At 65.5% G+C, this 55,641-nt stretch carries 57 protein-coding genes and 1 CRISPR repeat array (2 of these 58 cut by a window edge); of the genes, 21 read left to right on the forward strand and 36 right to left on the reverse strand.

Annotation, left to right across the window (positions count from 1 at the left end; all coding sequences use genetic code 11):
• The 15 genes from HALKA_RS0111490 to coaBC form a co-directional block, all read right to left on the reverse strand.
• A protein-coding gene (locus tag HALKA_RS0111490) for a hypothetical protein (protein ID WP_018258127.1) crosses the window boundary here: on the reverse strand, positions 1-568 show its 5' portion. Its footprint begins 1,295 nt before the window's first position; the window shows 568 of its 1,863 coding nt (coding positions 1-568); its start codon is at positions 566-568; its stop codon lies beyond the left edge, outside the window.
• On the reverse strand, positions 565-1,053 hold the full coding sequence (locus tag HALKA_RS0111495) for a hypothetical protein (protein ID WP_018258128.1): 489 nt from the start codon (positions 1,051-1,053) through the stop codon (positions 565-567). Before HALKA_RS0111495 ends, HALKA_RS0111490 begins: the two co-directional genes overlap by 4 nt.
• A gap of 101 nt (positions 1,054-1,154) precedes the next feature.
• Complete coding sequence (locus HALKA_RS0111500) at positions 1,155-1,613, reverse strand: type IV pilin domain-containing protein (protein WP_018258129.1); 459 nt, start codon at positions 1,611-1,613, stop codon at positions 1,155-1,157.
• Between the two features lie 344 nt (positions 1,614-1,957).
• The gene (locus HALKA_RS0111505) at positions 1,958-2,551 is read right to left on the reverse strand and encodes a DUF7344 domain-containing protein (RefSeq protein ID WP_018258130.1); all 594 of its coding nucleotides are present in this window, start codon (positions 2,549-2,551) and stop codon (positions 1,958-1,960) included.
• Positions 2,552-2,689: 138 nt separating this feature from the next.
• On the reverse strand, positions 2,690-3,178 hold the full coding sequence (locus tag HALKA_RS0111510; protein WP_018258131.1) for a type IV pilin domain-containing protein: 489 nt from the start codon (positions 3,176-3,178) through the stop codon (positions 2,690-2,692).
• Positions 3,179-3,461: 283 nt separating this feature from the next.
• Complete coding sequence (locus HALKA_RS0111515; RefSeq protein ID WP_018258132.1) at positions 3,462-5,228, reverse strand: Na(+)/H(+) antiporter subunit D; 1,767 nt, start codon at positions 5,226-5,228, stop codon at positions 3,462-3,464.
• Entirely contained in the window at positions 5,228-6,928 is a 1,701-nt protein-coding gene (locus HALKA_RS0111520) for a cation:proton antiporter (protein ID WP_018258133.1), read from the reverse strand. Before HALKA_RS0111520 ends, HALKA_RS0111515 begins: the two co-directional genes overlap by 1 nt.
• Entirely contained in the window at positions 6,925-8,421 is a 1,497-nt protein-coding gene (locus tag HALKA_RS0111525; RefSeq protein WP_026190283.1) for a monovalent cation/H+ antiporter subunit D family protein, read from the reverse strand. Before HALKA_RS0111525 ends, HALKA_RS0111520 begins: the two co-directional genes overlap by 4 nt.
• Positions 8,414-8,770, reverse strand: coding sequence for a cation:proton antiporter subunit C (locus tag HALKA_RS0111530; RefSeq protein WP_018258135.1), 357 nt, complete (start codon positions 8,768-8,770; stop codon positions 8,414-8,416). The genes HALKA_RS0111525 and HALKA_RS0111530 overlap by 8 nt, the downstream gene beginning before the upstream one ends.
• The gene (locus HALKA_RS0111535; RefSeq protein ID WP_018258136.1) at positions 8,767-9,231 is read right to left on the reverse strand and encodes a Na(+)/H(+) antiporter subunit B; all 465 of its coding nucleotides are present in this window, start codon (positions 9,229-9,231) and stop codon (positions 8,767-8,769) included. The genes HALKA_RS0111530 and HALKA_RS0111535 overlap by 4 nt, the downstream gene beginning before the upstream one ends.
• The gene (locus tag HALKA_RS0111540) at positions 9,228-9,764 is read right to left on the reverse strand and encodes a DUF4040 domain-containing protein (protein ID WP_018258137.1); all 537 of its coding nucleotides are present in this window, start codon (positions 9,762-9,764) and stop codon (positions 9,228-9,230) included. The genes HALKA_RS0111535 and HALKA_RS0111540 overlap by 4 nt, the downstream gene beginning before the upstream one ends.
• Positions 9,748-10,083 carry a monovalent cation/H(+) antiporter subunit G gene (gene mnhG, locus HALKA_RS0111545; protein ID WP_018258138.1) on the reverse strand — a complete coding sequence of 112 codons (336 nt, stop codon included), beginning with the start codon at positions 10,081-10,083 and terminating at the stop codon, positions 9,748-9,750. The genes HALKA_RS0111540 and mnhG overlap by 17 nt, the downstream gene beginning before the upstream one ends.
• A complete protein-coding gene (locus tag HALKA_RS0111550) occupies positions 10,083-10,358 on the reverse strand; it encodes a cation:proton antiporter (protein ID WP_018258139.1) in 276 nt (91 codons plus the stop codon). The genes mnhG and HALKA_RS0111550 overlap by 1 nt, the downstream gene beginning before the upstream one ends.
• Positions 10,351-11,385 carry a monovalent cation/H+ antiporter subunit E gene (locus HALKA_RS0111555; RefSeq protein WP_018258140.1) on the reverse strand — a complete coding sequence of 345 codons (1,035 nt, stop codon included), beginning with the start codon at positions 11,383-11,385 and terminating at the stop codon, positions 10,351-10,353. Before HALKA_RS0111555 ends, HALKA_RS0111550 begins: the two co-directional genes overlap by 8 nt.
• Before the next feature lie 133 nt (positions 11,386-11,518).
• The gene (coaBC, locus tag HALKA_RS0111560) at positions 11,519-12,670 is read right to left on the reverse strand and encodes a bifunctional phosphopantothenoylcysteine decarboxylase/phosphopantothenate--cysteine ligase CoaBC (protein WP_018258141.1); all 1,152 of its coding nucleotides are present in this window, start codon (positions 12,668-12,670) and stop codon (positions 11,519-11,521) included.
• A gap of 92 nt (positions 12,671-12,762) precedes the next feature.
• Here coaBC and HALKA_RS0111565 point away from each other — a divergent pair, with 92 nt between their 5' ends.
• Positions 12,763-13,293 (forward strand): type II toxin-antitoxin system RatA family toxin, encoded by a 531-nt coding sequence (locus HALKA_RS0111565; protein ID WP_026190285.1) that lies wholly within the window; start codon positions 12,763-12,765, stop codon positions 13,291-13,293.
• 88 nt (positions 13,294-13,381) lie between these two features.
• Here HALKA_RS0111565 and HALKA_RS0111570 read toward each other — a convergent pair whose 3' ends face one another.
• The gene (locus HALKA_RS0111570; RefSeq protein ID WP_018258143.1) at positions 13,382-14,062 is read right to left on the reverse strand and encodes a halocyanin domain-containing protein; all 681 of its coding nucleotides are present in this window, start codon (positions 14,060-14,062) and stop codon (positions 13,382-13,384) included.
• Between the two features lie 174 nt (positions 14,063-14,236).
• Here HALKA_RS0111570 and HALKA_RS0111575 point away from each other — a divergent pair, with 174 nt between their 5' ends.
• Together HALKA_RS0111575 and HALKA_RS0111580 are read left to right on the forward strand one after the other, a co-directional pair.
• Complete coding sequence (locus HALKA_RS0111575; protein WP_018258144.1) at positions 14,237-14,977, forward strand: hypothetical protein; 741 nt, start codon at positions 14,237-14,239, stop codon at positions 14,975-14,977.
• Positions 14,978-15,036: 59 nt separating this feature from the next.
• A complete protein-coding gene (locus tag HALKA_RS0111580; RefSeq protein ID WP_015763799.1) occupies positions 15,037-15,234 on the forward strand; it encodes a DUF7333 family protein in 198 nt (65 codons plus the stop codon).
• Between the two features lie 70 nt (positions 15,235-15,304).
• Here HALKA_RS0111580 and HALKA_RS0111585 read toward each other — a convergent pair whose 3' ends face one another.
• Both HALKA_RS0111585 and dnaJ read right to left on the reverse strand, forming a co-directional pair.
• Complete coding sequence (locus HALKA_RS0111585) at positions 15,305-16,048, reverse strand: acyl-CoA synthetase family protein (protein ID WP_018258145.1); 744 nt, start codon at positions 16,046-16,048, stop codon at positions 15,305-15,307.
• A 43-nt stretch (positions 16,049-16,091) separates the two neighbouring features.
• A complete protein-coding gene (dnaJ, locus tag HALKA_RS0111590; RefSeq protein WP_018258146.1) occupies positions 16,092-17,255 on the reverse strand; it encodes a molecular chaperone DnaJ in 1,164 nt (387 codons plus the stop codon).
• Between the two features lie 128 nt (positions 17,256-17,383).
• Between dnaJ and HALKA_RS0111595 the strand changes: the two genes are divergently transcribed.
• Complete coding sequence (locus tag HALKA_RS0111595) at positions 17,384-17,878, forward strand: type IV pilin domain-containing protein (protein WP_018258147.1); 495 nt, start codon at positions 17,384-17,386, stop codon at positions 17,876-17,878.
• A 46-nt stretch (positions 17,879-17,924) separates the two neighbouring features.
• On the opposite strand, the gene HALKA_RS0111600 is transcribed toward HALKA_RS0111595, so the two are convergent.
• A complete protein-coding gene (locus tag HALKA_RS0111600; protein ID WP_018258148.1) occupies positions 17,925-18,728 on the reverse strand; it encodes an aldo/keto reductase in 804 nt (267 codons plus the stop codon).
• Between the two features lie 138 nt (positions 18,729-18,866).
• Here HALKA_RS0111600 and HALKA_RS19960 point away from each other — a divergent pair, with 138 nt between their 5' ends.
• Positions 18,867-19,283 carry a DUF7344 domain-containing protein gene (locus tag HALKA_RS19960; protein WP_018258149.1) on the forward strand — a complete coding sequence of 139 codons (417 nt, stop codon included), beginning with the start codon at positions 18,867-18,869 and terminating at the stop codon, positions 19,281-19,283.
• Between the two features lie 296 nt (positions 19,284-19,579).
• Here the strand turns inward: HALKA_RS19960 and dnaK are convergent, their stop codons facing one another.
• From dnaK to HALKA_RS0111620, 3 genes are all read right to left on the reverse strand, one after another.
• On the reverse strand, positions 19,580-21,490 hold the full coding sequence (dnaK, locus tag HALKA_RS0111610; RefSeq protein WP_018258150.1) for a molecular chaperone DnaK: 1,911 nt from the start codon (positions 21,488-21,490) through the stop codon (positions 19,580-19,582).
• A gap of 189 nt (positions 21,491-21,679) precedes the next feature.
• The gene (grpE, locus tag HALKA_RS0111615; RefSeq protein ID WP_018258151.1) at positions 21,680-22,339 is read right to left on the reverse strand and encodes a nucleotide exchange factor GrpE; all 660 of its coding nucleotides are present in this window, start codon (positions 22,337-22,339) and stop codon (positions 21,680-21,682) included.
• A 101-nt stretch (positions 22,340-22,440) separates the two neighbouring features.
• The gene (locus HALKA_RS0111620) at positions 22,441-24,258 is read right to left on the reverse strand and encodes a S8 family serine peptidase (RefSeq protein WP_018258152.1); all 1,818 of its coding nucleotides are present in this window, start codon (positions 24,256-24,258) and stop codon (positions 22,441-22,443) included.
• A 434-nt stretch (positions 24,259-24,692) separates the two neighbouring features.
• Between HALKA_RS0111620 and HALKA_RS0111625 the strand changes: the two genes are divergently transcribed.
• From HALKA_RS0111625 to HALKA_RS0111640, 4 genes are all read left to right on the forward strand, one after another.
• The gene (locus HALKA_RS0111625; protein WP_018258153.1) at positions 24,693-26,027 is read left to right on the forward strand and encodes a DEAD/DEAH box helicase; all 1,335 of its coding nucleotides are present in this window, start codon (positions 24,693-24,695) and stop codon (positions 26,025-26,027) included.
• Positions 26,028-26,068: 41 nt separating this feature from the next.
• Positions 26,069-27,613 (forward strand): DUF790 family protein, encoded by a 1,545-nt coding sequence (locus HALKA_RS0111630; protein WP_018258154.1) that lies wholly within the window; start codon positions 26,069-26,071, stop codon positions 27,611-27,613.
• A 22-nt stretch (positions 27,614-27,635) separates the two neighbouring features.
• Positions 27,636-31,163: a CRISPR direct-repeat array (repeat unit 30 nt; unit sequence GCTTCAATCCCACAAGGGTCCGTCTGAAAC).
• 353 nt (positions 31,164-31,516) lie between these two features.
• On the forward strand, positions 31,517-31,921 hold the full coding sequence (gene tnpA / locus HALKA_RS0111635; RefSeq protein WP_015763788.1) for an IS200/IS605-like element ISHmu6 family transposase: 405 nt from the start codon (positions 31,517-31,519) through the stop codon (positions 31,919-31,921).
• 1 nt (position 31,922) lies between these two features.
• On the forward strand, positions 31,923-33,164 hold the full coding sequence (locus HALKA_RS0111640; RefSeq protein ID WP_018258155.1) for an RNA-guided endonuclease InsQ/TnpB family protein: 1,242 nt from the start codon (positions 31,923-31,925) through the stop codon (positions 33,162-33,164).
• A 6-nt stretch (positions 33,165-33,170) separates the two neighbouring features.
• Here HALKA_RS0111640 and cas2 read toward each other — a convergent pair whose 3' ends face one another.
• From cas2 to HALKA_RS0111690, 10 genes are all read right to left on the reverse strand, one after another.
• On the reverse strand, positions 33,171-33,434 hold the full coding sequence (gene cas2 / locus HALKA_RS0111645; protein ID WP_015763786.1) for a CRISPR-associated endonuclease Cas2: 264 nt from the start codon (positions 33,432-33,434) through the stop codon (positions 33,171-33,173).
• Between the two features lie 3 nt (positions 33,435-33,437).
• The gene (gene cas1b, locus HALKA_RS0111650; protein ID WP_018258156.1) at positions 33,438-34,430 is read right to left on the reverse strand and encodes a type I-B CRISPR-associated endonuclease Cas1b; all 993 of its coding nucleotides are present in this window, start codon (positions 34,428-34,430) and stop codon (positions 33,438-33,440) included.
• A 2-nt stretch (positions 34,431-34,432) separates the two neighbouring features.
• Positions 34,433-34,993: a CRISPR-associated protein Cas4 gene (gene cas4, locus HALKA_RS0111655; RefSeq protein WP_018258157.1), complete on the reverse strand. Its 561-nt coding sequence runs from the start codon at positions 34,991-34,993 to the stop codon at positions 34,433-34,435.
• Entirely contained in the window at positions 34,990-37,560 is a 2,571-nt protein-coding gene (locus HALKA_RS0111660) for a CRISPR-associated endonuclease Cas3'' (RefSeq protein WP_018258158.1), read from the reverse strand. Before HALKA_RS0111660 ends, cas4 begins: the two co-directional genes overlap by 4 nt.
• Entirely contained in the window at positions 37,560-38,348 is a 789-nt protein-coding gene (gene cas5b, locus HALKA_RS0111665; RefSeq protein ID WP_018258159.1) for a type I-B CRISPR-associated protein Cas5b, read from the reverse strand. Before cas5b ends, HALKA_RS0111660 begins: the two co-directional genes overlap by 1 nt.
• A gap of 3 nt (positions 38,349-38,351) precedes the next feature.
• On the reverse strand, positions 38,352-39,407 hold the full coding sequence (gene cas7b / locus HALKA_RS0111670; protein WP_018258160.1) for a type I-B CRISPR-associated protein Cas7/Csh2: 1,056 nt from the start codon (positions 39,405-39,407) through the stop codon (positions 38,352-38,354).
• Positions 39,400-41,505, reverse strand: a complete 2,106-nt coding sequence (cas8b, locus tag HALKA_RS0111675; RefSeq protein WP_018258161.1) for a type I-B CRISPR-associated protein Cas8b/Csh1 — start codon at positions 41,503-41,505, stop codon at positions 39,400-39,402. Before cas8b ends, cas7b begins: the two co-directional genes overlap by 8 nt.
• Positions 41,498-42,301, reverse strand: a complete 804-nt coding sequence (cas6, locus tag HALKA_RS0111680) for a CRISPR-associated endoribonuclease Cas6 (protein WP_018258162.1) — start codon at positions 42,299-42,301, stop codon at positions 41,498-41,500. Before cas6 ends, cas8b begins: the two co-directional genes overlap by 8 nt.
• Before the next feature lie 172 nt (positions 42,302-42,473).
• Complete coding sequence (locus tag HALKA_RS0111685; protein WP_018258163.1) at positions 42,474-42,974, reverse strand: DUF7122 family protein; 501 nt, start codon at positions 42,972-42,974, stop codon at positions 42,474-42,476.
• Positions 42,971-43,888, reverse strand: coding sequence for an RsmB/NOP family class I SAM-dependent RNA methyltransferase (locus tag HALKA_RS0111690; RefSeq protein WP_018258164.1), 918 nt, complete (start codon positions 43,886-43,888; stop codon positions 42,971-42,973). The genes HALKA_RS0111685 and HALKA_RS0111690 overlap by 4 nt, the downstream gene beginning before the upstream one ends.
• A 125-nt stretch (positions 43,889-44,013) precedes the next feature.
• On the opposite strand from HALKA_RS0111690, the gene HALKA_RS0111695 reads away from it, so the two are divergent.
• Genes HALKA_RS0111695 through HALKA_RS0111705 form a run of 3 tightly spaced genes read left to right on the forward strand, consistent with a single transcriptional unit; the run spans position 44,014 to position 46,926 of the window.
• Positions 44,014-44,751 carry a proteasome assembly chaperone family protein gene (locus HALKA_RS0111695; RefSeq protein ID WP_018258165.1) on the forward strand — a complete coding sequence of 246 codons (738 nt, stop codon included), beginning with the start codon at positions 44,014-44,016 and terminating at the stop codon, positions 44,749-44,751.
• A 2-nt stretch (positions 44,752-44,753) separates the two neighbouring features.
• Positions 44,754-45,749 (forward strand): signal peptide peptidase SppA, encoded by a 996-nt coding sequence (gene sppA, locus HALKA_RS0111700; RefSeq protein WP_026190287.1) that lies wholly within the window; start codon positions 44,754-44,756, stop codon positions 45,747-45,749.
• A 49-nt stretch (positions 45,750-45,798) separates the two neighbouring features.
• Complete coding sequence (locus tag HALKA_RS0111705; RefSeq protein ID WP_018258167.1) at positions 45,799-46,926, forward strand: DUF373 family protein; 1,128 nt, start codon at positions 45,799-45,801, stop codon at positions 46,924-46,926.
• Positions 46,927-46,937: 11 nt separating this feature from the next.
• Here the strand turns inward: HALKA_RS0111705 and HALKA_RS0111710 are convergent, their stop codons facing one another.
• Positions 46,938-47,798, reverse strand: a complete 861-nt coding sequence (locus HALKA_RS0111710) for a universal stress protein (RefSeq protein ID WP_018258168.1) — start codon at positions 47,796-47,798, stop codon at positions 46,938-46,940.
• Positions 47,799-47,879: 81 nt separating this feature from the next.
• On the opposite strand from HALKA_RS0111710, the gene HALKA_RS0111715 reads away from it, so the two are divergent.
• The gene (locus HALKA_RS0111715; RefSeq protein WP_018258169.1) at positions 47,880-48,605 is read left to right on the forward strand and encodes a diphthine--ammonia ligase; all 726 of its coding nucleotides are present in this window, start codon (positions 47,880-47,882) and stop codon (positions 48,603-48,605) included.
• Between the two features lie 51 nt (positions 48,606-48,656).
• Here HALKA_RS0111715 and HALKA_RS21425 read toward each other — a convergent pair whose 3' ends face one another.
• Together HALKA_RS21425 and HALKA_RS0111725 are read right to left on the reverse strand one after the other, a co-directional pair.
• Complete coding sequence (locus HALKA_RS21425) at positions 48,657-48,827, reverse strand: hypothetical protein (protein ID WP_018258170.1); 171 nt, start codon at positions 48,825-48,827, stop codon at positions 48,657-48,659.
• A 46-nt stretch (positions 48,828-48,873) separates the two neighbouring features.
• Entirely contained in the window at positions 48,874-49,551 is a 678-nt protein-coding gene (locus HALKA_RS0111725; RefSeq protein ID WP_018258171.1) for a metallophosphoesterase, read from the reverse strand.
• 88 nt (positions 49,552-49,639) lie between these two features.
• On the opposite strand from HALKA_RS0111725, the gene HALKA_RS21430 reads away from it, so the two are divergent.
• The 8 genes from HALKA_RS21430 (at position 49,640) to HALKA_RS0111765 (ending at position 54,768) form a co-directional block, all read left to right on the forward strand.
• Positions 49,640-49,789: a hypothetical protein gene (locus tag HALKA_RS21430; RefSeq protein WP_018258172.1), complete on the forward strand. Its 150-nt coding sequence runs from the start codon at positions 49,640-49,642 to the stop codon at positions 49,787-49,789.
• An 86-nt stretch (positions 49,790-49,875) separates the two neighbouring features.
• Positions 49,876-50,997 (forward strand): pyridoxal phosphate-dependent aminotransferase, encoded by a 1,122-nt coding sequence (locus HALKA_RS0111735; RefSeq protein WP_018258173.1) that lies wholly within the window; start codon positions 49,876-49,878, stop codon positions 50,995-50,997.
• Between the two features lie 259 nt (positions 50,998-51,256).
• Positions 51,257-51,742, forward strand: coding sequence for a DUF8071 domain-containing protein (locus HALKA_RS19520; protein ID WP_155119401.1), 486 nt, complete (start codon positions 51,257-51,259; stop codon positions 51,740-51,742).
• A gap of 104 nt (positions 51,743-51,846) precedes the next feature.
• Complete coding sequence (locus tag HALKA_RS0111745) at positions 51,847-52,638, forward strand: spondin domain-containing protein (RefSeq protein WP_018258175.1); 792 nt, start codon at positions 51,847-51,849, stop codon at positions 52,636-52,638.
• Positions 52,639-52,863: 225 nt separating this feature from the next.
• Positions 52,864-53,139, forward strand: a complete 276-nt coding sequence (locus HALKA_RS0111750; protein WP_026190288.1) for a winged helix-turn-helix domain-containing protein — start codon at positions 52,864-52,866, stop codon at positions 53,137-53,139.
• A complete protein-coding gene (locus HALKA_RS0111755) occupies positions 53,139-53,435 on the forward strand; it encodes a DUF8036 family membrane protein (protein ID WP_015763764.1) in 297 nt (98 codons plus the stop codon). The genes HALKA_RS0111750 and HALKA_RS0111755 overlap by 1 nt, the downstream gene beginning before the upstream one ends.
• Positions 53,436-53,475: 40 nt before the next feature.
• Positions 53,476-53,847: a hypothetical protein gene (locus tag HALKA_RS0111760; RefSeq protein WP_018258177.1), complete on the forward strand. Its 372-nt coding sequence runs from the start codon at positions 53,476-53,478 to the stop codon at positions 53,845-53,847.
• Between the two features lie 69 nt (positions 53,848-53,916).
• Positions 53,917-54,768: a UbiA family prenyltransferase gene (locus HALKA_RS0111765; protein ID WP_018258178.1), complete on the forward strand. Its 852-nt coding sequence runs from the start codon at positions 53,917-53,919 to the stop codon at positions 54,766-54,768.
• Between the two features lie 25 nt (positions 54,769-54,793).
• On the opposite strand, the gene HALKA_RS0111770 is transcribed toward HALKA_RS0111765, so the two are convergent.
• A protein-coding gene (locus HALKA_RS0111770) for a redox-regulated ATPase YchF (protein ID WP_018258179.1) crosses the window boundary here: on the reverse strand, positions 54,794-55,641 show its 3' portion. It continues 331 nt past the right edge of the window; only the last 848 of its 1,179 coding nucleotides appear in the window; its start codon lies off the right edge, out of view; its stop codon occupies positions 54,794-54,796.

Raw genomic sequence — 55,641 nt, forward strand, 5'->3', positions numbered from 1 at the left:
GATACGCGAGCGTGCCGACGAAGGCACCGGCAGTCGCGTGTACCAACTGCAAGGCGAGTAGATGGCGGGGAACGGGGCTGATCGGCTCCACGAGTGCGACGTTGAGCAGGAACACCGCGGCGACGACGCAGCCGCCGCCGACTCGCGCGAGCCGCTCGCGACCGAACTGGCGGCCGGCGAGGAGCACAGTCCCGTACACCAGCAGCGACCACAGCGCCACCAGCGCGACGGGGAAGTCGGCGACGGCCTCGATCCCGCCCAGTGCGTAGAGGACGGGCAGCGAGAGGACGATCACGCCGTAGTTGCGCGAGTACGTCGAACCGCCGTAGAAGTTCGTCCCCGGCGACCGGAGCGAGCCGTACGCCGGCTCCGTCAGCGCGATGTTGCCGTCGGCGACCGCCGCCAGCCCGTTGGCGATCGTGTAGGAGTCGTTGATCAGAAACGCCGTGCGCCACAGCGCCAGAAACAGACAGAGGCTCCCGAGAAAGACGAGTAGCCCGACGCGATCGCCAAAGAGGAACCGGTAGGACAGCCCGCGCAGTCGCGTCGCCCGCTCGCGGTCGATCACTCGATCACCTCCACCGTGATCGAGCGTTCCGCGACGACGCGGCCGCTGTCGTTCGCGCGGACGACCAGCGCCAGCCGGCCGTCGTAGGCCGTCTGATTCACCGTGTCCGGCGCGAACGTGTCGTCGGACATCGACGCCGCGTACGAGCCGACGTTCTCCGTCGAGAGGAAGTGCGTCGTCGACCGGCTGTACCCGCGCTCGTCGATTTCCAGCTTGTAGACGAGCAACGGCCGGCCCTCGACGGCGGCGATCGCCACCGCGGCGTCGGGCACCTGCAGCCTGTACTCGCCGGCTCCGAATCGCCCAGCCGTCAGCGTCGCCCGCTCTGGCAGCGACGCCGACTCGACCGTGACCGATCCGACACCGTACGCGGGCGTCTCGGCGTCGCTCGTCAGATCGACGGCCCCCACGAGCGGCCCGGAGACGAGCGTCGTCACCACGACGAGTCCGACGACTCCCCAGACGACGGTCCGGTCTACGTCCATCGTATCACGGCAGTGTGACACGGGAAATAAAGCTGTCGCGGTCGACGGCGAGACAGCGCCGCCGCTCACCAGTCGAAAAAATCGAAGAAAGGGAACGGTCGTTAAGCGTTCGGGCCGCTGTCAGAGGACAGCGAGGCCGAAGAGTCGCCCTCGTTCGAGACGTAGACGACACTCAGATCCCAGTCTCCGTTGCTCCCGATGTCACTAGATACATACGTCACAGAGTTTCCAGCTGTGACATCTGAGGATGTTCCCAATGAGGACTTGTCTGCCCAAGTTTGGTCAATGTCAGTCGTACCACCAGAACCACCAGTACCGCGGATATACAGCTCGTCGGCCTGAATTGGATCCCCACCTCCGTGGGTGATCTTAACAGATGACGCATCCGAGTCATAGTCGAAACTGAAGCTCGCAGTTGGCGTCGTGTTCGTCTGGTCACCGAGTCCGAGGACGAACGAGGCGATGACGGCTGCCAGGATCACCGTGATGGCGACCATCAGGATGACACCGATGACAGGCGATACCGCGTCGTCGTCGTTGAATAGTTGTTTCAAATCCATGGTTATCACGCACACCCGTCCACAGCGAGCGGGGCATCCCCTGCCCCCCTGCTCGCGGTGGGTGCTACCTCAATCGATACTGCCGGGGGTACTTATACCCTGTCTACGTTTTATCGGTTCAATCACGCGCTGGAACCCTTCAAGAGGGCCTTGGATACCCGATATCGAGGGGTACAGCAATCTTCACCGTTGATAACGGATGTGGCATCGTCGACGGCTCCCTGCGGTGTGATCGCTCCGGACCAGCGTCCTTCTGGCCCGCAAGCCGTCACTCTGTTCTGAGACACACTGCTGATGCTCAGCAGCCTCTTGTTCGAGCGCGCACGCGACGACGCCCGACGGCGTCACTCCTCGTCGGCCTCGCCGTCGCAGTCGTCGACGGCCTCGTCGTACTCCGTGAGCGTCATCGTCCGGCCGGAGACGGTGTGATAGGCCGCTGCGGCGGTGAGGATCGCCGCGAACAGCGTCGCCCACACCAGCGGCGAGACCATCGTGAACGGGAACACGCCGAGCCACAGCGTGGCGATGACCGCCAGACTCACCGCGCCAAAGGAGAGGTAGAACTCCCGCCAGGGGAACTCCCCGCCGGGGACGATCTCCAGGTACACCGTCAGGTCGTCGGTCTGTGGCGTCGTCTGGATCACGCCGTCGTCGGCGTCGTAGGCGACGATGCCGGCGTTGTCCATTTTCGGGAGGTGGGTCTGCTGGAGCGTGGTGTACACGCGCTTTCGCTGGGTCGACGTGACGCTGGTCTGGGGGCAGTCGTACTCCAGGGAGGCGACGTAGTCGGCCAGCTCTCCGAGTTCGACCGGGCCGCCGTGTCGACGGAGGTACTGGATGACGTAGCGCCGCCGCTTGTTCTGGAGCACCTCGAAGATTTCGCCTTTCGAGAGCGTCGAGTGCGTGCCCGTCGCCTGCGTTGCGTCGGCGTTACTCACAGTGTATCCGCCCCCAGCCGGTGCAGTCCCACGCGACCATCCTTTGCACAACTGGAATGTGGGATGATCCTATATAATCGCGGCGGTTGCCCTCTTGATTGACATAACGAGCGAAACCGAGAGAAAAGGCGGCGTCAGTTAGGCGTCGGCCCCGTCCCAGCGACCGAGCGTCGCGGAGTTCCCGCCGTCTGCGGGCTGGTAGGTGACGCGGACGGTCGCGCCGCTGAGGTCGAGGTCCGACACAGAACCACTGAAGTCGTCGTATTTGATTGTATCGGTCGTACCAGCGTTCACGTCTGAACCACTATTGTCCGTGAACAGATTGCCATTGTAGGTTGCATCAGAGCCCCCATCTTTAGCACCGGTGACAGCTGCCTCAATCTCGTTTGCTGGGATAGTTTCACCACCGTTGTGCGTTACTTCGAGAGTGTCACCTTCTGTAATATCGTTTTCAGTGTAGTCGAAGCTGAAGCTGGCTTGCGGTGCGGTGTTGCTGATCTGGTCCCCGAGCCCGAGGACGAACGTTGCGATCACGGCCGCGAGGATCACGGTGATGGCCACCATCAGGATGACACCGATCACCGGGCTCACGGCCTCGTCGTCGTCGAAGAGTGCTTTCACGTCCATATGTTGTCTCCGTGTCGCGCGCCTGTCGGCGGCGGTCCGTCGATGCCGTCGCGACATCTCATCTGAGACACGCCGTCCGGCGGTCACGCGCTTGGCCGGAGATACCCGAGACGGGTAGATAAAGGCTCTTGCGCCAGTATCAAAGCAGAAAATTAGGCCCCGCTTGAGACGGTGTTGTCGGGCTTCAGCGGCGGGTTGGCGACAGAATCAACGAAGATAATGAACGGCAGCGTTCGTCTGTCGGCGGTTCCGTTTCGAGAGGGGGCAGGGCCGAGAGTCGCGGTCAGAACAGCAGGATCAGCCCGACGGTGACGAACAGCGCGAGCACGAGGACGCTGAGTCCGATACCGGCCCGCAGGGTCACGGGACCGTCGTCCTGGCTGTTGGCTCCGAACCGTTCGGCCACCCGTTCGGGGTGGGTCGCGACAGCGGTCGCAGTGGTCGCCGTCCGGACGGCGGCGCGGTCGACCGCGCCGTACAGTCGGATCGTCCCGAGGACGACGCCGCGCGCGCCGTAGAACACCGCCGGGTTGTAGATGCGGTCCAGGTCCGGCACGCGCCCGAGCTTCGAGAGGGGCTTTTTCGTGGCGTAGAACCCGACGAGGCCAAGCACCGCGAGGACGACGCCCTCGACGACGTGGGGGATCGTGTAGGTCGTGTACGGGTGTTCGAGGGTCGCTGCGGTCACGTCGACGGGGAGAATCGAGAACAGCGCCGTGTCGTAGAGCCCGTAGACCACACAGAGGACGGCGACGACGACCATCGCGACGCTCTGGCCGCGGTTGGCGTCTCTCACCTCGCCGTCGTGCTCGCCGTGGAAGAAGGCGTAGTAGCCGAATTTGATGAACGACATGAACGTGCCCACGCCGCCGACCAAGAGGAGCAACTCCAGGCCGGTGTACCCGCCGACGTGGACCAGCGCCTCCTTCTTGAAGTCGTAGTGACTCGCCGAGATGACGATACCCTTGCTGACGAAGCCGTTGAAGCCGGGGAACCCGGCGATCGACAGGGCCGCGACGCTGAACGCGCCGGCCGTGATCGGCATCTCGCGGGCCAGACCGCCCAGCTTCTTCAGGCTCTCCTCGCCGGTCCGGTAGATGACGACCCCGGCAGTCATGAACAGCAGGGCCTTGTAGAGGATGTGGTTGAACACGTGGGCGAAGGCACCGCCGACGCCGAGCACCGATCCGATGCCGACACCGGCGACCATGTAGCCCACCTGTGACTGGATGTGATACGAGAGCAGCCGGCGCATGTCGTTTTGCAGCAGGGCGTAGCAGACGCCGAAGACGGCCATCGCACCGCCCATGTAGGCGATCAGGAGGTGGCCGTCGGGGAACGCGCGATACATTCCGTAGACGCCGGTCTTGGTCGTGAACACGCAGAGGAACACGCTCGCGGCGATGTGGGGGCGCGGGTAGGTGTCCGGCAGCCAGGTGTGCAGGCCCACGAAGCCGACGTTGACGCCGATCCCCAGCGCGGCCAGGATCGCGGCCGGCCCGGCAGCGATTCCCTCGCCGGTAAAGAGGAAGGTCCCCGCCACGCTGTAGTGCCAGAGGATCGCCCCCATCAGGAGGCTGCCACCGAGGCCGTGGAGCAGGGCGTAGCGAAAGCCAGCCCGGACGGCCTTGCCGCCGTAGTGCCAGACCAGCAGCGTGCTGGTGACGGCCATCAGCTCCCAGAAGAAGATGAGGGTGAGCCAGTCACCGGCGAACACCGCGCCGACGCTGGTCGCGACGTAGGAGAGTGCGAAGGCCGTCTGGACTCGCTCGGCGTCGCTGGCCAGCGAATACAGCACCGCCACGGCACCGATGATCCCGAAGATCAGGCCCATCAGCCGCGAGAACTCGTCGACGTTCAGCAAGACGGCGTCGAATCCGAGGAAGGTCACGTCGTGGTAGACGCCGGCCGAGATCGACAGCGACCACGGGACCAGCGCGCCCGTCGCGAGGATCCCCAGTCCGTGGCCGACGCGCCGCGGGAGCACGGCCACCAGCAGCGCGACCGCCAGCAGGACGAACACCGGCGGGACGGTCGCGAGACCGGTCATCAGACCATCACCCCCAGATTGTCGACGACGGTTGTGACGATCTCCAGGAAGACCGCCGTGTTGGGGACGATTCCCAGGACGACTGCCCCGGTCGCCGCCGCCAGGATCGGGCCGAGCATGAACCACGTGCTCTCACCGCCCCGCCAGCCGGCGGCGGTCCAGCCACCCTCGGGCGGCCCGCCGTGGTGGTCGTGGTCCTCGTTGTACTTGCCGAGATGGTCCGTTTCGTAGGGCTCTGGCTCGTCGTCGGTGTGATCGTGGTCGCCGGTCTCGGCCCCGTCTGCCGCTCCGACCGGTTCGCCCCCGTCGGTCTCGACCGCGGTCCGGCCGCCGAAGATCCCTCGAACGAGGGGCTTCTCGTCGTGGTCGTCGGGCGACTCGAAGTACGCCTGGTAGACGACCGGCCAGAAGTAGCCGATGTTGAGCACGCCCGAGAGCAACAGGGCTCCGGCGAAGAACCACCCGCCGCCCTCGATCGCGCCGATCACGATGTACCACTTGCTGACGAAGCCGGCCAGCAGGGGAATGCCGGCCATCCCCGCGCTCGCGACGGCGAACGCGGCCATCGTCAGCGGCATCCGCCGACCGATCCCGGCCATGTCCGAGATGTCGTCCGTGTGCGTCTCGACGTGGATCGCCCCCGCACAGAAAAACAGCGTGAGCTTCATGAACGCGTGGGCGGGGATGTGCAAGAGTCCGCCGATCAGCGCGCTCTCCTTGAGCAAGGCGAGCCCGAGGACGATGTAGGAGAGCTGGCTGATCGTCGAGTACGCGAGCCGGCGCTTCAGGTTGTCGCGGCCCAGCGCGATGATACTCGCGATCAACAGCGTCGCCGTCGCGACGACGGCCAGCGAGAGCCCGACGCCGAGACTCTCGACGGTCTCGGGGCCGAACACGTCGAGGATCACCCGAGCGAGCCCGAAGACGCCGCTCTTGACGACCGCGACGGCGTGGAGCAGTCCCGACACCGGCGTCGGCGCGACCATCGCGTCGGGCAGCCAGGAGTGCATCGGCATCAACGCGGCCTTGACGCCGAAGCCGGTCACCAGCAGCGCGAAGATGGCGCGAGCGATCGCCGGGTCGGTCGTCGCCAGCTCGGCGATCCCGCCGGGCGTGAACGCGGTCGTCCCGGTCGCCCAGAACAGCAGCACCGTCCCGGCGAGCACCGCGATGCCGCCCCCGAAGGTGTACGTGAGGTACTTGCGACCGGCCGCGCGGGCCTCGTCGGTCTCGTCGTGGGTGACCAGCGGGTACGTCGCCACCGTCAGCAGCTCGTAGAAGACGAACAGCGTCAGGAGGTTCGCGGCGAAGGCCACGCCCACGGCGGCAGCGAGGCTGGCGGCGAAAGAGGCGAAGTACCGGGTCTGTGCGTGCTCGTCGAGGCCGCGCATGTAGCCGATGCTGTAGAAGCTCGTCACGATCCACAGCAGACTCGCCAGCAGGCCAAAGAGCAGGCCGAGCGCGTCGACCTCCAGTGCCAGCTCGATGCCGCTGGCGAGGGTAAACAGTGCGTACTCGTAGGTCTCGCCGCCCCAGACGACGCTCGGGACGAGACTCGCGATCAGGCCGAACTTCGTCAGCGCGGCCGCGATCGTCACGCTCTCCCGGAGGGTCCGTCTGCTACTCGTGGCGAAGATCAGCGGAATCGCCAGCAACGACGCCAGAATGGCGAGCACCGGTCGCAGTGAAGGATCGATCATGGGTGTGGGAAAGTACTGACAGTCTGTTCGACGATCTGTTCGACCAGGGGTGCGGTCCCGCCGAGAACGACCGCGAGCAGGGCCGCGGCGACGACGACGGCCACCATTCCCGTCGACACCGCCTCGCGTCCGTTACCGCCGTCCGGCACCGGCGTCGCGTCCGTGGTACTGGCCGAGGGCGGCGCGGTGAAGTACATCCGCTCGAACAGCCGCGCGAAGTACGCGAGCGTCAGCAGCGTACTCGCGAGCAAGACGACGACGAGCGACCACGTGCCCGCCTCGACCGCGCCGACGACGATGTACCACTTGCCGACGAAGCCGACCGCGGGCGGGACGCCGACCATCGCGAACAGGAGCACGGCGATGCCGGCCGCCGTGACGGGTGCGCGCTCGCCGAGTCCCGCATACTCCGCGAGCCGTCGTGCGCCGGTCCGTCGCTCGACGATCCCGGTCGCCGCAAAGAGCCCGCCTTTCATGACGGCGTGGCCCACGAGGTGGACGAGCGCGCCGACGATGGCCGCCTGCGTACCGACGGCGAACCCGGCGATCACCAGCCCGAACTGCGACACCGAGGAGTACGCCAGCATCCGCTGTACGTCCGACTGTGCGACGGCCAGCAGGCTTCCGGCGACGATGCTGACCGCGGCGACGGTCAACAGCGCCGTCTGTGCGATCGGCACGGCGTCGAAGAAGCCGACGGTAAAGACCGAGAACAGCAGGCGTGCCAGCGCGTAGGCCGCGACCGTCGAGACTAGCGCCGCGACGAGCGTGCTCACGGTGTCGTGGGCGTCGGCGTAGGCGTCCGGCTGCCACGTGTGCAGCGGGTAGAGCGCAACCTTGACCGCGAGGCCGCCGATCATCAGCCCGAACGCCGTCAGCACGAGCGTAGAGTCGTAGCCCGCCTCGGCGAGCGTGCCCGCCAGATCGGCCATGTTGAGCGTTCCCGTCGCCGCGAGCAGATAGCCCGCACCGAGCAGGTACAGCGACGCGCCGATCGTCCCGACGATGAGGTACTTCAGCGCGGCCACGGCGGCGCTGGCAGACCGGCCGCTCGCGACGAGGCCGTAGGCGGCCAGCCCCGTGATCTCCAGGAAGACGTAGAGGTTGAACACGTCGCCGGTGGCGGTCATCCCGGAGAGGCCGGCGACCAGCAGCAGGTACTGGGCGTAGAAGCTGTCCGCGTGAGGGCCCGCCCGACGAGCGTACGCGAGCACGCCCAGGGAGACGGCGGCGATCAGGACGAGCACGACCGCCGAGAGCCCGTCGACGACCAGTTCGATCCCGTAGGGGGCGACAAATCCGCCCGGGACGTACGACACCGCGCCGCCGTCGACCACCGTCGTCGCCAGTGCGACGGCGAGGACGGTCTGGCCCAACAGCGTCACCGCGGCGATCGGCCAGCCGAGACGGTCGGCGAACAGTCCGAACAGTAGCGGGAGCGCGCCGCCGACGATCGGCAGCGCGATCACAAGGACAGGAGCGTGTTCAATCATGGTCGAGTTCTCGCAGCACCTCCTCGTCGAGCGTCCCGTACTCCGCGTAGATGCGGACGATCAGCGCGAGCGCGACGGCCGTCAGGCTCACGCCGACGACGATCGCGGTCAGGATCAGCACGTGCGGGAGCGGACTGACGTACGGGCCGCCCCCCTCGTGGACGACGGCCGGACCGGCACCGCTTCGGTAGGCCGCCGTCACGAAAAACAGGAAGATCCCCGTCTGGAAGACGTTCATCCCGATGACTTTCTTCACGAGGTTGCTCGACTCGACGAGCATGTAGACGCCGATCCCGAGCAACGCGACGACCGCGTAGTAGTTGTAGTGTGTCAGGAACGTGTCGATCACGACTCGTCACCTCCGTCGATCGCGTGGCCGAAGCCGGCCGCGATCACGAAAAACAGACCGATGATGACGCTGGCGACGATCCCGCCGATCCCCAGCTCGACGAGCTCGATGCCGTACTTGCTGGCCTTCTCGATGGGGTACCGGTGGTATTCGAGGAACGTGCCACCGAGCAGGATCGATCCGAGCCCGATCCCGGCGAACGTGAGCACGCCAAGCGAGGCGATCGCCACGACGAGCCGACTGTCGAGCCAGTCTCGCGTGGCCTCGATCCCGTAGGCGAACGCCAGCATCATCACGACCGAGCCCGCGATGACGCCGCCCTGGAACCCGCCGCCGGGCGAGTCGGCCCCGTGGAACATGATGAAGAGGCCGAAGGTGAGGATGAAGGGGGTGACGACCCGCACCGTGGTCATGATGACCGTACTCTCGACGTACAGACCGGGCTGTTCGGCGTCGCTCATGCGAAGTCCTCCCGTCGGAGCACCGACAGTGTCGCCACGCCCGCGACGAAGACCACGACGGCCTCGCCGAGCGTGTCCAGTCCGCGATAGCCCGCGAGCACCGCGGTCACGGCATTGTGGACCTCCGTCTGGTCGTAGGCGTTGTCGAGGTAGTACTGGCTCACCTCGCCGTCGACGACCGGATTGTCCGGGCCACCGATGGCCGGGAGCGCCGGGATCGTCGAGGCCATGACGGCGACGAACACGAGGACGACGATCCCCGTCCGGAGGCTGATCGACTCGAAGCGCCGATCCTCGCTGGGTCGCGAGGTGTTGGCCAGCGCCAGCAACAGCAGGATCGTCATGACGCCGGCTCCGACCGCGGCCTCGGTCAGGCCGACGTCGGGTGCCTGCAGGACGATCCAGATGATCGAGACCCCGAGGCTGTAGGCCGCGAAAGCGATCACCGAGGCCAGCACGTCACGCAGCACCGCCGCCCCGAGCGCACAGCCCAGGACGAACACGAGCAAGGCGAGTTCAACTGTCGTCGGCACTGTCAGTCACCTCCGTGTCGTCGGTCGTCCACGGTTCGATGCCCTGGTCGTCGGCAGCGCGGGCGATGGCGTGGGCCGCCGTCGGGTTCGTCAGGAAGATGAACACCAGCAACAGGACGGCCTTGATCGTCGCCAGCTCCGACTGGATCGCGATCGCAGCGCCGGCCAGCGACAGCACGGCGGCCAGCGTGTCGCTCTTGGAGGCCGCGTGGGTGCGGGTGTACACGTCGGGCAGTCGCACCAGTCCGACGGCCGCGACGAGCCCGAAGAAGGCACCGACGACCGCGAGCCCGACGGCGAGCCAGCCCATCGGATCCATCACAGCACACCCCCTTGCTCGACGTTGAACTTCGAGAACGCGATGCTCAGCAGGAAGTTCAACAGCGCGTAGACCAGCGCCACGTCGAGGAACAGCTGGTCGTCGAACGCACCTGCGAGCAACGCGATGGCGATGACGGTATTGGTCCCGACGACGTTGACGGCGGTCACCCGGTCGTGGGGCGTCGGCCCCCGATACACGCGGTAGAGGGCGACGATGGCGAAGCAGACGAACAGCGCCGCGACGCCCTGCAGGGCCGTGGCCAGTTCAATCATCGATTACCTCCCCGTCGTCTCGCTCGGCAGGGCTCGCGATCCGAGCGGCGGCACGGCCGTAGAAGACGAACCGAACGGCCCGTTCGAGCACGCCGTCGAAGAGATCGTCCCGCGCCGACTGGGTCAGCGAGTGGATCGTGAACGATCGCTTTGCCACGTCGACGGTCAGCGTCCCCGGCGTGAGCGTGATGCTGTTTGCCAGCGTCGTCACCGGCGTATCCCCCCAGACGGCCGCCCGGAGGCGCACCATCTTGGGGTCGATCGGCAGCGAGGGGTGTAACACCACGTACGCGACTTCGACGTTGGCCTTTGCGATCTCCCACAGCAGGAAGGGAGCGTACAGCGCGACCCGCAGAGTCTGCCGTGCGAGCCGTCCGAAGGCGGGCTGCTCGCTGAAGGCGACGGGAGCAAGTAGGACCGCGACGATGCCGGCCGTTACGGCTCCGGTCAGTACGTCGAACAGGGACAGCGATCCCAGAAGGAGGTAAAACAGCAGCGACGCGCCGAAGACGACGGCGGCCTTCCGCAGGGTCTCGGCACGCGCGAGTACGGTCCGGCGGGTCTGTCGCTCGACCGGTGCCTCTTCGATCTCGATCTCGCTGCGCGCGAGGTCGGCCTGCAGCGGACGCAACATCGGCGCGGAGCCGCCGGGATCGTACTCCGGATCGAGGACGATCCGGTCGACCCCGTGCGCTGTCGCGTACTCGATGAGCGTCTCGGCGTACTCACCGGGCGAGAAGAGGTACCTGTCGAGGCCGACGATGTCGGTCTCGACGGCGATCCCGTCAGCCTCGCTGCGGTCTTCTTGGGCCCAGGCCTCGACTCGTTCGAGCAGTTCCCTGTCGGCGGCCAGTTCGTCGGGGCCGTCGGGATCGATAGCTCTGCCACTGGCGACGACGACGAAGTGAACGGTCGCTTCCCCGGTTTCGGCCGCGTCACCGGCCGTCTCGATCGCGTACGAGACGGTGTCGCGTAACGTCACCGAGTTGGCGACCGGAACGAGGAACGTTCGTGTGTTTGATGTCACAGTTGTCCAGTCCGAATACGGATCGTTGACGCGTGTTTCGACTCGTTCTGGAGGTGCTTCGGCCCACGCATAACTATTTCGGGATCCAGTTTCGTCTGTCAGTTCGGTGGGACGCACACGCTGTGTGTGGTGCTCACAGATGTGCCGTCAGCTCCGCGACGACCCGCTGGCCGAGGCCCTGCTTGTCGCCCTCGTAGGTCGCCACGTCGTCGCCGACCAGCAGCGCCCGCGTGCGCTCAGCACCCATCACGTCGGCGTCGTTGGCGACGACGAACGCCATGTCGACGCGGTCGCGAATCTCCCGGGCCCGTTCGACGAGCGTCTCGTCGTCCACGTCGGTCTCGGCTTTGAAGCCGACGATCGGCAGGTCCGGCCGCTCGGATCGAACGGCGTCGACCAGCTTCGGCGTCGGCGACAGCGCCAGGGTCAGCGAGGGCTCGCCGGACTGGATCTTGCGGTCGCGTTGCTCGACGGTGTAGTCCGAGATCGCCGCCGCCGAGAGGAGCGCGTCGGCGTCCGCACAGGCCTCCGTGGTCGCCGCCGTCATCTCGGCGGCGCTCTCGACGCGACGGACCTCCGCGACGGGCACGTCCGGACCGTCGTGGACCAGCGTCACGTCGGCTCCGGCGACGTAGCAAGCGCGAGCCAGCGCCCGACCGGTGCGCCCCGACGCCCGGTTCGACAGCGTCCTGAGCGGGTCGATCGACTCCGTCGTCGCGCCGCTCGTGACGACGACGTGCTCGCCAGCGAGGGGCTGGTCGCCGGCTGCACGCGCCGTCGCGGCGACGATTGCGCCCTCGCTGGCGATCTTCGCTTTCCCCTCTTCGAGGCGGGGAGCCACGAAGTCGACGCCCCACGACTCGACGCGGTCGATCGCGTCGAGCACGCCGGGGTGGTCGTACATCGGCTCGTGCATGGCCGGTGCGACGACGACCGGGAGAGCCGCGCCCAGCGCCGTCGTCGCACACGTCGTCACCGGCGAGTCGTCGATCGCACCCGCGATCTTGCCGACCGTGTTGGCGGTCGCTGGCGCGATCAGCAACACGTCGCCCCACCCGTCGACGCCACACAGTTCGACGTGTTCGACCGCCCCCGTCAGCTCCGTCACCACCTCGCCGTCCGTCGCGAACTCGACGGCCCACGGGTGGACGATGCCCGACGCGCTGTCGGTGACGACGGCCCGGACGGTCGCGCCCTGTCGGCGAAGCTCGTGGGCGAGTTCGACGGTCTTGACCGCCGCGATCGAGCCGGTCACCCCCAGGACGACGTTCACTCCCGAAAGCATTGCCGGTAGTTACACGCGGGGTGGTATATAATGTCGGGCGACAGCGGCGATAGAGGGCCAGACCTATGCCGATCCCGGTCACACGTGTCACCGTGGACTCCGTCGACGTCAGCACCGTCGTGTACGTCTCGCCAGCGGAAGTCTACGAGTTCCTGATGGACTTCCCCGGCTACGCTCGCTACTCGAAGTACCTCACGGACGTAGAGCAACGCGGCGACGGGACACCGGGCACGCAGTACGCGCTCCGCTTTGCCTGGTGGAAGCTCAGCTACACCGCCAGATCCGAGGTCGTCGCCGTCGATCCGCCGGACCAGATCGACTGGAAGATCACGAAAGACCTCGACGCCACCGGTCGCTGGCGGATCACCTCGCTCCCGGAGGAGCGACCCGAGGGCGAGGACCACGCCACCGAAGTGCGACTGACGGTGAACTTCGATCCGGGGTCGGCGTCGTCGAGCGCGCTCGACCTCCCGCGGCTGGTGTCGATGGACTGGGTGATCGAGAAGGTAACGCCGCTGATCCAGGAAGAGGCAGAGCGAGTGGTCGAGCGGATCGTCGCCGATCTGGAGGGGCGTCGGCGCGACGTGGAGCTGACGATTCACACCAGTCCCGACGCCGTCTGATACTGTCGGCCGGCGATCACGGACGACGTTCGCGATAGCGACGTGAACCGATCGACAGCGGCGCGGTCCCGACCGAAGACGACGTGTGCTACTCCGGCGTGTCGTAGTCGCCGCCGTACTTCATGAACACGTAGGCCAGTCCCAGCGTCGCGGTCATCACGACCGACGCGGCGACGCCGAGGGACTTGATGCTCTCGGGGACGGCCGGCGCTGCGCTACTGCCACCGCCACCGCCGCCACCACCGCCGCCACCGCCGGAGTCGGCAGTCGGGTAGTCGGAGCCGACGACGACGGCCCCGAGCATGCCGAGGCTCTCGTGGGGGACACAGTAGTACTTGTAGATGCCGTCCTCCTCGAAGGTGTGTTCGTACTGGACGCCGGTCGTGTCGACGGCATCGCCCGATTCGAGTGGACCGTCGCCGTCGGAGACGACGTTGTGTCGCCCGCCTTCGCCGGTCCACTCGAACTCCACAGTCGCACCGTTGTCCACGTGGACGGCCGCCGGTCCGAAACCGAACGCACCGCCGTTGGCCTGGGTGCCGACCTCGACGGTCACGGTGTCCTGGCCCGTCGCGTCGGCGGTCTCGTCGAAGTTGCTCGTGTTGCTGAACCATCCGCCGTAGTCCGGTGTGCCGCCACCGCCGCCGCCGCCGTCGCCGCCCTCTTCTTCCTGGGCCGCCACGGTTCCGGCCGCCCCGGCGGCGGTCGCCGCGCCCGCGGCCGTCCGCATGAAGCCACGGCGTGACACGTCGGCTGAACCCTCTGTCATACGCGGCGCTTGGGTGTCCCCCGTAGTATATACTTCGATACGGCTCCCCGACCATCGACGGCCGCTCTGGAGGCCCGCAGTCACACCCCACCGCCGGCTGTCGGTGAGGTGTCCAGTTGCGGTGACGGGTCACAGCCACAAGCCGTTAAATGGGGGCCACCCAAACGAGGTGGTATGTCAGCCGGGAGCGAACAGGGCATCGTCGGGGGGATCCGGATCGACATCAAACGGCTTCACGAGACCTGGATGGCGCTGGTCTATCCTCGCCAGCGGGCCACGGACGAGGGCGTGCTGGGCAAGTGGACGCCCGACAGCCAGTTCGGACTCGCCCTCTACCGGCTCTGGTCGGCCGTCGGTCTCCCGGTCGTCGCTCTGACCTATCCGCTCGTCTTGCTGGGTGCCTTTCTCCGGTTCCAGACGCGACGAGTCGACAGCACCGCGACGCGGCTCGGCGTCGTCGGCGTCGTCGTGCTGTCGGTGCTCGTCTGGGGGTCCCTGATCGCGCTCGTACGGTACCAGCTCGACCTCGCGACCGGCGGGATCGTCGCGGTCGCCGCCGCCAGCCTCGTTGCGACCGTCTCGGCCGCGCTGGCGGTGCTCACGCGACGCGCTGGCGGACGAGCGGTGACCGTCTTCGTCTCGTACCCGTTCGGCGTGACGGCGATCTTCCTGCCGCCGGTCGTCGCGGCGCTGTTCTCGCCGGCCGTCGCCGACGCCGTGATCCCGCTGAGTGACAGCCTCGCACGCTGGCTCCTCTTCAACGTGATGGACCCGGTCGGTGCCGGTGACTTCCTCCGGGCCAACTTCGAGCGGGAGGGGGCCGCCCACGCCATCATCTGGTTCGGGATCTCCGTGCCGCTTGGCTGGCTGCTCGGCATCCTCGTGACCCTCGCCGACCTCGTGCGCCCGACGTGATCCCCCGCGGGAATCACCGTCTCGACAAGGCTTTTGACCGCAGCAGCTAAGCGTCACACATGGAGTTCAACACCACGGTCACCGCAGCCGCGTTCGTCGTCCTCTTCGGCGTGCTCGCCGGTGGGACGATCACCAGTCCCATGCCCCAGACGCTGAGCTTCGGTATCACCGGCGGACTGCTCGTGTTCGGACTACTCGTCCTGTTCGTCGGCGTCAAGCACGGTGAGTACCGCGCCAGCCACTATAGTAACAATTGAAACGATTTACACACCGATCGCACTGCCGTCGTGCGATCGGGTGTGCATTGATTTTCAATTGCTACTATAGTCAGCAGACGCTTTTCGGATCGATCACGCGCGCTCCAGTCGAGGCACCGTCCCCGACAGCTACGGTACCGGACTGGTCCTCGCCCAGTAGGATCGCCGCGCCGACTCGCATGGGAGCCACCACACCGGCGATCAGCGTCCCCGGCTCGGTCAGGGGCGCTGCGATCGTCACCTCGTCGCTTGCGGTGAGATCGTACTCGTCGACGACGCGGTCGGCCCCGGCCAGCAACTCGCCGTGGGTGTACGTGCGGTCGGCCGCCAGCACGGGATCGTCCGGATCGAGCGCCGCGGGCGGTGCCAGTGGGTTCTCGCTCCAGGCCTCGCGTTCGAGGTGTGCGACGGTCGGATCGTCGGGCGGTCCACCGTAGGCCAGCGCCTTCGTGCCGGGTGCCAGCTCGTAGCGGGCGACCCAGTCGTCGGGCGCGATCATCGCCTTCGCGTCGACGGCCGTCGGCGGTGCGAGATCGACGACCGCGCCGTCGACCGCCGCCGCGAGGACGGCGAGGACGGGGTCCGGTGTCCCGCCGAGCCAGCCCGGTTCGTCGTCCGCAGTCGGCGCTTTCGGACCGACGACGACGGCCACGCGAGCCCCCTCGCGGACGCCGTAGTGGCGCAAGAGATTCCCCGTCTTCCAGACGTTGATCGCGAAGTCGGCGTAGCTGTACGGTGCGGCCCGTTCGCTCGACGCGAACAGCGAACCGTCGCTGTCGCGTGCGTCGGCGACGAGGTCCCCGAGTGTCTGCATGGCCGGCAGTTAGGGACGGGGTAAGAAAAGACGGCGGATCCGGCTACAGCGAGTTCTTCAGCTTCTCGAAGAACCCCTCGTCGACCGAGACCTCCTCGCCGCCGGCCTCGGCGAACTGCTTGAGCGCGTCGCGCTGTTCGTCGGTCAGCTCGTCGGGCGTCACGACCTGGACCTCGACGTAGAGGTCGCCCTCCCCGCGCCGCCGGAGTCGGGGCATCCCCTTGCCCGAAAGGCGGAACACTTCGCCGCTCTGGGTGCCCGCCGGCACGTCGAACTCGACGGTGCCGTCGAACGTCTCGACATCGGCGGTGTCGCCGAAGACGGCCTGCGGGAAGGAGATCGGGAGGTGGTAGTGCAGATCCGCGCCGTCGCGGTCGAACTCGGGGTGGTCACGGACCGACACCTCGATCAGGAGATCGCCGTTGCGCGCGCCTCGGTCGCCGGGCGCGCCCTCGCCGTTCATCCGGAGAGTCTGGCCGTCCTGGATGCCGGCCGGGACCTCGATGGTCAGCGTCGCCTGGTTGCGGACCGTCCCGTCGCCGCGACAGGTCGAGCAGGTCTCGTCGTACAGCGTCCCGTCGCCCTCACAGCGCCGGCAGGTCTGGGTCTGCTGGACGCGTCCCATCGGCGTCTGCTGGACGGTCGTCTGCTGTCCCTGGCCGTTACACTGCGGGCAGGTCCGGGAGTCGCTGTCGGGCGGGTGGCCCCGTCCGTTACAGTCTGCACAGGTCTCGGGCCGGCGGACGGTGAGGTCTTCCTCGACGCCGCTGTAGGCCGCTTCGAGATCGATCGTGACGGAGGTCTTGAGGTCCTGTCCCTGCTGGGGCCCGCTGCTGGAGCGGCCGCCGCCGAAGAACTGGTCGAAGATGTCGCCCATCCCGCCACCGCCGCCACCGAAGGGACCGCCGCCCCCGGCACCGCCGAACGGGCCGCTGCCACCGGCACCGCCGGCACCGCCACCGCCGACGCCGCCGTGTTTCTCGGCCTGCTCGAACCGCTCGTGGCCGACCTGGTCGTACATCTGGCGTTTCTCCTCGTCGGTGAGGACCTCCTTTGCCTTCTGTATCTTCTTGAACTTCTCCTCGGCGTTCGGGTCGTCGGAGACGTCGGGGTGGTACTCCTGTGCTTTCTTCCGGTACGCGTCTTTGATCTCGTCTTCGCTGGCGTCCCGGGAGACCCCGAGTACTTCGTAGAAGTCCTCGCTCATTCGTTGTCCACCCGTAGACGATTGAGGTACTTGAAAAGAACGGGTCGGGGACGAGTGCGCGATGACGGTTCGACGGCTTCGACCGGGTATCGACCGATTCAAGACGCTCCCTCGTGACCCTCGAAGCGATGGAAGTGAGCGACTACGTCCGGGCGGCGTTCGGCGTCGAGCGCGTGGCCGTCTGGCTCGCGGCCGGCGTCGCCGTCGCCGTCGTCGTGCTCGCCGTCGGTGCGTCCGGTGCCGGGATCGTCGACCCGCCGACGGCCTCTTTCGACGGCTCCTACGACGCCGACACGCACACCGTGACGATCACCCACGCCGGTGGCGACACCGTCTCGACGGCACGGCTCGCGCTCGTCGTGACCGGCGAGACGGGGACGAACGTGGCGACGGTGAACTGGTCCGAGGACGGCGGTGAGAAACTCGGTCCCGGCGGGGCGCTCTCGCTCGACGATCCGACGGTCGACGCCGACGGTGACGGTGACTACTTCGACGCCGATCGAACGGTCGGCTTCCCCCTGACCGCCGGTGTGACCGTCGAGGTGCGCTGGACCGGCCGGCCGCTTGGTGGGGCCGGAGCGCAGACGGTGACGCTCGACTCCTACGAGGTCGGCGCGAACTGATCGACGCAAACTGATCGAGACGGACTGTTACTGCGTTTTCCGGCACTTAGTTCCAGGGTGCTGCGTCGAAGTCGAGATGACGGTCCTCGCGTTCGATTCCGTCGATCGCCGCGAGGTCCTCGTCGTCCAGTGCGAGGTCGAGGCTCGCGTAGTTGTCCTCGATGTGGGCGGGACTGGTCGCCTTCGGGATCGCGACGACGTTGTCCTTCGAGCGCAGCCAGGCGAGACTGACCTGGGCCTCGCTGACGCCGTGTTTGTCGGCGACCTCGCTGACTTCGGGGACGTCGAACACGTCGCCCCGTGCCAGCGGCGAGTACGCGACGAGGTAGTAGTCGTGTGCCTGTGCGTGGGCGACGAGCGCCTCTTGCTGGAGCAGCGGGTGCATCTCGACCTGGTTCGCGAACAGCGGCGCATCGAGTATCTCCATCGCCTCCTCGACCAGTTCGGGCGAAAAATTCGAGACGCCGACCTCTCGGATCAGCCCGTCTGCGACCAATTCGTCGAAAGCGGGGAGCGTCTCTTCGGCGTCGTAATCGCCCATCGGCCAGTGGACGTAGAAGAGGTCGAGTGCGTCGACGCCGAGGCGATCGAGACTCTGCTCGGCCGTCTCGATCACGCCGTCGTAGGTCAGCCCCGTCGCCTTCGTGTGAGCCTTCGAGGCGAGGACGAACGACTCGCGATCCACGTCCGCACGCTCGATTCCCTCGCCGACGTGTTGCTCGTTACCGTAGATGTCGGCGGTGTCGACGTGGCGGTACCCCATCTCCAGGGCCGTCTGGACGGCGTTCGCGCACGCCTCGGGGTCCGTGTTCTCCCACGTTCCGATACCGACCGGTGGTAGCTCGGTCATATCGGAGCGTTGCGAACTGAGAACAATGGGTGTTGTGGTTGTCTCTTCGGGGTGACGCGCCGGACGACCCCAATCGCAGTGACATCTTAGATACACAACCGGTATCTAAATAATCAACCCCTGTGAACGTGTCTCCTGGTGTTGTCAATAGATAACAATGCTGGGGATGGGACGCCGCCGCTCGGGCACCTCGACAGCGGGACCGATACAACAGGTGACCTGCCGGATCCGGACCGGCTCTTCGACGCGTTCGCGTCGACGGTCAGGCGACAGACGCTGTGTTACCTGTTCGACGAGCCCCGAACGACGGTCGAGACGCTGGCGACGCTGCTCGCCGCTCAGCGTTCGACCGCCGACGGCCCGGTCGACCCGACCGAACGCGACCGCGTCGCGATCGAACTCCGCCACGTCCACCTCCCAGAGCTCGCCGACGCGACGCTGATCGAGTACGACAGCGCCACCGGCGACGTTCGACTGCGTGAGTTTCCGGACCCGGTTCGGGATCTCCTCCGGTTTACACGGCGATACGAACGCGCGATCGAAGACGGATCGTAGGACGGCGACTATTCGTCGTCGTCTTCGTCCACTTCAGAAAGCTCGCTTACGCTCGCTTTCTGAAACACCGATAGACTCACTGCGTTCGTCTATCGAGCCGAGGAAAGCCCCTCAGACTCGTTTCACTCGTCTTCGTCGTTTTCCTCGACGTCCTCAGAAATCGGAGATTTCTGATGGGCTCAGGAGGACGACTCTCCGTCGTCGTCCTCTTCGAAAAGTTCGCTTCGCTCACTTTTCGAAACACCGGAAGACTTCGCTCCGCTCGTCTTCCGTGCAGACGAAGACGACTCGTCCTTTCAGTCCTCGTCGTCTTCGTCTACGTCTTCGAAGTCGGCGTCGACGTACTCCTCGCCCTGGCCGGCAGCGCCGCCAGCGCCCGCCGCGCCGCCGGGACCAGTGCCGCCCATGCCGCCCATGCCGCCGGCACCGGCAGCACCGCCAGCGCCGGCAGCGCCTTCGGCCGCCTGCTCCTGATACATCTGCTTGCCGATCTCCTGAAGCTGCTCGGTCAGGGACTCGGTCGCGTCCTCGTACTCCTCGCGGTCGGCGTCCTCGTCTTCGAGCACTGCCTGGACGCTCTCGATCTCGGCCTCGATGTCCGCGACGAGGTCGTCGTCGACCTCTTCCTCGTTCTCCTCGATGAGTTTCTCGGCGCGCTGGATCGCCGACTCGGCCTCGTTGCGGGCCTCGATCGTCTTCCGGCGTTCCTCGTCCTCTTCTGCGTGCTCTTCGGCTTCCTGCTGCATCTCCTCGATCTGTTCGTCCGAGAGGCCGGCACCGCCCTCGATGGTGATGTCCTCCTTGTTGCCCGAGCCCTTGTCCTCGGCAGAGACGTTGACGATCCCGTTCTCGTCGATGTTGAACGAGACCTCGATCTGGGGCGTTCCGGCGGGGGCCGGCGGGATACCCGTCAGCGCGAACTCGCCCAGCAGCTCGTTCTCGTTGGCGATCTCGCGTTCGCCCTGGAACACGCGGATCTGGACCTGGGTCTGGTTGGCCGCCGCGGTGGTGAAGATCTTCGACTCCTCGGTCGGAATCGTGGTGTTCTTCTCGATGAGCCGCTCGAAGAGACCGCCCTTGACTTCGACACCCAGCGAGAGGGGCGTCACGTCCAGCAGGACGATGTCGTCAACGTCGCCCGCGAGGACGCCGCCCTGAATCGCCGCGCCGAGCGCGACGGCCTCGTCGGGGTTGACGTTCTTCTTGGGCTCCTGGCCGGTCATCTCCTCGACCTTGTCCTGGACCTGTGGCATCCGGGTCGAGCCGCCGACGAGGATGACCTCGTCGATGTCACTCTCGTCGTAGTCGGCGTCTGCGAGGGCCTGCTCCGTCGGGCCGACGGTGCGCTCGATGAGGTCCTCGGTCAGGGACTCGAAGGTCGCGCGCGTGATCTTCTCTTCGAGGTCCAGTGGACCGTCGTCGGTCGTCGCGATGAAGGGGAGGTTGACGCGGGTCTCCTTTCGCGAGGAGAGTTCGATCTTCGCTTCCTCAGCGGCCTCGGTCAGGCGCTGGAGGGCCTGACGGTCGTCGCGCAGGTCGATGCCGTGCTCGTCTTCGAACTGGTCGGCGAGGTAGTCGATGATCGCGTGGTCCCAGTCGTCGCCACCGAGATCGTTGTCACCGTTCGTGGCGACGACCTCGTAGACCCCGCCGCCGAGGTCGAGAATCGAGACGTCGAAGGTCCCGCCGCCGAGGTCGTACACGAGGACGGTCTGGTCGGAGTCGTCGTCGAGCCCGTAGGCCATCGCCGCGGCGGTCGGCTCGTTGACGATGCGCTCGACATCGAAGCCCGCGACCTCCCCGGCGTCCTTGGTCGCCTGGCGCTGGCGGTCGTTGAAGTACGCGGGGACGGTGATGACGGCCTTCTCGATCTCGTCGCCGAGATACTCCTCGGCGTCCCGTTTGATCTTCTGGAGGATCATCGCCGAGACCTGCTCGGGGGTGTACTCCTCGCCGTCGAGTTCGACCGAGTAGTCGTCCTCGCCCATGTGGCGCTTGATCGACTGGATCGTCTCGTCGGGGTTCTTGACGGCCTGGTTCTTGGCCGGCTTGCCGACGAGGCGCTCGCCGTCGTCGAACGCGACGACCGACGGTGTCGTTCGCTCGCCTTCGCTGTTCACGATGATCTCGGGGTCGCCCCCTTCCATGACCGCGAACGCGCTGTTCGTGGTCCCGAGGTCGATTCCGAGAATCTTGTTGCTCGCCATCTTACTCACCTATACCCGATTGCGCCGGTTAAAAGTTGCTAGATTCGATAGCGAGGAACCACGGGGAGGAACCCCATGCGTACCGTTTTCGACCAGTGGTGACTATTCGACCGGTGGATATAAACCCAACCACAATACTACCGCTCAGAGTGGTTCTACGCCGGACTCGCCAGGTGTCAGATCGAGTGTCTACTCGCCCTCGCTGACGGTGACCTGTGCCTCCCGGAGCACCTTCTCGGCCATCACGTAGCCCGCCCGGTGGACCTCGTCGATGGTCCCCTCGGGCTGGTCGGAGTCGACGCGGGCCAGTACCTGGTGATACTCGGGGTCCACGTCGGCACCGGGCTCGGGCTCGATCACGTCGACGTTCTCGGCGTCGAGCACGTCGTCGAACTGCCGGAGCGTCGATTCGACGCCGTCGCGGATGTCCACGTCTTCGTCCTGTTCGAGCGCACGCTGGAGGTTGTCGCGCACGTCGAGCAGTTTCGAGACGAGGTCTTCCGTGGCGCGCTGTTTCTCCTCCTCGCGGCGCTTTTTCATCCGTTTTTTGTAGTTCTGGAACTCGGCTTGCTTGCGCTTGAGCTTCGACTCCAGCTCGTCGATCTCCTCGTCGCGCTCGTCGACCGCCCCTTCGAGGCCGTCGACGCGCGTTCGCAGCGCCGCCAGCTCGTTGGCGATCTCTTCGGGCTCCGACTCGGCGACCCGTTCGATCAGTTCCTCGTCGGCGTCCTCGTCGACACGCTCCTCGGATGCGGACTCGCCCGACGCGTCGGCGTCCTCTCGTTCGGTCCCGTCCTCGTCGGCTTCGCCGGACGACGCCTCGGTCTCTGCCGCGTCCTGCTCGGTCATACCTGTAGCAGGGGGTCGCGCGGGTAAAAGAATTACAGAATCCGGTCGTACTCGCTCGTCGGGACCGCGGTGACGCGTCGGTCGACACCGCCCGACTCGCGTTACAGTCCCTCCGAACTGGCGGTCGCCTGAGTGCCCGAGCCGGTCTCCTCGACACTGACCGTGTAGGAGCCGCTGCCCCGATAGGAGTCGACGAGGATACCGACCGAGTCACCGATCTCCGACAGCGTCACCGACTCCTCGCTGTCGCTCGACACCGACCGTGCGTCGTAGTCGTTGGTCGTCGGCGTCCGGCCGTCCGCGGTGACGTAGAGATCGAAGTCCGTCCCCGACGCTCCCGAGAGGTCGACAGTCAGTTCACAGGTCGACGAGAACTGACTCGTCCAGGTGTAACTGTCGCTGTCCCGCCAGCCGGTGAGCCGGCCGTCGGCACTCCCCGAGGCGCTCTGACTGCAGTCCCCGCCGCCGCTTGCGACGTTCACGACGACGCCGTCGGTCGTCGAGGCACCGCTGTCGTCGGTCACGGTCAGGGTCGCCTGGTACTCGCCGGCAGCGTCGTAACTGTGTTCCACGGTCACGCCCGATCCGGTGTTCCCGTCCCCGAAGTCCCACTGGTAGCTCTCGATCGTACCGTCGGGGTCGGACGAGGCGCTCCCGTCGAAGGTCACGCTCTCGCCGACGCTGGGATCCGTCGGATCGGCGGCGGCGGCGGCCGACGGCGTCTCGTTGTCCGGCGGGTCGCCGCTGGCACGGACGATGTCGGCGGCATCGACCCGGCCCGAGCCCTGCTGGTCGCCGGGGAGTCCGACGCCGTCGGCCGTCGACTTGAGTCGTTCGCGAAGCTGACTCGCCGACAGGCCCGGCTCGGCGGCCTTCCCCAGTGCCGCGACCCCCGCAGCAACGGGAGAGGCCATCGAGGTTCCGGAGAAGGAGTCGTACCCGTCGTAGGGAACCGTCGAGAGGACGTTGACTCCCGGTGCGGCAACCTCTATCTCTGGCCCGCGGTTCGAGAAGTTCGCGAGTTCTTCGTTCGGGTCCAGCGCCGAGACGGCGACACACTCGTCGTAGGCCGCGGGATACGAGACGGAACCGCCGTCGTTGCCCGCCGCACAGACAACCAGCACGTCGTTCTGGTCGTAAGCGTACTCCACCGCTCGCTTCATCGTCTGGGTGTAGCCGCCCCCGCCCAGCGACATGTTGATGATGTCCACACCCTGGTCGGTCGCCCATCGAACCGCGTCGGCGATGTCCGACAGCGCGCCGCCGCCGCCGCCACCGAGTGCTCGGGCGCTCAACAGTCGCGAGTCGCTCACGCCCGCGACGCCGACGCCGTTGTCGGTGTCTGCCGACGCACACCCGCTGACGTGGGTCCCGTGGGATTCACCGGCGGATCCCGGGGCGGGGTCGCCGTCGCCGTCGACGAAGTCCCGGCCGGGATCGCTCCCGAACAGGTTCGTCAGGTCCGGGTGTTCGTATTGTGCGCCGGTGTCGACGATGGCGACGGTCACGTCCGTACTGCCAAGCGTCGTGTCCCAGGCCGCCTCGGCGTTGACCTGCTGGGGCGCGTACTGGTCACCGAACTGCGGATCGTTGGGCGTCAGCTGGGTTTCGTAGGTGACGTTGTCTTCCACGTAGGCTACGTTCGGCTGACTCTCGAACTGCTGTCGGACCGACTCGCGTTCGGACTGTGTGCTCACCTCCGGAAGCTTGACAGCGAGATAGCCAAGCGCCTCGTTTCGGTGGACCACCGACGTGTTCGCCGTCGTCGCGGCCGAGACTTCCGACTCGACATCGGCAGTGCTCACGCCCCGCTTCGCGCCGACGATCAGTTCGTCCGGCTTCGGCCCGGGGCTCCGACCGGGAGTCGCGCCCGTCACGCCGACACCGGCGAGTGCCCCGAGTGCGCCGATAGATTTCAATACCCCTCTGCGTCGCCAGGTCTGTGTACCATGTGTCATGGCGTCCTGTAAATCAGACACCACATACTTATCATTAGCCCTAAGTTTACTCTCGGAAATCATATAGAGACGTAATAGATAATTTATAATTAGGCTAAGTTGATCGGTTGGCCGTTCGAACGCCTGTATCTGATACTGTTGTTCGATTCTGGGCATTATTTTACGACTGGTGGAGTTTCAGGCCAATAGAAGTAACAGAATATGTCGACTATCGCGAACTTCACCGCCAAAATAATTGGCTGCGGGTAATGGCGGATTCACTCGACGGTACGCCGATCCGGCGAGAATAATCAATAATATTTAATAACCAAAATACAGGCATTTTTCAGACGGATCATCTGATCGGCGTCGATCCGTCGACAGCGTTTTGCCCCGGACCGCCCAACCGGGCGACGATGGCACGACTGTCGTTCGAGGAGGGGACGATCCGCCTCTCGGAGGGACTGCCCGCCGACCTCCCCGGCGTCGAGTACGACGCTCGCAGCGAGACCGGACGGGCACCGGCCTACCGCTACGCCGCCGTTCGGGCGGCCCTCGACGAGCGCGGCGTCGCCTACGAGGACGACGTGCTCGATCTGCCGACGCTGGCGCTCGAATCGACGTACGAACTCCGGGACTACCAGCAGGCGGCACTCGACGCCTGGCGAGACAGCGGCGACCGCGGCGTGCTCGAACTGCCGACGGGCAGCGGCAAGACCGTCGTCGGGATCGCGGCGATGGAGGCACTGGAGACGCCGACGCTGGTCGTCGTGCCCACGATCGACCTCCTCGATCAGTGGCAGTCGGAGCTCGAACGAGAGTTCGACTGCGAGATCGGCCGCATGGGCGGGGGCGAGCAGCGCGTCGCCGACGTGACCGTCGCCACCTACGACTCGGCGTACCTCCGGGCCGACGAACTCGGCGACCGCTTCGGACTCGTCGTCTTCGACGAGGTACACCACCTCGGCGGCGAGGGGTACCGCGACATCGCCCGCCTGCTCGCCGCCACGGCCCGTCTCGGGCTCACGGCGACCTTCGAGCGTCCGGACGGTGCCCACGAGGCCGTCGCGGAACTGATCGGCGACCTCGCCGACCGGATCGCCGTCGACGAACTCGCTGGCGACCACCTCGCGGACTACGACATCAAGCGCATCGCAGTCGCGCTGACCGAGGCCGAGCGAGCGACCTACGAGCGCCACCAGGAGACGTTTACCAGCTACCTCCAGCGGTCCTCGATCACGATGCGGTCGGGCAGCGACTACCAAGAACTGGTCAAGCGGTCCGGCACCGATCCCGAGGCGCGCGAGGCCCTGCTGGCCAAACAGCGCGCACGCGAGGTCATGATGAACGCCGACCGGAAGATAGAGCGGCTCGCGACGATCCTCGACCGCCACCGCGACGACCGCGTGATCGTCTTCACGGCCCACACGGATCTTGTCTACCGCCTCTCCGAGCGGTTCCTGCTGCCGGCGATCACCCACGAGACGGGAGCCGACGAGCGCCGCGAAATCCTCGAACGGTTCCGCGACGGCACGTACTCTCGCATCGTCACCGCCAACGTCCTCGACGAGGGGATCGACGTGCCCGACGCGAACGTCGCCGTCGTCCTCTCTGGCAGCGGCAGCGAGCGGGAGTTCACACAGCGCCTCGGACGGATCCTGCGGCCGACAACGGACGGCTCGCGGGCGCTGCTGTACGAACTCGTTAGCGAGGAGACGGCAGAGGAGAACGTCGCCGCCCGGCGTCGGTGAGCGACGCCGGCCTTTTGCCGATCGATATCCGATAGTCTACCGTGCTCACGAAGGACCTGCTGCGCGTCTCGCGAGCGGGCGGGGGGTACTACCCGCAGTTCGCCGACGACGCCGACGAACCGCTGGCCGCCCGCGTGATCGGCACCTACCAGGGCCACGTCGGCGAAGCCCGCGAGACACTCCAGACGGCGCTGACCGACCTCGAACGAGGGGCCGACGACTTCAAGCTCGTCCGCGGGCTGGCGAAGCTGGTCGAACGCGAAGCCTCCTTCGAGACCCGGACCGCGGTCCCACCGGCGCGAGCCCGCCGCGCCGCCTTCGAGGCCGGCGAGGCGGTCGGGGTCGCCTCCGAGGACGAGCGACGCGCGGCGATCGAACGGGCGGCCGACGGACTCGCCGTCGACGCCGCCGACATCGAACGGTCCCTCTACGCCGACCGAGAGTGCCGGCAGGTCCTGACCCGCGTCGACACGCGCTGGGAGCCCGGCGAACTGATCGCTCAGTACAACCTCTCGCTGGCACAGACCGCCCTGTTCGACGCCACTGAGGTCCGTCTCCGGTCGAGCGATCCCCGGACGCTCGTCTCCGCGGTCAAGCGCCTCCGTCTCATGTACGAGATCGAAGCCACCGACGAGGGCCGGATCGTCGTCGTCACCGGCCCGGACCGGCTCTTCCAGCGAACGCGGCGCTACGGCACACGCTTTGCCCGCCTCCTGCGAACCGTCGCCGCCTCGGCCGCCGAGTGGACGCTCCGGGCGACGATCGACGACCGCGGCACCGAGCGAACGCTCCGGCTCACCCACGAAGACGTGTCCGTCCCCGACGTCGAGCCGGTGACTGATGTCAGCTACGACAGCGGCGTCGAAGCCGACTTCGCCGCCCGCTTCGAAGCGCTGGCTCTCGACTGGGAACTCACCCGAGAGCCGGAACCGCTGGCCGCCGGCTCCCGCATCGCGATCCCCGACTTCGCCTTCGACTACGAGTACGCCGACTTCCGCGTGTTCTTCGAGATCATGGGGTTCTGGACGCCAGAGTACGTCGAGAAGAAACTGTCACAGCTGGCCGAGATCGACGACGTGGAACTGCTCGTCGCCGTCGACGAGAGCCTCGCTGTCGCCGACCAGCAGTCGGCCTCACGGACCGAGTCCGGCGATATCGGCGCGGAGATCGAGGCCCGCGACCACCGAGCCATCCCCTACTCGGGCACCGTCCGGATCAAAGACGTTCGCGACGCGCTGGGGCGATACGAGTCGGAACTGACGGCGGCAAACGCCGCGACGCTCCCTCAGACACTCACTCCCGACGCCGACGTGCTCACGCTCGCCGAACTGGCCGCGGAACACGGCGTCAGCGAGGCCGCTGTCGAGGACCGATCCGTTCCCGACCACGAGCGCGTCGGGCGAACGCTGGTCAGGCCGGCCGTGCTGTCGGCGGTCGACGACGAGATCGAGACCGGAATGTCGCTGTCGGCCGCCGAGGCGGTCCTCGACGAGTACGGGCTCGACGACGCCAGCGCCGTCCTGTCGGCGCTCGGATACCGAGTCAAGTGGGAGGGGCTCGGCGGCGGGACGATCCGAAAGAAGTGAGCCGACCGTCCCCAGCGACAGTGCTTCGGTCTCACAATGGTCCGTCTGAAACCCCAGTCGTCGGGAATATCGACAACCAAATATTGCATGCTTCAATCCCACAAGGGTCCGTCTGAAACTGTCGTTAGTTACTACGCCGGTCACTAACCATGACCGCTTCAATCCCACAAGGGTCCGTCTGAAACAGTTCGGCTCTGTCGTGTAGGTCTTGCGTAACTTGGCTTCAATCCCACAAGGGTCCGTCTGAAACGATCACTGCCGGTGCATCGCTTTCAAGTTCGGCACTGCTTCAATCCCACAAGGGTCCGTCTGAAACCACAGTTCAAGCCTGAAGTGCTTGACCTTGGCGACACAAGGCTTCAATCCCACAAGGGTCCGTCTGAAACCTACTTCCTGGCTGGCCGGCCGGACAGCCCATGGGGGCTTCAATCCCACAAGGGTCCGTCTGAAACGATCGACGTGCAACTGCACGAGCAGGGCTACCAAGCTTCAATCCCACAAGGGTCCGTCTGAAACCAAGCAACTCCGGTAGGAGCGAACCAAGCGCCCGACCGCTTCAATCCCACAAGGGTCCGTCTGAAACTCAGCAATTGCGACTCGATATTTACCAGTCAGCACAGCTTCAATCCCACAAGGGTCCGTCTGAAACCGATCCTGCCGACCACCCCGACCAGACTGGGCTAGACGCTTCAATCCCACAAGGGTCCGTCTGAAACGACTCCAGTTCGCCGGGCGTCATGTTGATCCGGTCGTGCTTCAATCCCACAAGGGTCCGTCTGAAACGGTGCGAGGGTAACTATGGCTATGGAACACAATCAGCTTCAATCCCACAAGGGTCCGTCTGAAACTCTTCTTGGTCATGATAGTACCTCAGCGATTGCACCGAGCTTCAATCCCACAAGGGTCCGTCTGAAACCTCAACGAAATGCCGTTGGAACTACCAGCACAGATAGCTTCAATCCCACAAGGGTCCGTCTGAAACTCCGCCCCTTGCACCAATACGAGACTCCCAAGCGGCGCTTCAATCCCACAAGGGTCCGTCTGAAACGATCACGTCGCGAAGGCAGGGACCGCGCTGGAGCAGCTTCAATCCCACAAGGGTCCGTCTGAAACACGCGTTGAGGACGCGACCGTGAAGCCGCTCCTCAACGCTTCAATCCCACAAGGGTCCGTCTGAAACGCAAAAATAGGCGGGACGGACTGGGGGCCGCACGAGCTTCAATCCCACAAGGGTCCGTCTGAAACACGGTGACTTGCACGTCCGTATCGGGGCCGGGGAGTGGCTTCAATCCCACAAGGGTCCGTCTGAAACGCGGACGACCGGCGAGAGTACCGGGCCAGAACAGGCTTCAATCCCACAAGGGTCCGTCTGAAACACGGTCACTGCCGAGGTTGACGTGGCCGGTCCCTATGCTTCAATCCCACAAGGGTCCGTCTGAAACTCCACGTTCTCGTTGCGCTGGGATCGCCGAGAGTCGCTTCAATCCCACAAGGGTCCGTCTGAAACTACGAGACAGATCCAACGGAGCTGGTCAAAGGCGAGCTTCAATCCCACAAGGGTCCGTCTGAAACACCGTCGCCAGTTGCTCGTTCGCGCAATTTCGCCAGCTTCAATCCCACAAGGGTCCGTCTGAAACGTCCCCCTCAACCTCCTCGATCACGTTGCTGGAATGCTTCAATCCCACAAGGGTCCGTCTGAAACCCGCCCCAGACCGGCGCTGCTCAGGAGCAGCTGGCTTCAATCCCACAAGGGTCCGTCTGAAACGCGCGCACGACGCCGCTGGGGCGGCCATCCGGGGAGCTTCAATCCCACAAGGGTCCGTCTGAAACAACCTGCCGCGTCTGGATTTGCCCGCCGTCTTGCGGGCTTCAATCCCACAAGGGTCCGTCTGAAACTCTGTTTGATGAGGGGGCGTGATTGACTGTGCGAGCTTCAATCCCACAAGGGTCCGTCTGAAACGCTCAGTGCGCTCTTTGAGGGGATGATGGAAGCGTGGCTTCAATCCCACAAGGGTCCGTCTGAAACTTGTCATCGGTGTTCTCTGGATACTCTGGTTGTTCGTGCTTCAATCCCACAAGGGTCCGTCTGAAACCATGGCGCAATGCCATCATTCCGGTTGGATTCGGTGGCTTCAATCCCACAAGGGTCCGTCTGAAACCCGTCTATATCAACGTGCCTGAATTGTGGACTCACGGACGCTTCAATCCCACAAGGGTCCGTCTGAAACTCGCCATCTATCTGGACACGCGGATCGGCGTCCCGCTGCTTCAATCCCACAAGGGTCCGTCTGAAACTGACCTTCAGTCCATTGCCGACAGGCGACACATCCTGCTTCAATCCCACAAGGGTCCGTCTGAAACCGGAGAAGACAGAGATACCAGAGTCAAAGATCGCTTCAATCCCACAAGGGTCCGTCTGAAACAAGACATTGATAACTTCCGCTGGGAAGATGAAGATAATGCTTCAATCCCACAAGGGTCCGTCTGAAACTCGGTCGGGCATTAGGTGAGCTCTTGCCGGAGTTACTTGCTTCAATCCCACAAGGGTCCGTCTGAAACTACTACCACCGCGTTCAACGGAGGTATTCAGGGCAAGGCTTCAATCCCACAAGGGTCCGTCTGAAACACAGCAGACGCTTGGAGGGTGGTCATAGTGCCGTCTGCTTCAATCCCACAAGGGTCCGTCTGAAACGGTCAGCACGACTGGACCACCTCCAGGACCTCGGGCTTCAATCCCACAAGGGTCCGTCTGAAACCCGTCTGCTTCGCTCATGCCTCAACCTCCTGCTCAGCGCTTCAATCCCACAAGGGTCCGTCTGAAACGCGTCTGATGGACGAAGGCGGCGAGAGCCGGTGGGAGCTTCAATCCCACAAGGGTCCGTCTGAAACGGGCCCGACGAGGCCCGCCAGCTCGGGCAGACGTTGCTCGCTTCAATCCCACAAGGGTCCGTCTGAAACACGTGCAACCTCGGTGGCGATCCAGCCCGGAGAGGCTTCAATCCCACAAGGGTCCGTCTGAAACCCGTTGTGTGCTTATCGTCCGTCACTCATCAGCGGCTTCAATCCCACAAGGGTCCGTCTGAAACCCAGGGCGTCGACGCGCTCAGCTAGGTCACTCATCTGCTTCAATCCCACAAGGGTCCGTCTGAAACTCGCCTTCATTTCGACCGGCCCGACGATCCAGTGCGCTTCAATCCCACAAGGGTCCGTCTGAAACCCGGCTCTCGTGTGTATGGACTCAGGGCTTCGGTAGCTTCAATCCCACAAGGGTCCGTCTGAAACACGACGCTCGACCGCCGTCAGAGGCCGCAACGACGGCGCTTCAATCCCACAAGGGTCCGTCTGAAACCCCTCGGAGACGAGGCATCCATGTTCTTACTCCAGTTGCTTCAATCCCACAAGGGTCCGTCTGAAACGTACGGACAGTGACTCGCGTCGTCGTGGTCCGGTTTGCTTCAATCCCACAAGGGTCCGTCTGAAACAAACTGGTCTACGATATCCCACTGACCAGTAACGAATCGCTTCAATCCCACAAGGGTCCGTCTGAAACCATGGCCGATTGGGCCACGTATGCACCTCTATTCGCCGTTCACACTTCATCGTTTCCGTCGACCTTCGATAGCCCCCGAACCCCCGGGGGGTCGATGGAAGTGGGGTTGTACTGCCGGCAGTATTAGCTGAATTGAGGCGCTAAGCCCCCTTCCTCAGCGAGCGCCGACCGAACAGGAGGCGCGAGCAGGGAGGGGATACAGCGTCCCCAGAATCAAAGATTCTGGTGTGCGAACGAGACGCGAGCGTCTCGTTAACGCCGCACAGTTCTCATACACAATTCGATAGAAAGCCCACAGGCCCACGTAATCACAATGTTTTTGCAGTAGGATAGTATCATATTGACTGAACCTAATGGAGTACGACCTCGACTCGGGAGCGCACTCGACGTTTTCCCTGCACTACCACCTGATACTCACCACGAAATACCGGCGCGGAGTGCTAACCGAGGAGCGAACCCAATTCATTCACGAGGTCATCAGCGGGTTCACGGACAACTACGGTGTCGAACTGACGAACCTCGACGGCGAGGACGACCACGTGCACATCCTGTTCCGAGCGAAACCAACCACGGACCTTGTGAAGTTCATCAACACGGTCAAGGGCGCAACCGCCCGCCGTATCCGCAACGAGTACGCGGACGAACTGAAAACCGAACTGTGGGGTGACTCGTTCTGGAACGACTCGTACTGCCTCATCTCGACGGGGCAGGTGTCGCTGGATGTGTTGAAACAGTACGTCGAGGACCAACGCGAGTAGAATGTACTACGCCTACAAGTACCGTCTCAAGCCGTCCGACGCCCACCGAGAGGAGTTGGACCGACACCGCAATATTTGTAGGCAGCTGTACAACCACACGCTCTACCGCCTCAACGAGTACCAAGATGAACACGGTGAACTGCCGTCCATGACCACGCTTCGGTCGGAGCTCCCCGACCTCAAAAAGTGGTGGGACGACCTCAACGACGTGTATTCGAAGGTTCTCCAAACCGTCGTGGAACGCCTGTTTGACAACCTCAAAGGCCTCTCCAAGCTCAAGAAGAACGGCTACGGCGTTGGCCAACTCAAGTGGAAGCCGCCACGGGAGTTCCGCAGTTTCACGTACAGTCAGTCTGGTTTCAAGCTCGACAAGAAGGGCGGTCAGACTGTCCTGTCACTCTCGAAACTCGCGGACATACCGATTCGGCTTCACCGCGCCATCCCCAACGACGCCACGCTCAAGCAGGTCACAGTCAAGAAGGAACCGACGGGCGAGTGGTTCGCCACGTTCGGTGTCGAAATGGATCGTGAACCTCCCGAGCCACCTGAGAATCCCGAGAAGTGCGTCGGTATCGACGTGGGGATTTGCAAGTACGCTCACGACACCGACGGTACAGCAGTCGGGTCGCTCGACCTCACCGACGAACGCGAACGCTTGGAACGTGAGCAACGGAAGCTCTCACAAAAACAACACGGGTCGAACAGCTACGAGAAGCAACGGCGGCGAGTCGCGAAGTATTACGCCGACCTCCGACGGAAGCGCCGCGACTTCCTGCATAAGTTGTCGAACTACTACGCTCGGGAGTACGACCTTGTGGCGGTCGAGGACCTGAATGTGAAGGGGATGATGGAGTCGCCGTCGAACAGCCGCAACACCGCCTCCGCCGCGTGGCGGACGTTCCTCTCGTTGCTCGAATACAAGTGTGAGCGCGAAGGGACGCACTTCGTGGCGGTCAACCCGAGAGGGACGACCAAGAAATGCGCGTCATGTGGCGTCTCGACGGAGAAGCCGTTGTGGGTCCGTGAACACTCCTGTCCCGCCTGCGGGTTCGAGGCGGACAGGGACGCGAACGCAGCGTGGAACATTCTTTCTCGCGGCCTCGAAAACGTAGGAGTGGGATACTTCGAATCAACGCCTGTGGAGACTGCGCTCCCTGTGGATACACATATATCTGCAAAGCGCGTCGTCGAATCAGGAAGCCCTACCCTCAAGGAGCGAACGGCGTCAGCCGTGTGCGAGTAGGGTAGTTCACAGGAACTGGTCGTCTGCGGCGGGATCGTCACCGAACACGCTTCGGTCGACCAGCTTCTCCGAGGAGATCTGGTAGATGATCGTCGACTCTCCGGGTTTGAGCAGGTCGTCGACGCCGGAGCGGATCTTTTCGAGATCGCCCTCGGTCACGTCTCCTTCAAGGACGGAGTTCTGGACGTGGGTGAGATACCGGCGGAGGAACTTCAGCATCTTGTGTGTCCGGTCGGCTTCCATGTCGTAGACGACGACCACGTAGACCACGCGTCACCACCACCGTTGGAACGGGACGTACTCCTCGCCGGTCAGGAGATGTTTTTTGAGCTTGTACGCCTCAACCCGGAGGAGATACTGATAGCTCACCTTCTTTCCCAGATCCGGGTGCTCGATCGTCTCGTCGAGCGTCTCTTCGTAGGCCTTCGAGTAGGTCTTCCGGCCGTGCTCGTTCAGCAGGCAGGCGTTCATCTCGGCCTCGAAATCGTCGCTGGTCAGCTGGCCGCGGTTGACGAGTCTGAAGATGACTCGATCCGCGAGCAACGGTTTGAACAGGTCGGCGATGTCCAGGGCCAGCGAGTACCGACGCTCGCCGGGCTCGTGGAGGAAGCTGACCGTGGGATCGAGTGCCGTCGCTCGGATGGCCGAGACGACGTTGGCGTAGACGAGCGAATTGCCGAAAGAGATGAGGCTGTTGACTTCGTTGTTCGGCGGATCGTACTGGCGGCCGCCGAAGACGAACTCGTCGGGCAGGATCTCGTCGAAGGTCGAGTAGTACGCCTTTCGGGCGCGTGCTTCGACGCCCATCGTCTCGTCGATCGTCTCCATCCTGTCGAGTGACGACCGGGCTTCGGTCAGTTCTGCCAGCACGTCCTCGAAGTCGTGTCCTCGGCCGTCGTAGTACGTGACGTTCGCACGCATGTTGTGGATGCTGCCGTCGACGAACGCCTGAGCCAGTTCGAGCCGGTGGGCCGGATCGTCGTAGGCCCGGACCTGATCGACGAGTGTCTGTCCGGACGTTTGGCCCCGCTTGGGCATGATCGACCCGGCGTAGTGATCGTGCCAGCCGAAGACGTGGACCGCGACGCCTTCCTGATTGAGAAAGGAGACGAAGCGGGTGTTGTACTCGATCTGACCGTGGAGGAAGATCGCCTCGGCGTTCTCGACCGGGAGGTATTTTTTCTCGCCGTCGTCGGTGATGACCCGTACCGTGTCGTCGTGGCGTTCGATGCGTCCGTCGGAAAAGACGTGGTAGTTGTCGTTCATGATCAACAGCTCCAGCAGAAGTCGTGATAGGCACACGAGTCACAGACCGGCTTCTCCTCTGCCGGCGGCGGCGATTCGGCAGTGACGACCGCGCGAATCCCCTCGATCGCCGATTCGACTTCGGCGCTCGTTTCCGGCGTCAACTCGACGGTCTCGCGGCGCTTTTCCGTGGGATGTGCGAGCACGCCGGTCTTTTCGACGCCGGTGACCCGATCGAGGTACCAGAGGTAAAACAACAGCTGCAGCCGGGCCGGTTCGGTCATCGACGAGGAGGGTTTGACCTCCAGAATCTCGCCGCTGTCGAGCACGTCGATAGCGATGATACCGTCGACGCGAACGTCGCGGCGCTTGTCGGCGTACGCCGAGTCGTCCACGTCGCTCCCGCGGACGATCGCCGGTGTGTCGCGATCGATCTCCACGTCGCGGCTGAGAAACCACAGCTCGCGCTCACAGACGACGTAGTACTGGAACATGACGCCAGTGAGCCGAAAGGGTAGTTCCGCACTCTCGTCTCTGGCGGCGGCGAGAAACCGGTCGACGGGGTCGCCAGAGGAGTCAGTCATAGGAATCGGTCGTCGACGCAGGGTTCGTCCACGGCGAGGCCCTTCGTCGCGTCGAAGTAGGAAGTGCCTCGCGCTCGCCTGAGCACACGGAGATCGGCATCGCCGAGCGGTTCGAGGTTTCGAACTGTTTCGGCCTCGGTCGAGTCTTGACTGTAGATCGGGAGCGAGACGGTGATATCTTTGGCCGCTTCGCGGTAGTCGCCGAACGCGTCGTAGTCAAATTCGTCGAGGGCGGCCACCATCGCATCGGCCAGTTCTCGATCGCCATCCGTTCGGCAGACGACCACGTCCACGCTCTCGCGCTGGCCGATCAGCGAGAGGTCCCCGAGCGCGTCGGCGTTGGCCTCGTCGACCCACTCGACGTACTCGGGGTCGCCGGGGTTACGGTCGGCGACGAGCCCGTAGTAGTGCTCGACGGCATCGCGAGTCATCGTCTGTTCGGCGACGGTTCCGTCGTCCGCACCGATCGCGTCGAGCGTCCTGGCGGTCAGTGAGATCGTACTGACGCCCTCGGAGTCGTAGACCGCCTGTGCCGGCGTCGTTGTCGTGCCCGCCGGTGGTGCGAGCCACCAGACAGTCACCGTTCCGAGGTCGCTCTCGAAGGACCGATTACACCGACCCGCCGCCTGGACGACGCTGTCGATCGGTGCGATGTCGCGGTACACCCGATCGAAGCTGATGTCGACGCCGGCCTCGATGAGCTGTGTCGACACCGCCACGAGCGGAACGTCGCGCTCGGTGAGGCGCTTTGTCGCCTCGATCAGCGCGAGTCGATCGCGCGGGCGCAGGCGAGTCGAGAGGTGGACGAGCGCCCGTTCGTTCGAACCGAGGGCCGATTCGACTCGTTCGACGAGAGCGTCCACGTCAGCCCCGTCTTCGAGCTCCAGTTCGAGACATCGGCCAACGTCGACGACCGCTTCGCGGTCCTCGATCGCGTCCGTGAGCGCAGTGGCGCTGTCGATGGTGTTACAGATCGCGAGTGTCGACTCGGATCTGCCGGTCTCGTCGAGGATCGTCCGGCCAGCGGCCTCGTAGTCCACTGTCGCGTCGGTGTCGTCGAACGCGAGCAGGGAGTCGTGAACGTCGTACTCGACCCGTTCGAAGTGGCCGAAGTATCGATCGACGTCGTCGACCAGTTCGAACGCATCGTCGAACAGGGCTTGCGACGCCGTCTCCTCGTCGGTCGCTCTCGGCTGGGTCGCCGTCATGGCGACGACCGTCGCGTCGTACTCCTCGGTGAGGATCGTCGCGATCCGCCGGACCAGCTTCCACCACTGCATCGGCAGTGCTTGGGGTTCGTCCAGCACGATCACGGAATCGTACAGCGCGGGTAGTTTCATCGACTGGCTGTTGCTCGGGCCGACGAGGCTCTCGAAGAGCTGGACGAACGTCGTGAGCGTCATCCCGGAGCGCCAGCTCTCGGCGACCATCTCCGCGAGCCGGGCGTACTCGTCGGGGTCCTCGTCTGGATCACCGAGCTTCGTCACCGTCTCTGCCAGGTGGTGGTGGATCGTCAACAGGTCGTCGCGAGCGTCGGTGTCGAACACGTCCGCGAGCTCGTCGGCCACCTGGTCGATGACGGAGGTAAAGGGCAGTGCGTAGACGACACGTTCGCCCTCGTCGCGGAGCGCCAGAGCGGCACTGAGGCCGGTCAGCGTCTTCCCCATGCCGGTCGGTAGTGTCAGCGTCGCGATCGACGCCTCCGAGTCGCGGAACCGTTCGACACCGCCGAGTACGTCGTCTCTCGCCTCGCCACGGAGCGTATCGAGCGCGGCGGCCTGACCGTCTTCGTCTGTGTCACTACCCAGATCGGCGATGTACTCCGAGAGGAGACGAGCGTCCGGTTCGGAGCCGTCGAGATCGTCGTTCTCGATACCGGCGGCCACCGTTTTGTCGGCAAACACCAGTCCGCTCCAGAGCTGGAGGAGCAACCCGTAGAACTCCTCGGACGGTGCCGAGCGGTCGCTGCCGAAGCCGAACAGAGAGACGTGTTCGTGGACGGTGTCGAACAGGGACTCGTCTTCGATGCTCTGAGCGAACTCCCCCCACGACCCGTTACCGTCGGTCGCGTCCGCGACGAACGACTGCGCGAACTGCCGGCGGTGGTCGTCGACGTTCCCGACCTGTTCGATCAGTATCCGCTGGCGCTCGTTGCTCGCCTCGCTCGTGTTCTCGAAACGCGAAACGCCGTCGACGTACTCCTCGACATCGGGGAGCCGGCCGTGGTGTTTCGCGAGGGCGACGAGGGCCGCGAGACAGTCCTCGCTGTCGTATCCCAGCCGGTCGAGGACGTAGTACCCGAGGTAGGCACCCAGCAGGGAGTGGTTCGTCCGGTCACTGGCGTCGCGCTCGCCGACCACGTACGCCTGGAACCACGTCGTCGCCTTCCCGACGTCGTGACACCGGGCGACGACTCCCGTCATCTCGGGAAGCGGGTCGCCGCCGATCGTCGTTGCGTCCGCCGAGACGACGGATTCGGCCCGCCCGGCCACGTCGTCGAGGTGATCGAGGAGTCGCGTCGCCTCGTCGCCGTCTGTGGCCGGATGAGAGATCGGCTCGGGACCCATCAGGTGAACACCACGGCTCGGTCGTCGACCGAGTACGTCGACACGTCAGCGACTCTCAGCGAGCCACCGTCCGGATTGTAGGCGTAGGAGACGAACGCACTGGTCGTGCGCCCGCCGTCGTCACGTTCCATGAACGCCGGTGTCTGCTCGATCTGGTACCGCGTCTCCGGATCGGGGACGATCGAGTCGACGGCCTCGGGGACGGTCGAGTCGATCGCGACCGTCTCACCGTCCGGTCCGTGCTCGATCGGAAACTCGCCGTGGTAGTCGATCGTCGCGAGGTGCTCCGAGAGACCGAGGCTCGGGACGTAGTACGACTCTCCCGATTCGAGTAGCGAGCGGAGCCGGTCGTACCGCTCGTCGTCGGCGAGCCACACGTCGATTCGATAGGCCGGCTCCACCAGGACCTCGTAGTTGTGCTGCTGGCGGGGCTTGGAGGGATCCGGGAGCTTGATCGAGAGCTTCCCGCGCGGGTTCAGCGACGCCATATGCTCGTCGGCCGTCGAGAGGGTGTTCATCGGGAGCTTCATCGTCCGCAGTTCGCTCGTCGGTTCGATGGCGACGAGCGACTCGCCCGGCGCGAACAGGTCGTAGTAGCCGTCGCGTTCGATCCCCAGCATCGCGGCGATCAGGCCGGCGACGGTGGTCCGGGGAATGACCCGATAGGTCTGTTTCACGATGTTGCCCTCGATGCGCCGGAAGTGCCCCCAGGGGCCGCTAACCGTAAACGACAGGCACGTCTCAGCGCCGTCGGGAAGCCCCGACGCAGTCGGTGCGTGCTCGGACACGGATCACTCCTCCGGCATCGTCGCCTTCGCGTCCTCGTACACGTCGATCTCGCGGACGGATTCGCTACCGACCCTCGATTCGAGGGCGTCGTAGAGGAACTCCGGACCGCCCGTCTCACCGTCGACGGAGAGTTCGAGGACGTCGCTGGCGACGACGTGGACGGTGTCGATCCGGTCGGACGCCCCGTCGAGTCGGTTGACGAGACTCGTCACGTCGATGCATACGTCTCGGACGTTGCGAATTTCCTCGACGGGAGCGGATTCCGAACTGTCGAGATCGATGTCCTGATCGAGCCCGCCGAGGTGGAAGCTCTCGTCGGCGTACTCGACTCTGAGGTAGAGCCGGGGCTCCTGTCCGACCTTGCTCCGGCTGATCGTCTGGTTCTTCAGCGCGCGCCAGCACAGCGTGTCCAGTCGCCGCACGTCCCGATCCGTCAGGAGCGTGCCTTCGGCTCCGTGTTCGTCGACGAGTCCGTGGAACCCGATAAAGGCGTACTGGATCCGGTGGTCGTCGAGATCGAACCCGCCCTGTGCCTTGTCGTCATCGGTCGCGATGACGCTTGTGAGGCTGTTGTACTCCTCGTTTTCCATGACTCGGTGGAGCGACTTGCCCGGCGAGAACTGGACGGGACCGGTGAAGTGATCCGGGAGGTGGTCGACCTTCTCATCGTCCATATCGATGCTCATCGTCGCGCCGAAGTAGCGAACGTCGGCGCTGTTTTCGAGGAACTGACCGAAGACGGCGTTTTCGATGTCGGCTTCGTCCACGTCGTCGAGGTCGATGTCCTTGAGACGGTCTTCGAGGAGGTCCTCGCGGGTCGCCTGATCGCCGTCGTCTTCCGTGACGTTGCGAATGTAGACGCCGTGACCGTCGTCCTGTAGCTGATCGCGGAGGTAGCGCTTGAGGCGAACGTCGGTGACGATCGCCTGATCGGTGTGGGGGTCGATCCGCGGCCGGTTCGCGCCGCTCAGCGGATTGCCGTTGGGGTTCGCGTCGACCGCGTCGTACGCGAAGACGATTTCGGACCTGTTCGAAACGGTGGGATAGTGTTCACTCATTGGTTTCTGGGGTTTCGTCGTCGGCAGCGTCGTACTCGTTAGTCGATCGGTCGTTCATGCCGTAGGTCAGTCCCAGGGCGTAGTAGAAGCGCAGATCGTCGGTGCTGATCTCCCAGTCCGACGGATCGCGTTCGGCCATGGTCTCGACGATGGCGTTCGTGACCTCCTTGTACATCGTCGAGTTAATGTTCGAGCCTTTCTTGGCCATCTCCCGGGAGTAGACCACGTCTTTGTCGATCACCTCCTGGGTGATGCGCTTGATCTTCGTCTTGGTCATCGACTTGATCGGGTACTGGTCGATGACGGTCGTCGATCGATCGTGATACCCCTGCTGGTAGGTGCCGACCTGGCCGACGAGCGTGCCGAGCAGGAACGCGCCCTTCCGTTCGGGGTCGTCCAGTCCGTCCGTCTGTTCGATGAACGATTCGAGCTTCTCGGTGCGATCGAGGGCAGCAGTGCCGCCGTCGGTTCGCGCGTGTTCTGGTTCCATAGTGTCGTAATCGGGGCCGTCGATCAGCGTCGGTTCGGTCTCGCTGGCGTCCGTCGTCACGAGGCCGGCGTTTTCCAGCGCGCACAGCTGTGCGAACTGGGAGGCGATCAGGAGTTCTGGGACTTCGTCACCGTCACGGTCGAGCAGTCGCTCGACGTAGGCGCTGACCAGTTGGTTCCGCGGCACTGGATCGCCGGCGAGGATCGAGACGTGAACGTCGATTCGCTCGTCGTCGACCGTCGCGTCGGTGTCCTCGTCGGTGAACGGGAAGGTGCCGTAGAGATAGGCCCCCGACGCGACCATCTCTCGAAACCGCTGGTAATTAGTGAGCGCCCACTCCTCGTGGGAGGGCATCGGCGGCGTTCGATCTCCGTTCCTGGCGTCGTCTTCGTCGAAGACCCAGCTGCCGGTCACGCGCTCGTGTCGCTGCCCGACCTCGGTCGGGTAGTGGATCCGACCGTTCAGCGTCTCGCCGTACACGTCGAATCGGGACATCTGGTGTTTCATCACCGCCGCGACGTAGAAGCGTAGTCGCCCCTCGGACGCCGCCTCGTGGTCGCCGAACTCGTCGTAGAGCGCCTGAACCGGATTCATGTCGTCGTCCCGTGTGACTCTGTGGAGTGCCGCGTACAGATTGGCAGTCTCTTCGGGCGTCGGTCGCCCGAGGAAGTAGGGGAAGTAGTACACGTCGGCGTTGAACGTCCGGTAGGAACAGGCGTCGAGGAACTCCTCGGCGTTCATCAGCGTGACCGCGCCGTCCTCGGAGATGGGGTGGCTCCGCCAGGCCTCGTCGGGATCCAGCCCCGGGAATTTCTCCATTTGCTTGCCCAGGAAGTAGTTGAGCGGATCCTCGGCGGTGCCGACGGTTCGCGTCCGTTCGCCGCTGACGAGATCCGTCGCCTCGCCGGCAGAGTTCGTCGCCTGCCCCTTCGAGACGAGCTTCGAGAGCTTCCGCGCCCGCATCGCTTCGTCGAACACGGAAATCTGTCCCGGCCACTCGTACTCGCCGCCCTCCTCCCGGCGCACCTGTACCGTCAGAAGCGCCGTCGTCGAACCGCCGAGCTCGGTCTGGACGGCCTCTCGAATCCTGTCGAGGGCGTTCTCGTTCTCGCCGACGGTCGCCAGTCCGCGGATCACGGCACCGTCGGGGTGGTCGTCTGCGACGCCCTGGACCACGTCGTCGGTCGCCCACTTGGTCAGCCGCTCGCAGGCGTACCGGGCCAGTTTCTCGGGATCGCTGTTGCGTCCGGAGCGGTGCGTGACGCTGTGGTCGATCCCCCGCGCCGCGTTGTACTTGCAGTGAGCGACCCGCTGTACCAGGTCGTCGGTGTACTGGGTCACGTCGACCGGCTTCTCCGCGTCGAGCGTCGGCCGCTCTCCGGACAGATCGACGCGGACGGCGATCAGGCTCTCCTCTGTCCCGATCAGATCGTTGGCCTGATCGGGCGTCAGATAGGCCGCGTAGTCGCCGCCGCCGGCCGTCGCCAGCGTGTAGAGTCGCCCGTAGAGGTGCTGGATGTCTCGCAGCGACGAGATCGGTCGCTCGGGGAGCTCGTCTTCGAGCTTCTCGGGGGGATACTCATCGTAGAACTCGTCGGGATCAAGCATCGATGTCCTCCGTTCCGGGCTGGCGACCGTCCTTCTCGGTGATGTTGAGGAACCCGAAGCCCAGCGAGTTGCGCTCGCCGAGCCCGGTGTCCAGCGCCAGATTCAGGTGGCGGCGGTGGTGGTCGTCGCGGACGGTGTAGTCGAATCGCCACTTGCTCAACACCCACGTCTCGCGCTGGCCCTGCGTGACCGTCACCGGAATCGAGAACGTCTTGATCAGATCCGCGCCCTCGAACAGATCGCCGTCGGTCTCCGACGGCCCGGGCTGGTACTCCTGACAGAACAGTCCGTGTTTCTTGTCGAGGTTGTTCTCGATCTGGTTCCGGAACGGCTCCATCGTGTGCTCCGGCCGCCAAAACTCGGCCTCGTCGTGGTCGGTGTCGATGCCGTACTCCTCGAACCGCCACGGCGGAATCCGGACCAGGACCCCCGTTCCGGTCTCGATCGTCCCCGACGTGCCCGGTTCGCCCACGTCGGTCGCCAGCCCGTTGACCGCGTCGACGCGGAAGGGCATCTCCCCGATGTTCAGCTCGCGGTCGAGTTTGAGGTCGGCCGCGACGTGGGCGAGTAACTCTTCGTGTGGCGAGGCGACGAGCAACGTCTTCTCGTCACCTTCGCGCATGTCTCCCGGCGGAAACGGGTTCGAGTACGTGAACCCCTTCGGACGGTTCTCGTCGTGCAGCGACTCGTACGCCGTCCCGTCGAGAGCGTCCCAGAGACGCCCTCGAAGCTTGTGGTGATACGTCGCGTCGTACGCCGTATCGGCACGTGCTTGCAGATGTGCGATCACTCGCATCCGTTGTACTCCCTATTTCGTGTCATTTTGTGTCATTGTGATACTCACAACCGAACGATTGTATATAAATGTAATTGTAATAAAGACTATACGGAGAAAACACTCTGTCGTCGTTGTGTTCGGAACGGACTGAACGGCGGGACGATCCCGAAAGTAGTGAGCCGATCGTCCGTTACAGCTCTCGCTGTCGACCCTTGGCGACCTGCGTCTTGAGTTCGCCGTAAGTGTACAGGCCGACGCCGAGGGGTTCGGTCGCCCCGGCGATGTCGTGGGTGACGATGAGATAGCCCCAGTCGCCGTCCCACTCGATCTCCTGGTCCTCGCCCGCGACGAAGGCGCGGGCGGCGTCCCGGTCGAGGTGGAGGACGTTCTCGCTCGCGCGGCCGCCAAAGCGCTGGACGGCGTCGGTCGTCGGCTTCCAGAACTCCTGACGAGTGCGCAGGAACGTCATGCCGAGCCCCTGGATGGGGACCGTGTCGGGTGCGTCGCCGCGGAACAGCCAGATCTTGCCGTTGCCACGCTCCCAGAAGGTGTAGGGTTCGAACACCTCGCGGGGAATGGCGAACCGGTCGGGCCAGTAGTCCAGAATCTCCTCGCGCGTCGGCGCGTCGGGGTCCTCGCGGGCCGCGTCGTCGGCCGGCACCCGGTCGAAGGTCACGTCGCCGTGGGTCATGCCGTGACCTCCAGTTTCGCGCAGAAGAACCCGCCGGTGTCGTTGTGGTGGGGGTAGATCCGGTGGGCCTGCCGGACGCTGTCGTCGTAGGATTCGCCCTGCCACTCCGTGACGCCGCCCGTCGAGGCCAGCGGGATCTCGAAGGGGACGAGTCGGCACGCCTCCGTTTCGAGCGCGTAGTCGAGCACCGCCTCGTTCTCCTCGGGCGCGAACGTACACGTCGAGTAGACGACCGTCCCGCCGGGCTTCGTGGTCTGGATCGCGCGCCGGAGCACGCCCTTCTGGACACCGGCGATGCCCTCGACGTGTTCGAGGGTCCACTCGTCGAGCGTGTCCGGGTTCTTGCGGACCGTTCCCTCGCACGAACAGGGCACGTCCACGAGTGCGCGGTCGTACTCGGCACTGTCGTCGTCACCGAACGGCTTCAGCGAGTGGTTGCGGGCGTCCTCGTGGGTGACGGCGACGCTGGTGATGCCCAGCTGTTCGGTGTTGGTCCGCAGCGCCGAGAGGCGGCCGAGGTTGGAGTCGGTCGCCACGACGACGCCGTCGTCGCCCTGTCGGGCCGCGATCTGTGAGGTCTTGCTCCCCGGCGCGGCACAGGCGTCCCAGATCCGCTCGCCGGGCTCTGGATCGAGGACGCGGACGGGTACGGCCGAGACTTCTTCCTGGCCGTAGATCCAGCCGTGGAAGTACGGCCAGTTCGCCCCCGGCTGGTCGTCGGGGAGTTCCAGGAGCCCCTCGTGCCAGTCGGTCCGTTCGACGGTGATGCCCTCGTCTCGCAGCGCCCGGATGGCCCGGTCGACGGTCGTCTTGAGCGTGTTGACTCGAACGACCGGCGGGAGCGGGCGCGCGCAGGCGTCGCGGAACGCCGAAAAATCATCGATCAGCGGTTCGTACCGCTCCAGAACGTCCATTGGCGGTGCGTATAGCGGTCGCACGCTTGTCTGTTTCGGAGTGGGGTCGCTCTGGGCGGCCGAGGCGATCGCCGAGTCGACGGCCGCCCCCGACTGTTAACTCCACGGACGCGCTGTGTTCGGGTATGGCACACATTGCAGTCCACCGTGACGACCTCGCGCTGGAATCGCCGACGCTCGTCGAGGGGCTTCCGGGAGTCGGGCTGGTCGGCAAGATCGCGGCCGATCACCTGGTCGAGACCTTCGAGATGACCGAGTACGCCTCGATCCACTGCGACGGGCTCCCGGAGATCGCCGTCTACCGACAGGGCGACCAGCAGCTCAAGCCGCCGGTCAGGCTCTACGCCGACGCGGAGCGGGATCTGCTCGTCCTCCAGAGCGACGCGCCGGTCTCGCCGAGCACCGCCGACGAGTTCGCTACCTGCTTGACGGGCTGGCTGGCCGACAACGACACGACGCCGATCTACCTCAGCGGGATGCCGACCGAACGCGAGGGGACGGCGTCGATGTACGGCGTCGGGACCGGCGACGGGACGGCGCTGCTCTCGGAGGCCGACATCGGCGCGCCGACGATCGACGGCGCGGTCACCGGCCCGACTGGTGCCCTGCTCCACGCCGCACAGCGCCAGGGCCTCGACAGCGTCGGGCTCGTCGTCGAGGCGGACAAGCAGTTCCCCGATCCGGCGGCGGCCCGCGTCGTCCTGCGGGACGGCGTCCAGCCCCTCGCGGGCATCGACATCGACACTCAGGTGCTCGTCGAACACGCCGAGGAGATCAGCGAGGCGAAGGCGGATCTGGCCGCCCAGATGCAGCAGGCAAACGACGAATCCACGAGCGCGAAGCCGCTCGGAATGTTCCAGTGACGATGTCGACGACACGCACTGTCGGCCGACTGTCGCTCGTCGCCGCTGTCACGATCGTAGTGGGGGTCGTCGGCTGGCTCGCGTTCTACGTCCTGCCGGGGAGCCTCGCCGATCTCCTCGGTGTACTGTTCGTCGTCGTCGCGGTCGTGGCTGGCGTCAAGCTCGGTGGCTCGCTCGCCGGTTCGATCCTGCCCGGCTACAACGTCGCCGAGGTTGCTGTCGAGGGGCCGATCAGTCGCGACGGCGGCGGCTCGCTCGCCAGTCCGCCGGTCGGTGCGCGTGCCGAGGACATCGTCGAACAGATCGAGCGCGCCGACGACGACAGCGCGGTCGACGCGCTGCTCGTCGAGCTGAACACGCCCGGCGGCGAGATCGTTCCCAGCGAGGACATCCGGCTGGCCGCCGAGCGTTTCGACGGCCCCACCGTCGGCTACGCGACGGACGTGTGTGCCTCCGGCGGGTACGACATCGCCGCCGGCTGTGACGAGATCTGGGCGCGCGAGGGGAGTATCGTCGGCTCGATCGGCGTCATCGGCTCGCGGGTCAACGCGAAGGAGCTCGCAGACCGGGTCGGACTCTCCTACGAACAGTTCACCGCGGGCGCGTTCAAAGACGCCGGAACCCCGCTCAAAGAGTTCGAGCAGGAGGAACGCGACTACCTCCAGTCGATCGTCGACGACTACTACGAGCAGTTCGTCGACACCGTCGCCGAGGGGCGGGAGATGGACGCCGCCGAGATCCGCGACACCGAGGCCCGGATCTTCCTCGGCAGCGAGGCCCACGAGCTGGGGCTGGTCGACGAGATCGGGACGCGGCGGGACGTCGAGGCGAAGCTAGAGGAGCAACTGGGCGAGCCGATCACCGTCGAGGCGTTCGAGCCGTCCCGCGGGCTGGCCGGCAGGCTCCAGACCGGTGCTCAGACGGCCGCCTTCGCGCTCGGGGCCGGTGTCGCGAGCGCGTTCGAGGGCGATCTCGACGGGCTCTCGTTCCGTCGGTAGGCCGTCGCCCTGGCGAGGATTTTTATCCGGGCGACGTGACCAGACGTACGTGACGACGCTGGTGGTCTGTATCGACCGCGGGGGGACGTTTCCGCCAGACACATCGCTCCCGGTCGCGGGCTACGACGCCGTCGAGGCACTCGTGACCGAGGTCGGCCTCACGGACCCGGAAGACAGCCGCGTCAACACGATGCTGGAAGGGCTGCGGGTGACCAACGACCTCGAAGCCGACGGCGACGATGCCATCGTGACGGTGGTCGGCGACCGCGGCGACGGCGTCAGCGCCGACCGGAGCGTCGCCAGACAGGTCGACGAGCTGGTCGAGGTCCACGATCCCGACTCCGCGGTCGTCGTCGTCGACAGCGCGGAGGACGAGCGGCTGGTCCCGATCATCGAGAGTCGCCTGCGCGTCGACGCGGTCGACCGCGTGGTCGTCCGGCAGGCCCGCGACATCGAATCGACGTACTACCTGCTCAAGCAGTTCCTCGCCGACGAGGAACTGCGAAAGACCGTCCTCGTCCCGCTGGGGATCGCACTGATCGCGCTCCCCTTGCTCTTGTTGGTCACGTCGCCCACCTTCGCCGTCGGGGCCATCGCGGCCGCCGTCGGCGCGTTCCTCATCTACAAGGGGCTGGGGATCGACGAGTACCTCTCGCGGCTCCCCGGCGAGATCCAGGCGGCGCTGTACTCCGGGCGCGTGTCGCTGGTCACCTACGTGGTCGCCGCCGGCCTGGCGCTGGTCGGCGTCTTCGTGGGTGCGCTGGGCGTGCGATCGACCGGCGACCAGAGCGCGTTCATCCACGCCATGCGCTTCGCGTTCGACGGCGTGCCGTGGTTCACGGCGGCGGCACTCGCGGCCGCAACCGGCCGGCTCATCGACGAACTCATGCAGCGCGACTCCATCCGCTCGGCGTACGTCAACCTCCCGTTCGGGACGATCGCCGTCGGACTGGTCGTCCGAGGGTTCTCCGAGTACTTCCTCGAACGGGCCGGGGCCATCGGCCAGTTCCAGATCGGACCGGCGACGATCGGCCCGGTGCTGATCGAGGCCGTCACGCTGGAGCGAGGCCCACGGCTCGCGGTGTTCATCCTCGGCGGGATCCTCGTGAGCCTGATCGGCGTCCGCTTTGCCGCGTACTTCAGCCAGTCGAGCGTCCAAGACGAGTTCGTCGAGTAGGCTACCGCCGGTCACTCCTCGGCCGTGACAGTGATCACCGGTACCGGTGCCGTCCGGACGACCAGCTCCGCGACGGTGCCCAGGAGCATCTCGCCGATCCCTCGCGTTCCCGTCGTTCCCATCACGATCGCGTCGATATCGTTCGCGTCGACGTACGCCGTGATCGCCTCGTGTGGCGACCCGTGTTCGACGGCCGTCACGAGCGTGCCGATGTCGCGCTCGCTCGCCATCGGCTCGACGTTCTCGACGGCCGTCTCGGCGGCGGACTGAGGGTTGCTTCCGTCACCACCCAGTCCGAGGACCGAGCCCGACTCGGCGACTGAAAGCGCGTGTGGCGTCCCGTCCAGCGCGGCCGCCAGGTCGAGTCCGTGTTCCACGGCCGCGGTCGCCGCCGGACTCCCGTCGGTCGGCAGCAAGAGCCGTTCGTAGGGGAACGTCGTTCTGGTCTCGTCTGCCAGACGGATCGTCAACACGGGTATCTGGGACAGCCGGATCACCGTCTCGGTGACGCTGCCAAGCAGCCGCCGTGAGATCCCCGTCCGCCCGTGTGTCGGCATCGCGATCAGGTCGAAGCCGTACCGATCGGCGTAGTCGACGACGGTCCGCGCGGGGCCGCCGGAGACGACGTCCGTCTCGTAGTCGACGCCGCTGCTCGCGAGGATCGTCCCCGCTTCTTCGACGATCTCTTCGCCGGTCTCGACCAGCGAGTCGACGATGTCGCCCTCGATGCGAGTCACCGAGTCCAGCGTCGTGTCCGCGACGAACAGCGCGGTCACCGACGCGTCCTGGTCGGCCGCGATCTCGGCGACGTGATCGACCGTCCGCCTCGCCCCGTCGCTGCCGTCGATCGGCAACAGGATTCGGTCGTACATGTCCCGACGTTCACACGCCGACGGCAAAGGCGTTGCTGCGGGAATCCACATCGCTTTATTCGGTCGCGGGCAAGGGCGGGTATGACCGACGCGTGGGTGAGTCTGTTCTCGGGCGGCAAAGACTCCGCGTGGGCGCTGTACCGCGCCCTGGAGAGCGGCCGCGACGTGCAGCGACTCGTCACCGTCCACCCGTCCGACGACTCGTACATGTACCACATCCCGGCGACCTCGCTGGCGACGCTCGCTGCCGAGAGCATCGGGATCGAACTCGTCGACGTCGAGCCCGGCGACCTCTCGGCCGAGAGCGCCGTCGACTCGGGCCAGCAAGGCGACGCCGAACTGGAGCCACTGGAGGCGGCACTGGAAACGCTCGACGCGGAGCTTCCGGGCGGCGTGGCCGGCGTCACCGCCGGGGCCGTCGAGAGCGAGTATCAGACGAGCCGGATCCGGGCGATGTGTGATCGCCTCGACGCCGAGCTGTTCGCCCCGCTCTGGCAGGAGGAGCCGCGCGCACTCGCCGACGCCATGCTCGCGGCCGGGTTCGAGATCCAGATCATCCAGGTGGCCGCCTACGGACTGGACGAGTCCTGGCTCGGGCGCACGCTCGACGAGACCGCGCTGGACGAACTGACGACGCTCAACGAGGAGTACGGCGTCCACATTCTCGGCGAGGGCGGGGAGTTCGAGACGCTCGTCACCGACGGCCCCCACATGGATCGCCCGATCAGACTCTCCTACGACACGGAGTGGGAGGGCGACAGGGGCGCGGTCCGCATCGAGGACGCGTGGCTGGGCGACGGCGAGTGATCTCTCGGCGTCGCCTCTGTAGTTCGAATACCTCGAAAAGGGCCGACAGTATCAGGCGGCGTGACCGCCGGGCGGGCGCTCATTTCCCTCGTCGTCTCCCTCGCCGTGCTCGTCGTTTCCCGGCAGCACTTTCGGCACGTAGTACACCGTCGCCAGCGTTAGCAACGCGAGCGCGACGATCGTCGTGACGATGAGTGCCACTGCGGCGTTGGTCGCAACCATATCCGCCGATCCACCGTCACGGGCCAAATATCTGCCGCTTCGAACGCTACAGCAGCTGCCGGAACTCCCCGAGCGGGGGGAAATCGAGGCGTTCGTCGCCGGCCTCGTCCCAGACGAGCGGCCGAAACTGGTCGACCGACTGGATCAGCGGCGACATGAACTCGTCGGCGCGCATCTCGTTGACCCGCACGCCAGCGAGCAGGCGGTTGAACGCCGGCACCATCACCACGTCCGCGCGCTCGTAGGCGTCCTCGGCGACGAGGTAGCAGGGCCGGCGCTGGCCCTCGATCTCGATTGTCGGGTGGTCGTGGCCGACGACGTACCGCTTGGCCGTGGTCTCCGGCGCTTCGTGGCCGTGACAGATCACGGTATCGCCGACCGCGTACTCGGACGTGGTCGCCCCGTCCCACACCGAGTCGAGCATGGTGTCGTGGTTCCCGGGCGTGACGATCGGGCGCGCGTCGTGTGCGCGACAGCGCTGCCGGATCTCCGCGACGGTGTCCGAGACCGTCCGCGGGACCGTGGTGAACGAGTGTAACAGGTCGCCAGCGATCACGACCGTCTCGGGCTCGTGGCGCGCCAGCAGCCCGTCGAGTCGATCCAGCGTGTCCGTGCTGTCTCCGACCGGCAGCTCCAGGTTCGAGGACCCCTTGCCGACGTGGAGGTCTGCCAGTACCAGCGTCTCCCCGACGACGACGGCCCGGTCGTCGTAGGTGAGTCCCATCGCCTCTCACTCGGGCTGGCTCGGGCAAATGCCTGACGGGTCGGTCCGAAATCGCAGGGTTTCCGTACGCGGGCGACGAACCCGCGGTATGAGCGATCTCGAAGACGCCGTCGACGAGTTCCTCGCAGCGGCCGACGACTGCTACGCCGACTACGACCGGGGGTACGACGACGCCGACGCGGCCCTGCGCCGACTGGAAGCCCACATCGACGATCTGCGGGCGGCCGCCGACGAGTGATCCGGAGCGGGCGCGGCCACCGTGTATCGTCGCCGCCAGCGGCCGGATCATCAAGAGTTATCGGCTCCGAAGCCGGCCGGTAGAGTATGACAGAGTTCTCCCGTCGAGTCGAGCAGGTGTCGATCTCGGGGATCCGCGAGGTCTTCGAGGCCGCGGGCGAGGACGCGATCAACCTCGGGCTGGGCCAGCCGGACTTCCCGACGCCAGACCACGCCCGTCGAGCTGCGATCGAGGCGATCCAGGCGGGGAACGCAGACGCCTACACGTCGAACAAGGGGACCCGCGAGCTGCGGGAAGCGATCGCGGACAAGCACGCGCGAGACAACGACATGAGCGTGGACCCGGAGAACGTGATCGCCACCTCGGGCGGCAGCGAGGCGCTGCACATCGCGCTGGAGGCCCACGTCGATGCGGACCAGGAAGTGATCTTCCCCGACCCCGGCTTCGTCTCCTACGACGCGCTGACCCACCTCGCTGGCGGGACGCCCAAGCCGGTCCCGCTGCGGGACGATCTGACGCTCGACCCGGCGACCGTCGAGGAAGCGATCACCGACGACACCGCCGCCTTCATCGTCAACAGCCCGGCCAATCCGACCGGGGCGGTCCAGTCCCCAGACGACATGCGCGCGTTCGCCCGGATCGCAGACGAGCACGACGTGCTCTGTCTCTCCGACGAGGTGTACGAGCACATCGTCTTCGAGGGCGAGCACCGCAGTCCCGCCGAATTCGACGACGGCGGCAACGTCGTCGTCGTCAACGCCTGCTCGAAGAGCTACTCGATGACCGGCTGGCGGCTGGGCTGGGTCACGGGTGCCAGCGACCGCATCGAGCGCATGCTGCGGGTCCACCAGTACGCACAGGCCTGTGCGAGCGCGCCCGCCCAGTTCGCGGCCGAGGCGGCCCTGTCGGGACCTCAGGACGTTGTCGAGGAGATGCGGGCCGCCTTCGAGCAGCGTCGTGACGTGTTGCTCGACGGCCTCGAAGACATCGGACTGGAGTGTCCCACGCCCGAGGGTGCCTTCTACGCGATGCCGAAGGTGCCCGACGGGTTCGTCGACGAGTGCATCGAGCGCGGCGTCGTCGTCGTCCCCGGTGAGGCCTTCGGTGCCCAGGGCGCGGGCTACGCCCGAATCTCGTACCCCGTCGACGTGGAGACGCTGAAAGAGGCGCTGTCGATCATGGACGAGGCGCTCGCGGCCGTCCAGTAACTCCGGAACGTCTAATATCACTGCCGGAGAACGTTTGACTGATGAGCCCTGAACGCTCCCTCCCAGCGGCGTCGCACGAGCCCTTTCGGTCGCTCTCGCGGCCCTCTCGTGGACGGCCGCGAGCCTCCGAACCGCGCTGAAACTGTGCCTGTCCATTGTCCGGCTGGCCTGGACCCTCTCTCGGTCCACACTCGCGCGCGTCACCGAGTGGCTGAGTGCTCTCCTCTCCGGTCCGGTCAAGCGCGCGCTGGCCGGCCCCGTGCGTAACGGACTGTTCGGCCGCCGTCTGGAGGTGTCGTTGCTCGCCGGACTGCTGTCGGTGCCACTGGCGCTTCTGACGACGTGGTGGGTTCGCTCGACGATGGGATACGCGACGCTGGAGGCGTGGGTCCGTGGCACCTGGTACGGGACCGATCCCGCACTGACCGTTTTCCTCGGCGTCGCGGCACTGCTCGTCCTCGCCACCGCGAGCGCCGCGGTCAACTCCGGACTCTTGCCGACGACGCTGCTGGTCGCGGGCCCGGTGTTCGGCGTCGGCGTCGCTCGGTACGGCACGACCCTCACCTACGAGTACGGCGCGAGCGTCGTCTCGCTTCCCGACGCCGTCGGCACCGCGGCCCTGTTCGCGATCGTCTTCGGGGTGCCGATCGCGGTCTGTGGATTCGTCCTCGGGAGCGCGCTCCGGCGCGTGACTGCGGTTCTCGCCGACGGCTCCGGTCCGTTCCCCCGACTGGCCGACATCTGAGTCGAATTTGGAACGGAATTAGCCCACAGTGTGGATCGTTTCAGAAAAACTCTCTTTAAATCAACCTCCGTTCGACCACTCGTGCCAGCTGGCACTGAACTACGATGACGGACGACAACACAGCGACGACGGAGGAATCGCACGGTCGACGGGTATCACGACGCGGCTTCGTTGCGGGTGCCGGAGCCGTCCTGCTGGGTGGGACCGGGACGGTCGCGGCGACCGTACAGAGCACACAGGAGCTCCGGTACAACGTTCGTGTCACGAACGTCTCGGACGGACAGACGCTCCAGACGACGGCAGAGGGGGACGCGGCCCAGCAGCCGGTCCCGCTCTCGCCGGTCGTCTACGCGGTCCACGAAGCCGACGAACCGATCTTCACCGCCGGTGAGCCGGCGCGAGGCAACGGGCTCGAAGGCGTCGCCGAAGACGGTTCGCCCAAGTCCCTCGCCGCGTCGCTCGGCGAACGCGAGACGGTCCACGACGCCGGTGTTCAGGCAGTTCCGGCCGGTAGCGACGAACCCGGTCCGCTACTGCCAAACCACTCTTACGACTTCGAGACCGAGCGACTGGCGACCGACGACCTGTACCTCTCGATGGTGACGATGTTCGTTCCGTCGAACGACCTCTTCTACGCGCTGGGGGGCGCGACGGGGATTCCACTCAGTTCGGACGAACAGTCGGTCCAGGGCGACGTGACCGACCGCGTCGACCTCTGGGACGCGGGGACCGAGATCAACGAGGAGCCAGGCGTCGGCGAGAACCAGGTCCAGCGCCAGCGAGGTGCCGGCGTCGGTCTGGTCGAGCGTGGCACCGTCGCACCGGTCGAGACGATCAACGGCTACGACTACCCCGACACCAGCGACGTGCTTCGCGTGCTCGCACAGCCTCGATAAGACACCGACGACAGTCGGTCCCGAGGAGGCGACGCGTCGGTAGCCGGACACAGACCGACGGCGTCGCCCCGATGTCTGGCCGGTCCGCGATGTGGGTCACATTCGACCCACTTTCGGGACGGCGTTCGAACAACCGTTTTGTGCGCCCGCCCCGTCACTGACACCGTGCCGACTCGATGGACAGGACTATAATCGACGCCGCTGGAATTATTTCAAGATGGTGCGATGGAGAAGGCCCTCTGGTATCTACTGACTGCGACACGAGGTGGGGAAAATCGCGCTCGAATTATCGACGCGCTCTCAGATAGACCGATGAACGCAAACGAACTCGCGGAGGAACTCGACGTGGGCTACAAGACGATCCGACACCACATGGACCAGTTGATCGAACACGACGTCGTCGAACCGGGCGACACCGACTACGCGAAACTGTACTTCCTGACCGATCGGTTCGAGCGGAACCGAGAGACGTTCGAGGAGATCATGGAGCGGATCGAATAATGGCGATGGGACCACTCATCAAGGCGGCCTCGGCGCTGGCGGCGCTGAACGTGCTCATCCTGTTGCCACTGATCGGGATCTGGATCCGCAACTACTCGACGTTCCGGACGAATCTCGTGGGCGGACTGGTCGTCTTCGCCGTCGCGATGCTCGCGGAGAACGCCGTCGCGGTCTACTTCTTTTTCTCGATGTCGAGTCTCTACGCCGGTGATCCACACGTCCAGCAGGCCGTCCTCGTCCTCCGGAGCCTGCAGTTCGTCGCGATCGCCGTCCTGAGCTACGTGACGGTGCAGTAGCCGATAGCCACATTACCCTCCCGACCCGTACAGTAGCCGTATGGATCTCCTGGCATCGTCGAACGTTCCGGTCTACGAGAGTCGCGACGAGCAGCGCGCGATCTGGGATCGCTGTCGCGACCGGGGCGAGCCGGTACTCGCCGTCCGGAACGCCGACCGCGGGTACATCGTCACGTACGACCTCCAGCACCTCGACGCTCGCCTCACCAGCGGCGTCGTCCAGTCGCTCCGTGATCGGGTCCGCTCGCGCCGGGACTACCCGACGGAGACTGACCCGGTCTCCGAGGCGGAGGGCGTGGGCGGCGAGGCCGGCCACGTCTCGGGCGAGCTGCACGCCCACAGCGAGCGGGCGGCCCGAGAACTGGCGTCTCACGTCTCCGGGTTCGTCCTCGATCGCGGTAACTGGGCGTAGCACGGACACCGACGCTCTGTTCGACCGGCGGGGCCCGACTTTTTGTCAGTTCGGTTCGACGTGTCGCATATGCCACTCGCCACCGAGAGACGGGGGCCGGTTCCGGCGGTTCGCGCACTCGCCTCTCAGATCCACCCCATCTTCATGCTCCCGCCGGTCGCGGCGTCGCTGTTCGGGGGGCTGTACGGCTCGTCGTTCTCAGTCGGACTCGCCGCGCTCCACGCCGTCGCGGTGTTCTGTGCGCTGTACACGGCCCACGTCAAGGACGGCTACGTCGACTTCTACGGGCGCGGCGAGGACGACACCCATCCGCTCACGGAACGTGGCTGTCGGGTCGCGCTGGCGCTGTCGACGGCGGGGTTCGTGGCGGCGACGGTCGCGCTCGCGGTCCTCGTGAATCTCCCGGCCGCGCTGCTGACGTTGCCGGGCTGGCTGATCGGGTTCCACCACGCGCCCCAACTGGACATGCACCCGCTGACGGCGACTGCCGGCTACCCCACCGGGATCGCGCTGGCACTGCTCGGCGGCTACTACGTCCAGACGACGACTCTGACCGCGACGATGCTCGCGCTGGCTGCCGTCTTTCTCGTCGTCCTCTCGGGGATCAAAGTGATCGACGACGCGACCGACTACGACTACGATCGGTCGATCGGCAAGCGGACCGTCGCGGTCGTCTTCGGCCCTGCCCGCGCGCGCCGCGTCGCGTACCGACTGATGCTCGCCGGGATGGTCGCCGTCGTCGCCGCGGCGCTGACGCTGCCGGGCATCCCGCCCAGCGGTGGGCTCGCGGCAGTCGCCTTCCTCGGGGTCGCGCTCCTCGCGCGCGACGCCGGGCCGGAGCTCGCGACGAAGCTCTTGATCCGTGGTTCGTACGTCTTCCTCGCGGTGCTGGTGGCCGCGGTGTCGCTGGAGCCGCTGTAGAGCGATTCTCGGTGGCTACGGCGGTCTAGTTCGAGCTGACGATCTTGACCACGTCGCCCTCAGAGAGTTCGTGATCGTCGCTGATCCGCCGGTCCTCGCGGGCGTCGACGGCGTGGAGGTACCCCTCGCCGATGTCCGAGTGGACCGCGTAGGCGAGATCTTTCGGCGTCGAGCCGTCGGGGAGCAGGAAGGCGTCCGGGAGGACGTTGCCCTGGCCGTCGGTCCACTTGCTCTCGCTCTGGACCGGGTAGGCCGTCAGCATGTCCAGGAGATCGTAGACGGCGCGGTCGAGGGCCTGTTGAACGCCGGTCCCGTCCCACTCGTCCATCACCTCGCGGATCTGTTCGAGCCCCTCTCGCTGGTCGTCGCTCACGTCACCGAGGATCCGGAAGTCGTCGTCGCCGGGATCGTAGTCGACGACGCTCGCGTCCGCGGCCCGGCGCAGGCCGAGTTCGCCGTCGGCGGTCGTCGGGACCACTACCTCGGCGGCTTCACGGAGCCGTTCGACGTTCTCCGGGGGCGCGATGTCTGCCTTGTTGGCGACGACGACGATGGGTTTGGTCCGCAGGCGGATCTCTCGGGCCAGTGTCTCGCGGTGGTCGTCGGTCCAGGCGATCGGGTCTTCGGGATAGCTCATCTCTCGCAGCACCGTCGCCACGTCTTTGGGCGTCGCTCCGACGCCGGTGAGCATGTCGGTCAGCTCCGCGTCGAGGTCGAAGTCGGGCGACCGGGACGCCCGCTCGACGGCCTCCCAGTTGCGGTCGACGATGCTGGCCAGCCAGAGGTCCAGTTCCGTCTCGACGAAGTCGACGTCTTCGACGGGGTCGTGGTCGCCGATCTCGACCGGTTCGCCCTCCTCGTTGGTCCCGCCGG

Origin of the sequence: Halomicrobium katesii DSM 19301 (assembly GCF_000379085.1) — an archaeon.
Lineage (GTDB): Archaea > Halobacteriota > Halobacteria > Halobacteriales > Haloarculaceae > Halomicrobium > Halomicrobium katesii.

What these genes read in the sequence shown, in the direction of transcription:
- HALKA_RS0111570 (WP_018258143.1), bottom strand. Translation starts at nt 14,062, where the DNA reads ATGACAGAGGGTTCAGCCGACGTGTCACGCCGTGGCTTCATGCGGACG.
- HALKA_RS0111765 (WP_018258178.1), top strand. Translation starts at nt 53,917, where the DNA reads ATGCCACTCGCCACCGAGAGACGGGGGCCGGTTCCGGCGGTTCGCGCA.
- dnaK (WP_018258150.1), bottom strand. Translation starts at nt 21,490, where the DNA reads ATGGCGAGCAACAAGATTCTCGGAATCGACCTCGGGACCACGAACAGC.
- cas6 (WP_018258162.1), bottom strand. Translation starts at nt 42,301, where the DNA reads ATGCGAGTGATCGCACATCTGCAAGCACGTGCCGATACGGCGTACGAC.
- HALKA_RS0111550 (WP_018258139.1), bottom strand. Translation starts at nt 10,358, where the DNA reads ATGATTGAACTGGCCACGGCCCTGCAGGGCGTCGCGGCGCTGTTCGTC.
- cas1b (WP_018258156.1), bottom strand. Translation starts at nt 34,430, where the DNA reads ATGAACGACAACTACCACGTCTTTTCCGACGGACGCATCGAACGCCAC.
- mnhG (WP_018258138.1), bottom strand. Translation starts at nt 10,083, where the DNA reads ATGGATCCGATGGGCTGGCTCGCCGTCGGGCTCGCGGTCGTCGGTGCC.
- HALKA_RS0111535 (WP_018258136.1), bottom strand. Translation starts at nt 9,231, where the DNA reads ATGAGCGACGCCGAACAGCCCGGTCTGTACGTCGAGAGTACGGTCATC.
- HALKA_RS0111580 (WP_015763799.1), top strand. Translation starts at nt 15,037, where the DNA reads ATGGAGTTCAACACCACGGTCACCGCAGCCGCGTTCGTCGTCCTCTTC.
- HALKA_RS0111600 (WP_018258148.1), bottom strand. Translation starts at nt 18,728, where the DNA reads ATGACCGAGCTACCACCGGTCGGTATCGGAACGTGGGAGAACACGGAC.
- HALKA_RS0111625 (WP_018258153.1), top strand. Translation starts at nt 24,693, where the DNA reads ATGGCACGACTGTCGTTCGAGGAGGGGACGATCCGCCTCTCGGAGGGA.
- cas4 (WP_018258157.1), bottom strand. Translation starts at nt 34,993, where the DNA reads ATGACTGACTCCTCTGGCGACCCCGTCGACCGGTTTCTCGCCGCCGCC.
- HALKA_RS0111520 (WP_018258133.1), bottom strand. Translation starts at nt 6,928, where the DNA reads ATGATCGATCCTTCACTGCGACCGGTGCTCGCCATTCTGGCGTCGTTG.
- HALKA_RS0111690 (WP_018258164.1), bottom strand. Translation starts at nt 43,888, where the DNA reads ATGGACGTTCTGGAGCGGTACGAACCGCTGATCGATGATTTTTCGGCG.
- HALKA_RS0111745 (WP_018258175.1), top strand. Translation starts at nt 51,847, where the DNA reads ATGACGGACGACAACACAGCGACGACGGAGGAATCGCACGGTCGACGG.
- HALKA_RS0111575 (WP_018258144.1), top strand. Translation starts at nt 14,237, where the DNA reads ATGTCAGCCGGGAGCGAACAGGGCATCGTCGGGGGGATCCGGATCGAC.
- HALKA_RS0111660 (WP_018258158.1), bottom strand. Translation starts at nt 37,560, where the DNA reads ATGGGTCCCGAGCCGATCTCTCATCCGGCCACAGACGGCGACGAGGCG.
- HALKA_RS0111750 (WP_026190288.1), top strand. Translation starts at nt 52,864, where the DNA reads ATGGAGAAGGCCCTCTGGTATCTACTGACTGCGACACGAGGTGGGGAA.
- HALKA_RS21425 (WP_018258170.1), bottom strand. Translation starts at nt 48,827, where the DNA reads ATGGTTGCGACCAACGCCGCAGTGGCACTCATCGTCACGACGATCGTC.
- HALKA_RS0111725 (WP_018258171.1), bottom strand. Translation starts at nt 49,551, where the DNA reads ATGGGACTCACCTACGACGACCGGGCCGTCGTCGTCGGGGAGACGCTG.
- grpE (WP_018258151.1), bottom strand. Translation starts at nt 22,339, where the DNA reads ATGACCGAGCAGGACGCGGCAGAGACCGAGGCGTCGTCCGGCGAAGCC.
- dnaJ (WP_018258146.1), bottom strand. Translation starts at nt 17,255, where the DNA reads ATGAGCGAGGACTTCTACGAAGTACTCGGGGTCTCCCGGGACGCCAGC.
- HALKA_RS0111760 (WP_018258177.1), top strand. Translation starts at nt 53,476, where the DNA reads ATGGATCTCCTGGCATCGTCGAACGTTCCGGTCTACGAGAGTCGCGAC.
- HALKA_RS0111595 (WP_018258147.1), top strand. Translation starts at nt 17,384, where the DNA reads ATGGAAGTGAGCGACTACGTCCGGGCGGCGTTCGGCGTCGAGCGCGTG.
- HALKA_RS0111710 (WP_018258168.1), bottom strand. Translation starts at nt 47,798, where the DNA reads ATGTACGACCGAATCCTGTTGCCGATCGACGGCAGCGACGGGGCGAGG.
- HALKA_RS0111735 (WP_018258173.1), top strand. Translation starts at nt 49,876, where the DNA reads ATGACAGAGTTCTCCCGTCGAGTCGAGCAGGTGTCGATCTCGGGGATC.
- sppA (WP_026190287.1), top strand. Translation starts at nt 44,754, where the DNA reads ATGTCGACGACACGCACTGTCGGCCGACTGTCGCTCGTCGCCGCTGTC.
- tnpA (WP_015763788.1), top strand. Translation starts at nt 31,517, where the DNA reads ATGGAGTACGACCTCGACTCGGGAGCGCACTCGACGTTTTCCCTGCAC.
- HALKA_RS0111510 (WP_018258131.1), bottom strand. Translation starts at nt 3,178, where the DNA reads ATGGACGTGAAAGCACTCTTCGACGACGACGAGGCCGTGAGCCCGGTG.
- HALKA_RS0111585 (WP_018258145.1), bottom strand. Translation starts at nt 16,048, where the DNA reads ATGCAGACACTCGGGGACCTCGTCGCCGACGCACGCGACAGCGACGGT.
- HALKA_RS0111495 (WP_018258128.1), bottom strand. Translation starts at nt 1,053, where the DNA reads ATGGACGTAGACCGGACCGTCGTCTGGGGAGTCGTCGGACTCGTCGTG.
- HALKA_RS21430 (WP_018258172.1), top strand. Translation starts at nt 49,640, where the DNA reads ATGAGCGATCTCGAAGACGCCGTCGACGAGTTCCTCGCAGCGGCCGAC.
- HALKA_RS0111640 (WP_018258155.1), top strand. Translation starts at nt 31,923, where the DNA reads ATGTACTACGCCTACAAGTACCGTCTCAAGCCGTCCGACGCCCACCGA.
- HALKA_RS0111525 (WP_026190283.1), bottom strand. Translation starts at nt 8,421, where the DNA reads ATGATTGAACACGCTCCTGTCCTTGTGATCGCGCTGCCGATCGTCGGC.
- HALKA_RS0111755 (WP_015763764.1), top strand. Translation starts at nt 53,139, where the DNA reads ATGGCGATGGGACCACTCATCAAGGCGGCCTCGGCGCTGGCGGCGCTG.
- HALKA_RS0111695 (WP_018258165.1), top strand. Translation starts at nt 44,014, where the DNA reads ATGGCACACATTGCAGTCCACCGTGACGACCTCGCGCTGGAATCGCCG.
- cas7b (WP_018258160.1), bottom strand. Translation starts at nt 39,407, where the DNA reads ATGAGTGAACACTATCCCACCGTTTCGAACAGGTCCGAAATCGTCTTC.
- HALKA_RS0111500 (WP_018258129.1), bottom strand. Translation starts at nt 1,613, where the DNA reads ATGGATTTGAAACAACTATTCAACGACGACGACGCGGTATCGCCTGTC.
- HALKA_RS0111685 (WP_018258163.1), bottom strand. Translation starts at nt 42,974, where the DNA reads ATGACCCACGGCGACGTGACCTTCGACCGGGTGCCGGCCGACGACGCG.
- coaBC (WP_018258141.1), bottom strand. Translation starts at nt 12,670, where the DNA reads ATGCTTTCGGGAGTGAACGTCGTCCTGGGGGTGACCGGCTCGATCGCG.
- cas8b (WP_018258161.1), bottom strand. Translation starts at nt 41,505, where the DNA reads ATGCTTGATCCCGACGAGTTCTACGATGAGTATCCCCCCGAGAAGCTC.
- HALKA_RS0111715 (WP_018258169.1), top strand. Translation starts at nt 47,880, where the DNA reads ATGACCGACGCGTGGGTGAGTCTGTTCTCGGGCGGCAAAGACTCCGCG.
- HALKA_RS0111515 (WP_018258132.1), bottom strand. Translation starts at nt 5,228, where the DNA reads ATGACCGGTCTCGCGACCGTCCCGCCGGTGTTCGTCCTGCTGGCGGTC.